47 protein-coding genes, 2 tRNA genes, 1 other RNA gene and 1 pseudogene (1 of these 51 only partly in view) are annotated in these 49,466 nt (G+C 58.3%); 22 read left to right on the top strand and 29 right to left on the bottom strand.

The window, feature by feature from the left end; all coding sequences use genetic code 11:
• Positions 1-197: 197 nt before the first annotated feature.
• Both E9954_RS15700 and E9954_RS15695 read right to left on the bottom strand, forming a co-directional pair.
• Positions 198-274: transfer RNA gene (locus tag E9954_RS15700), tRNA-Arg, on the bottom strand.
• 95 nt (positions 275-369) lie between these two features.
• A tRNA-Gly gene (locus tag E9954_RS15695) sits at positions 370-444 on the bottom strand.
• A gap of 219 nt (positions 445-663) precedes the next feature.
• Between E9954_RS15695 and E9954_RS15690 the strand changes: the two genes are divergently transcribed.
• The 6 genes from E9954_RS15690 to gatB all read left to right on the top strand — a co-directional run bounded on the left by E9954_RS15690 (position 664) and on the right by gatB (position 6,155).
• Positions 664-1,638 (top strand): exosortase/archaeosortase family protein, encoded by a 975-nt coding sequence (locus E9954_RS15690; protein ID WP_168442304.1) that lies wholly within the window; start codon positions 664-666, stop codon positions 1,636-1,638.
• Complete coding sequence (locus tag E9954_RS15685; RefSeq protein ID WP_136080082.1) at positions 1,608-2,402, top strand: exosortase-associated EpsI family protein; 795 nt, start codon at positions 1,608-1,610, stop codon at positions 2,400-2,402. The genes E9954_RS15690 and E9954_RS15685 overlap by 31 nt, the downstream gene beginning before the upstream one ends.
• Before the next feature lie 79 nt (positions 2,403-2,481).
• Entirely contained in the window at positions 2,482-2,778 is a 297-nt protein-coding gene (gene gatC / locus E9954_RS15680; RefSeq protein ID WP_136080081.1) for an Asp-tRNA(Asn)/Glu-tRNA(Gln) amidotransferase subunit GatC, read from the top strand.
• A gap of 58 nt (positions 2,779-2,836) precedes the next feature.
• On the top strand, positions 2,837-3,202 hold the full coding sequence (locus E9954_RS15675) for a GxxExxY protein (RefSeq protein ID WP_136080080.1): 366 nt from the start codon (positions 2,837-2,839) through the stop codon (positions 3,200-3,202).
• Positions 3,203-3,242: 40 nt separating this feature from the next.
• Positions 3,243-4,706, top strand: a complete 1,464-nt coding sequence (gatA, locus tag E9954_RS15670; RefSeq protein ID WP_136080079.1) for an Asp-tRNA(Asn)/Glu-tRNA(Gln) amidotransferase subunit GatA — start codon at positions 3,243-3,245, stop codon at positions 4,704-4,706.
• A 24-nt stretch (positions 4,707-4,730) separates the two neighbouring features.
• The gene (gene gatB / locus E9954_RS15665) at positions 4,731-6,155 is read left to right on the top strand and encodes an Asp-tRNA(Asn)/Glu-tRNA(Gln) amidotransferase subunit GatB (protein WP_136080078.1); all 1,425 of its coding nucleotides are present in this window, start codon (positions 4,731-4,733) and stop codon (positions 6,153-6,155) included.
• Here gatB and E9954_RS15660 read toward each other — a convergent pair.
• The 9 genes from E9954_RS15660 to polA form a co-directional block, all read right to left on the bottom strand.
• Positions 6,152-6,796, bottom strand: coding sequence for an endonuclease III domain-containing protein (locus tag E9954_RS15660; protein ID WP_136080077.1), 645 nt, complete (start codon positions 6,794-6,796; stop codon positions 6,152-6,154). The two genes, gatB and E9954_RS15660, sit on opposite strands and share 4 nt — an antisense overlap.
• A complete protein-coding gene (locus tag E9954_RS15655) occupies positions 6,768-7,133 on the bottom strand; it encodes a hypothetical protein (protein WP_136080076.1) in 366 nt (121 codons plus the stop codon). The genes E9954_RS15660 and E9954_RS15655 overlap by 29 nt, the downstream gene beginning before the upstream one ends.
• A gap of 55 nt (positions 7,134-7,188) precedes the next feature.
• Positions 7,189-7,320: a hypothetical protein gene (locus E9954_RS33500; protein WP_281281225.1), complete on the bottom strand. Its 132-nt coding sequence runs from the start codon at positions 7,318-7,320 to the stop codon at positions 7,189-7,191.
• Positions 7,321-7,404: 84 nt separating this feature from the next.
• Positions 7,405-7,827, bottom strand: coding sequence for a bacteriohemerythrin (locus E9954_RS15650; RefSeq protein ID WP_168442303.1), 423 nt, complete (start codon positions 7,825-7,827; stop codon positions 7,405-7,407).
• 138 nt (positions 7,828-7,965) lie between these two features.
• Complete coding sequence (locus E9954_RS15645) at positions 7,966-8,595, bottom strand: four helix bundle suffix domain-containing protein (protein WP_136080074.1); 630 nt, start codon at positions 8,593-8,595, stop codon at positions 7,966-7,968.
• Positions 8,596-8,631: 36 nt separating this feature from the next.
• Positions 8,632-8,811: a type II toxin-antitoxin system VapB family antitoxin gene (locus E9954_RS15640; RefSeq protein ID WP_136080073.1), complete on the bottom strand. Its 180-nt coding sequence runs from the start codon at positions 8,809-8,811 to the stop codon at positions 8,632-8,634.
• Between the two features lie 113 nt (positions 8,812-8,924).
• Complete coding sequence (locus tag E9954_RS15635) at positions 8,925-9,659, bottom strand: DUF2971 domain-containing protein (protein WP_136080072.1); 735 nt, start codon at positions 9,657-9,659, stop codon at positions 8,925-8,927.
• Positions 9,660-9,740: 81 nt separating this feature from the next.
• Positions 9,741-10,607, bottom strand: coding sequence for a HEAT repeat domain-containing protein (locus E9954_RS15630; protein WP_136080071.1), 867 nt, complete (start codon positions 10,605-10,607; stop codon positions 9,741-9,743).
• Complete coding sequence (polA, locus tag E9954_RS15625) at positions 10,607-13,393, bottom strand: DNA polymerase I (protein WP_136080070.1); 2,787 nt, start codon at positions 13,391-13,393, stop codon at positions 10,607-10,609. Before polA ends, E9954_RS15630 begins: the two co-directional genes overlap by 1 nt.
• A 233-nt stretch (positions 13,394-13,626) precedes the next feature.
• On the opposite strand from polA, the gene tpiA reads away from it, so the two are divergent.
• From tpiA to E9954_RS33040, 7 genes are read left to right on the top strand one after another with little or no spacing between them, the layout of a single operon-like run.
• Complete coding sequence (gene tpiA / locus E9954_RS15620) at positions 13,627-14,382, top strand: triose-phosphate isomerase (protein WP_136080069.1); 756 nt, start codon at positions 13,627-13,629, stop codon at positions 14,380-14,382.
• Between the two features lie 19 nt (positions 14,383-14,401).
• Positions 14,402-14,791, top strand: coding sequence for a preprotein translocase subunit SecG (gene secG, locus E9954_RS15615; protein WP_136080068.1), 390 nt, complete (start codon positions 14,402-14,404; stop codon positions 14,789-14,791).
• 29 nt (positions 14,792-14,820) lie between these two features.
• Positions 14,821-16,683 (top strand): ABC transporter substrate-binding protein, encoded by a 1,863-nt coding sequence (locus tag E9954_RS15610; protein ID WP_168442302.1) that lies wholly within the window; start codon positions 14,821-14,823, stop codon positions 16,681-16,683.
• Between the two features lie 3 nt (positions 16,684-16,686).
• A complete protein-coding gene (locus E9954_RS15605; RefSeq protein WP_136080066.1) occupies positions 16,687-17,961 on the top strand; it encodes an ABC transporter permease in 1,275 nt (424 codons plus the stop codon).
• Between the two features lie 4 nt (positions 17,962-17,965).
• Entirely contained in the window at positions 17,966-18,847 is an 882-nt protein-coding gene (locus tag E9954_RS15600) for an ABC transporter permease (RefSeq protein WP_136080065.1), read from the top strand.
• The gene (locus E9954_RS33045; RefSeq protein WP_222847195.1) at positions 18,840-19,658 is read left to right on the top strand and encodes an ABC transporter ATP-binding protein; all 819 of its coding nucleotides are present in this window, start codon (positions 18,840-18,842) and stop codon (positions 19,656-19,658) included. Before E9954_RS15600 ends, E9954_RS33045 begins: the two co-directional genes overlap by 8 nt.
• A 33-nt stretch (positions 19,659-19,691) precedes the next feature.
• Positions 19,692-20,459, top strand: coding sequence for an ATP-binding cassette domain-containing protein (locus E9954_RS33040; protein WP_222847194.1), 768 nt, complete (start codon positions 19,692-19,694; stop codon positions 20,457-20,459).
• A 48-nt stretch (positions 20,460-20,507) separates the two neighbouring features.
• Here the strand turns inward: E9954_RS33040 and E9954_RS15590 are convergent, their stop codons facing one another.
• The 4 genes from E9954_RS15590 to mtaB form a co-directional block, all read right to left on the bottom strand.
• Entirely contained in the window at positions 20,508-21,743 is a 1,236-nt protein-coding gene (locus E9954_RS15590) for a M48 family metallopeptidase (RefSeq protein WP_136080064.1), read from the bottom strand.
• Positions 21,744-21,783: 40 nt separating this feature from the next.
• Positions 21,784-22,479, bottom strand: a complete 696-nt coding sequence (rnc, locus tag E9954_RS15585) for a ribonuclease III (RefSeq protein ID WP_136080063.1) — start codon at positions 22,477-22,479, stop codon at positions 21,784-21,786.
• 57 nt (positions 22,480-22,536) lie between these two features.
• The gene (locus E9954_RS15580) at positions 22,537-23,415 is read right to left on the bottom strand and encodes a class I SAM-dependent methyltransferase (RefSeq protein WP_136080062.1); all 879 of its coding nucleotides are present in this window, start codon (positions 23,413-23,415) and stop codon (positions 22,537-22,539) included.
• A 93-nt stretch (positions 23,416-23,508) separates the two neighbouring features.
• Complete coding sequence (mtaB, locus tag E9954_RS15575) at positions 23,509-24,810, bottom strand: tRNA (N(6)-L-threonylcarbamoyladenosine(37)-C(2))-methylthiotransferase MtaB (protein ID WP_136080061.1); 1,302 nt, start codon at positions 24,808-24,810, stop codon at positions 23,509-23,511.
• A 199-nt stretch (positions 24,811-25,009) separates the two neighbouring features.
• On the opposite strand from mtaB, the gene nrfH reads away from it, so the two are divergent.
• The 5 genes from nrfH to rnpB all read left to right on the top strand — a co-directional run bounded on the left by nrfH (position 25,010) and on the right by rnpB (position 28,921).
• Positions 25,010-25,519 (top strand): cytochrome c nitrite reductase small subunit, encoded by a 510-nt coding sequence (nrfH, locus tag E9954_RS15570; RefSeq protein ID WP_136080060.1) that lies wholly within the window; start codon positions 25,010-25,012, stop codon positions 25,517-25,519.
• Positions 25,512-26,945 (top strand): ammonia-forming cytochrome c nitrite reductase subunit c552, encoded by a 1,434-nt coding sequence (locus E9954_RS15565; RefSeq protein ID WP_136080059.1) that lies wholly within the window; start codon positions 25,512-25,514, stop codon positions 26,943-26,945. Before nrfH ends, E9954_RS15565 begins: the two co-directional genes overlap by 8 nt.
• Positions 26,946-27,141: 196 nt before the next feature.
• Positions 27,142-27,717 carry an orotate phosphoribosyltransferase gene (gene pyrE, locus E9954_RS15560; protein ID WP_187357955.1) on the top strand — a complete coding sequence of 192 codons (576 nt, stop codon included), beginning with the start codon at positions 27,142-27,144 and terminating at the stop codon, positions 27,715-27,717.
• Between the two features lie 79 nt (positions 27,718-27,796).
• Positions 27,797-28,507, top strand: a complete 711-nt coding sequence (locus tag E9954_RS15555) for a zinc ribbon domain-containing protein (protein WP_136080058.1) — start codon at positions 27,797-27,799, stop codon at positions 28,505-28,507.
• Between the two features lie 65 nt (positions 28,508-28,572).
• Positions 28,573-28,921: RNase P RNA component class A (gene rnpB, locus E9954_RS15550), an RNA gene on the top strand.
• Positions 28,922-28,966: 45 nt separating this feature from the next.
• Here the strand turns inward: rnpB and E9954_RS15545 are convergent.
• From E9954_RS15545 to E9954_RS15535, 3 genes are all read right to left on the bottom strand, one after another.
• Positions 28,967-29,626, bottom strand: coding sequence for a response regulator transcription factor (locus tag E9954_RS15545; RefSeq protein ID WP_136080057.1), 660 nt, complete (start codon positions 29,624-29,626; stop codon positions 28,967-28,969).
• 119 nt (positions 29,627-29,745) lie between these two features.
• Positions 29,746-30,741, bottom strand: a complete 996-nt coding sequence (locus E9954_RS15540) for a permease (RefSeq protein ID WP_136080056.1) — start codon at positions 30,739-30,741, stop codon at positions 29,746-29,748.
• 42 nt (positions 30,742-30,783) lie between these two features.
• Positions 30,784-31,446, bottom strand: coding sequence for a SanA/YdcF family protein (locus E9954_RS15535; protein WP_136080055.1), 663 nt, complete (start codon positions 31,444-31,446; stop codon positions 30,784-30,786).
• A 78-nt stretch (positions 31,447-31,524) separates the two neighbouring features.
• Between E9954_RS15535 and E9954_RS15530 the strand changes: the two genes are divergently transcribed.
• Positions 31,525-32,997: an excinuclease ABC subunit UvrC gene (locus tag E9954_RS15530; RefSeq protein WP_136080054.1), complete on the top strand. Its 1,473-nt coding sequence runs from the start codon at positions 31,525-31,527 to the stop codon at positions 32,995-32,997.
• A gap of 16 nt (positions 32,998-33,013) precedes the next feature.
• Positions 33,014-34,201: an aldo/keto reductase gene (locus E9954_RS15525; protein ID WP_136080256.1), complete on the top strand. Its 1,188-nt coding sequence runs from the start codon at positions 33,014-33,016 to the stop codon at positions 34,199-34,201.
• Between the two features lie 126 nt (positions 34,202-34,327).
• Here the strand turns inward: E9954_RS15525 and E9954_RS15520 are convergent, their stop codons facing one another.
• The 5 genes from E9954_RS15520 to E9954_RS15500 all read right to left on the bottom strand — a co-directional run bounded on the left by E9954_RS15520 (position 34,328) and on the right by E9954_RS15500 (position 43,448).
• On the bottom strand, positions 34,328-36,115 hold the full coding sequence (locus E9954_RS15520) for a cell surface protein (protein ID WP_136080053.1): 1,788 nt from the start codon (positions 36,113-36,115) through the stop codon (positions 34,328-34,330).
• Positions 36,116-36,281: 166 nt separating this feature from the next.
• The gene (locus E9954_RS15515) at positions 36,282-37,424 is read right to left on the bottom strand and encodes an iron-containing alcohol dehydrogenase (protein WP_136080052.1); all 1,143 of its coding nucleotides are present in this window, start codon (positions 37,422-37,424) and stop codon (positions 36,282-36,284) included.
• A 124-nt stretch (positions 37,425-37,548) separates the two neighbouring features.
• Positions 37,549-38,508, bottom strand: coding sequence for a hypothetical protein (locus E9954_RS15510; protein WP_136080051.1), 960 nt, complete (start codon positions 38,506-38,508; stop codon positions 37,549-37,551).
• A 2-nt stretch (positions 38,509-38,510) separates the two neighbouring features.
• Complete coding sequence (locus tag E9954_RS15505) at positions 38,511-40,829, bottom strand: HzsA-related protein (RefSeq protein WP_136080050.1); 2,319 nt, start codon at positions 40,827-40,829, stop codon at positions 38,511-38,513.
• Between the two features lie 150 nt (positions 40,830-40,979).
• Entirely contained in the window at positions 40,980-43,448 is a 2,469-nt protein-coding gene (locus tag E9954_RS15500) for an HzsA-related protein (protein ID WP_168442301.1), read from the bottom strand.
• 94 nt (positions 43,449-43,542) lie between these two features.
• Between E9954_RS15500 and E9954_RS32550 the strand changes: the two genes are divergently transcribed.
• Together E9954_RS32550 and E9954_RS15490 are read left to right on the top strand one after the other, a co-directional pair.
• Positions 43,543-44,415: an IclR family transcriptional regulator domain-containing protein gene (locus E9954_RS32550; RefSeq protein WP_168442300.1), complete on the top strand. Its 873-nt coding sequence runs from the start codon at positions 43,543-43,545 to the stop codon at positions 44,413-44,415.
• Positions 44,416-44,627: 212 nt separating this feature from the next.
• The gene (locus E9954_RS15490; RefSeq protein WP_136080047.1) at positions 44,628-45,083 is read left to right on the top strand and encodes a hypothetical protein; all 456 of its coding nucleotides are present in this window, start codon (positions 44,628-44,630) and stop codon (positions 45,081-45,083) included.
• Between the two features lie 363 nt (positions 45,084-45,446).
• On the opposite strand, the pseudogene E9954_RS33900 reads toward E9954_RS15490, so the two are convergent.
• From E9954_RS33900 to E9954_RS15460, 6 genes and pseudogenes are all read right to left on the bottom strand, one after another.
• Positions 45,447-45,896 (bottom strand): annotated as a pseudogene (locus tag E9954_RS33900) (transposase); the annotation flags it as partial.
• Between the two features lie 210 nt (positions 45,897-46,106).
• Positions 46,107-46,298, bottom strand: a complete 192-nt coding sequence (locus E9954_RS15480; RefSeq protein WP_168442299.1) for a hypothetical protein — start codon at positions 46,296-46,298, stop codon at positions 46,107-46,109.
• A gap of 186 nt (positions 46,299-46,484) precedes the next feature.
• Positions 46,485-46,682, bottom strand: a complete 198-nt coding sequence (locus E9954_RS15475; RefSeq protein ID WP_136080045.1) for a hypothetical protein — start codon at positions 46,680-46,682, stop codon at positions 46,485-46,487.
• Positions 46,683-47,074: 392 nt separating this feature from the next.
• Positions 47,075-48,253 (bottom strand): Gfo/Idh/MocA family protein, encoded by a 1,179-nt coding sequence (locus E9954_RS15470; protein WP_136080044.1) that lies wholly within the window; start codon positions 48,251-48,253, stop codon positions 47,075-47,077.
• Positions 48,254-48,335: 82 nt separating this feature from the next.
• Positions 48,336-48,800: a cupin domain-containing protein gene (locus tag E9954_RS15465; protein ID WP_136080043.1), complete on the bottom strand. Its 465-nt coding sequence runs from the start codon at positions 48,798-48,800 to the stop codon at positions 48,336-48,338.
• Positions 48,801-48,847: 47 nt separating this feature from the next.
• Positions 48,848-49,466: the end of a glycoside hydrolase family 88 protein gene (locus E9954_RS15460; RefSeq protein ID WP_136080042.1), read on the bottom strand. It continues 734 nt past the right edge of the window; only the last 619 of its 1,353 coding nucleotides appear in the window; the start codon falls outside the window, past its right edge — the gene reads right to left on this strand; its stop codon occupies positions 48,848-48,850.

The following is a 49,466-nucleotide window of genomic DNA, read 5'->3' as shown; positions in this document are numbered from 1 at the left end:
CCCGATGCCCCCGCCCGAACTCACCCCCTGCCCGGTCAAAAGGGTGGGTGGGTTGCCGTGTTGGTGTCCTTATGGTGTCCTTATGTTTGCGTGGTGCAGTTCGGACTGTTGAAATCAGTTTCGGTCAGTAGAAGTGCGGAGGTTGGCGTAATGCGCTGGTATTATTGATCTAAGTGGCGGTTTTGTTGGGGAAAGGGTGGTACCCCGGGCGGGACTCGAACCCACTACCTACAGATTAGGAATCTGTCGCTCTGTCCAGGTGAGCTACCGGGGTGCCAAAAGTGGGGGACAGCATCCGAAAAGCGATGCGGAATTGCAATCCCGAAGCCAAAAGAAAACCCGATCCGCAAGGGCGAATCGGGTTTAAAATGGAGCGAGCGAAGAGATTCGAACTCTCGACATTCACCTTGGCAAGGTGAAGCTCTACCACTGAGCTACGCTCGCGTTTTCCTCGAAAGGAGCGCCTATAGTATGCACGGGCGTTCGGTTTGCAAGTCGAAATAATTGGAAAAATCAATCCAAGGCGGCTGTTTTGCCGGAAGTCCGTGTCTTTTATCGGTTTATGCATATTTGGCGGCGGTGGATGGGTAAGCGTTCTTGAAATCCCGGAGGTTGTTTGCTATACATCTCGTCTTTCGGTGAAGGACTAACGGCGGAATGATTATGGAAAACAGCAAAACAAACGGTGCCTTGATCTGGAGCGACCGCTGGCGACTGGGAGCACTTTCCCGGGAGGAGTTGGTCAATATTGGCTTTGTGTCGGTGATTATCGGCTTCCTGTTCGTCTTGTTCCACCTGCTGGGGAACACGGTTGAAAACGTGGGAAGCAAATCGGCGTTCACCTGGATGGTTGCCCGTTGGGGCGACAAGCAGTCGTTCGGGGCGGACTATTCGCACGGCTACCTGATCCCCTTCGTGAGCCTGGCGGTGGTTTGGTATAAGCGCGAGGATTTCTTTGCGGCGCCCAAGCAGATTTGCCAGTGGGGATTATATGTGATTGTTGCCGCGCTGCTGATGCACTGGATGGGCGCGAAGATGCAGCAAACGCGTATTTCCCTGATGAGCTTCATCTTGCTGGCCTGGGGCATCCCGTTCTATTTCTTCGGATGGAGGGTGGCCAAGTTGCTGATCTTTCCCTGCGCCTATCTGATTTTCTGTGTTCCGCTGAACTTCCTGGACGCGTTGTCGGGGCCGTTGCAGCAGATTGCCACGACCATGGCGCATTCGATGCTCGGCGGCATGGGAATCGATTGCGAGCGGGTGGGTACGCAGCTGATCTCGCCCTATTTCCAGTTGAACGTGGAAGCGCCCTGTTCGGGGTTGCGCTCGCTGCTGGCCATGACGGCCCTGACGGCGGTCTATGCCTATTTCACCCAAAAGACCTTCGTGAAAAAATGGTTGCTGTTCCTTTTTTCGATTCCGATCGCGGTGGCGGGTAATATTGGCCGAATCATCTCGATTGCGCTGGTCTCGATTACCGCCGGGCAGCAGTTCGGCACGGGCTTGCACCATGACTGGTCGGGCTACGTTCTCTTCACCGTTTCGATCAGCCTGATGGTTGGATTCGGGAAACTTCTCAACGTCAACTACCTGGAGCTTTTCAGATCATGGAAAAAAGCCTACTTAAGCCATTCCTGAGCATTGTCATCCTGATGACCCTCTCGATCTTTGCGCTCGCCTTCACGGTGGGGGTGGAGTTGAACTTTATCCCGGGGGTCGAGATGAAATTCCCGAGGGAGGTCGAGGGATGGGGTGGCAACCAGCTTAAATTCTGCCATAACCCGGAATTGTGCGCCAAGGACTACAAGGACGCCTCGTACTATATCAGCGATCTCGAAATCCCCGACATCTGTCCGGAATGCGGTGACCGCCTGTTCAACATGGCGCGCGCCGAAAAGGAGCAGCTTCCGGAGGATACCGAGTTCGTGAAGTCGGCCTTCACCAACGATGTTGGAACCCGTCTGTTTGCCTCGATTGTCCTTTCGGGAACGGCCCGCGACAGTATCCATCGTCCGCAGCGCTGTTTGAAGGGGCAGGGCAATACGCTCGATGGCGAATATAATCTCGAGGTTCCGCTGGAAGGCCGCGATCCGCTCAAGGTTCGGGTCATCAAGGCGTCCCGCACCTATCGTACGCCCGATGGGCCGGTTCCCTACTATTCCTTCTATGCCTACTGGTTCGTGGGGCAGGACCGCGAAACGCCTTCGCACTATTCCCGTATGTTTTGGCTGGCCTGGGACCGCGTGGTTCGCAGCACGGCGAATCGCTGGGCCTACATTGCCGTACAGGGCGAGCGCGAGGCCGAGGGGACCGGATACGAAACCAACATCGTTGATTTTGTGCAGCAGGTCTATCCCCACGTACTCACGGAAACCATGCGAACCAAGGCCTACGGGGAGTAATCTTCCCTGCCTTGGAAGTTGCGCAAGCCCGCGGTTTATTTATACTGCGGGCTTTATTTTTGGAAATTGGGGAAAACAAATGTCCGAATCGAACGAAGGAATGGATGTCGGTTATGTCGCGAAACTCGCGTGCATCGACCTGACCGATGAAGAAAAGACGCTCTTCCAGGGGCAGCTCGACCAAGTGCTGCACTATGTCGAGCAGCTCAACGAGCTGGATGTTTCCGGCGTTGAACCGACCGCCCACGCGATCCCCGTGTTCAACGTGCTGCGTAAGGACGTGCCGGGCACCAGCCTCGACCATGAAGACGTCATGGCCAATTTCCCTTCCGCAACCGATGGGCACGTCCGCGTCCCCAAAATCATCGATCAATAGGGTGATAGAACCACTAATCTTCACTAATCAACACTAATTACTGGCAAGGGAGAAAAGTATGCTTGAGCAGGAAGGTTATGATCTGATGGGTGCGGCTTTCGAGGTCTACAATGTTGAAGGGCATGGATTTCTCGAGGATGTTTATCAAGAGTGTATGGAGATTGAACTCGAACTGCGTGAAATCCCTTTTGAATCGCAGTGTGAACTAAAGCTGTTTTACAAAGAACGTCAACTACGCCGAAAATACATCCCCGATTTCTTTGCGTATGGCGAAGTCATCGTGGAAATAAAGGCAGTTAAGAAGCTGTTGCCTGAGCACGAAGCGCAATTGATCAACTATTTGAATGCAACGACGAAGCGCGTCGGATATCTCATTAACTTCGGCAACTCGAACGAACTAGAATGGAAAAGAATCATAATCTGAATTAGTGCAGATTAGTGAAAATTAGTGGTTTGGAAAAAATATGCCTGATCTAAATAAACTCACGATTGCCGAACTCTCCGATAAGCTGGCCGCTGGTGATTGCACCTCGGTTGATATCGTCAACGACGTGCTCGCCTCCATCGATGCCCACGACGGGAAGGTCGGCGCCTACCTGACCCTCGACCGCGAAGATGCGCTGGCGCAAGCCAAGGCCGCCGATGAAAAACGCGCGGCGGGTGGCAGCCACCCGATGCTCGGCATTCCGGTTGCGATCAAGGATCTGCTCAATGTGAAGGGCCAGCCCTGCACCTGTTCCTCGAAAATTCTCGAAGGCTACACCGCGCCCTACGATGCAACGGTCATCGCCAAGCTCCGCGAGGCCGGGGCGGTGTTGCTCGGGCGGGTCAACATGGACGAATTCGCCATGGGCTCGAGCACCGAAAACGCGGCGTTGGGCAAAACCTCCAACCCGTGGAACCTCGATCGCGTCCCCGGCGGTTCCTCCGGCGGTTCCGCCGCCTGCGTGGCGGCCGACGAAGCCATTGCCTCGCTCGGTTCCGATACCGGCGGTTCCATCCGTCAGCCGGCCGCCTTCTGCGGGTGCGTCGGCGTCAAGCCAACCTACGGCCGCGTTTCGCGCTATGGCCTGACGGCCTTTGCTTCGTCGCTCGACCAGATCGGCCCCCTGACCAAAACCGTGAAGGACTCCGCCATCCTGCTCGAGACGCTCTGCGGTCACGACCAACTGGATTCTTCTTCCATTGAGATGGAGGTGCCCGCCTTTTCCCGAAACCTTTCGGGCGACACGTCGTTGGCCGGTCTGAAGCTCGGGTTGCCGAAGGAATTTTTTGTGGAAGGGATGGATCCCGAGATTGAAAAATCCATCCGCGACGCCGTTGAACACTGCAAGGGGCTGGGTGCGGAAATCGTCGATGTCAGTCTTCCGAACGCAAAATATGCCATTGCGGTCTACTACATCATTGCCACGGCCGAGGCTTCGGCCAACCTGGCACGCTTCGACGGCATTCGCTACGGCATGCGACTCGATGGGAAAGACCCGGCGGAGCTTTATGCCAAGACCCGCGCCGCCGGATTCGGCCAGGAGGTGAAGCGGCGCATCATCCTCGGCACCTATGTGCTCAGCAGCGGCTACTACGATGCGTACTATAAAAAGGCCCAGAAAGTCCGGACGCTCATTCGCGACGACTTTACCGAAGCCTTCAAGCGGTGCGATGCCATCCTGGCGCCGGTCACCCCAACCGCCGCCTACAGGAAGGGCGAAAAAACAGACGATCCGCTGAAGATGTATCTCGACGACATCCTCACCACCCCGATCAACCTGGCCGGCAACTGCGCGTTGTCGGTTCCATGCGGCTTCACATCCAACGGCATGCCGATCGGGCTGCAGATCATCGGCGATGCCTTCCGGGAGGAGACCATCCTCAAGGTCGGCCATGCCTACGAGCAAACCACCGGCTGGCACACCCGGCGCCCTGCACTCTAAATTAAGCATTACGGATTACGCATTATGAAATACGAAGCAACGATTGGTTTGGAAACGCATGTGATGCAGAAGACGAACACGAAGATGTTCTGCTCCTGCAAGTATGAATATGGAGCGGAGCCGAACACGCACGTCTGCCCGGTCTGCCTGGGCTATCCCGGGGCGCTGCCGGTCATGAACGAAAAGGCCATCGAGTTGTGCTGCAAGGCCGGACTGTTGCTCGGATGCGAAATCAATCCCAACAGCAAGTGGGACCGCAAGAACTATTTCTACCCCGACATGTCGAAGAACTACCAGATTTCCCAGGCCGACCAACCGCTCTGCATGGGCGGCGAGCTGACGGTCGAGGTGGAAGGGGATATGAAAACCTTCACGCTCGAGCGGATTCATCAGGAGGAAAACGCGGCCAAGAACACGCACGTGGCCGGGGCCAGCCTGGTCGACTACAACCGCGCCGGAACCGCGCTCATGGAAATCGTCTCCAACCCCTGCATGCATTCCGCCGAGGATGCGCTGGCCTACATGGCCGCCGTCAAGCAGATCATGCAATACGGCGGCATCTCCAACTGCGACCAGGAAAAAGGGCAGATGCGCTCCGACGTCAATGTCTCCGTCCGCCCCGAGGGGCAGAAGGAACTTGGGGCCAAGGTCGAGATCAAGAACATGAACTCGTTCGCTTTCATCAAGGATGCCATCGAATACGAGATCGAGCGCCAGATCGCCGTGCTCGAAGCCGGCGGAAAGGTCGATCAGGAAACACGTGGCTACGATCCCGACCGCGGCGAAACCTTTACGCAGCGCACCAAGGAAGATGCGCACGACTACCGCTATTTCCCGGAACCCGACCTGATGCCGGTCCGGGTTTCCGCCGAGCAGATCGAACAGTGGCGTGCCGAGCTTCCGGAGCTGCCGGCCCAGCGCCGCGTGCGCTATGTGTCGGAACTCGGATTGCCCGAATACGATGCCGGCGTGCTGACGGCCGATATGGCCATGTCGGACTATTTCGAAGCAACCATGGCGCACACGAAAAACGCCAAGGCGGTCTCCAACTTTCTCATGGGCGAAATGATGCGCCTGCTTTCCGAGCAGGGTGCCGCGATTGCCGACTGCAAGGTCACCCCCGAAAAGCTGGCCGAAATCATTGCGCTCATCGATGCCAAGACCATCAACACGGGCGGTGGCAAGCAGATCTTCGAAGTCATATTCAACGAGGGCGGGGAGCCTAAGGCCATCATGGAAGAGAAGGGCCTGGCGCAGGTTTCCGACGACTCAGCGCTTGAGGGCTGGGCCGATGACGCCATTGCCAACAACCCGAAGCCGGTCGAGGAATACAAGGCCGGCAACGCCGCCTCCATCAATTTCCTGATGGGGCAGGTGATGAAGGCCAGCCGCGGCAAGGCCAACCCCGGTGCCGTTATGCAGATGCTCAAGCAAAAGCTCGACGGTTAATTCAGTAGAAGGAATTCCAGCGGGCAGCCGTTGCATTTGGGTTTGGTGTTGCAGTGTTCCTTGCAGAGCCGGACGATCAGCGCGTGGTATTCGTTGAAGAGCTCTACGTCTGCCGGAAGATTTTCGGTGAAGAGCTTTGCCACGTCGTCGTACGTTGCTTTTTCACCCATCCACCCATGCCGGGAGCAAATGCGCTTGGTGTAGGCATCCACCACAAAGACCGGGCGCCGGGCGGCGTAGAGCAGGATCGAGTCCGCCGTCTCCGGGCCAACCCCTTTCCAGGAAAGCAATTCCTTGCGCAGGGTGGGGGTGTCGAGCGCGAACAGTGGGTTGAGCGATCCTTCGAATCGCTCCCGGATAACGCCGACCATGCCCTTGATGTAGCCGGATTTTTGGTTGAAATAGCCCGCCGGACGGATCCACTGCGCAATCTCGTCTTGGGATGCGTTTGTGAGGGATTCAACGGTGAGCGCTTCGGCTTTGCGCAGGTTGGCGATCGCCTTCTCCACATTCGTCCACGCCGTGTTTTGCGTCAGGATGGCGCCAAGCATCATTTCCAGTCGCGTTCGCGCCGGCCACCAGTGCTGTTGGCCAAAGCGCTCGAAGAGGGCGTCAAAGGCGGATTGGATCGGAGGGCTCATGTTCCTGGAGGAATTGTTCTTCCCTGTATTTCCGCGCTCCCCGCTGTTGCGCGGTGAAGACATCGAACAGGCTGACCAGGTAGACGGTGCCGGCGATGGAGAGCGGGGCGATGAAGGTGGCGGGCGGCGACACGGCCACATCCTTGAATTCGGGATCAAAGGCCATGGAATAGTAGGCAGCAATGTTGCCCAGCGCCAAAACCATGACCCAGCAAAAGCCAACCAGAAAGCCGGACATGAAGACCGCGCCGGCAACCCAACGCTTCTGCACGAGCTGCCCAAGGCCGGGGCAGGCAAACGCCGATAGCAGGATCGGGACTCTGGATGTCGGTTTCATCGGCCCATATATGGTTCAAACCACCAGCGCTGTCGAGGGGGGCTGCGCCCAGTCCTCAATCCTCTTTTGCTGATGGTGACGGGGAGGGCTCGTTGTCGCCCTGTTTCTTCTTTAGTTTTTCTTCCCTCTTCTTTTTCTTGGCGAGTTCCTTTTGACGCTTTTCGTACGAATAGTTGGGCTTGGCCATGGGGTCTCCTGTTTGATTAATGGAGCACGATAGCGCATGTGTGCACCGTTTCTTGCACTAAAACCGAGCCCTTCTTGGCCAAGCTTATTCGGAAAGTGCGAGACCGTTGCTCTTGAGGAAAGCGCCGAATTCCACATCCAAAACACGGATGTGCTTGAGGAGCCAGTTGATCAGCAGGGTGTCGATCGACTCGGCCAGGATGGCCGTCGGGCCGTCATCGCGGAACTCGCTTTCCATGTCGGCAAGGATGGCCTTGAATTCGTCGTGCTTGGCCTTGTGGGCTTCGAATGCCGGATAGCCATGCGCCTCCATGTTGCGCTCCTCCATCGAAAAATGGAGGTCCGTGTAGTCGATCAGGAAACTGAGCGTGTCCGGAACCTCGTTGGGGCCATGCTGTTCTTCAACGGCTTTGGTCAGGTTGTTGAGGTGCTGTATCAATTCCTTATGCTGGTCGTCGATCAATCCAACGCCAACGGAAAGGTCGTCTGTCCATTTCACTTCGTTCATCTGATGTATCTCCTCCAGGGCCGGTATGGCGGTTAATGGCTGCCACGGTGTCGTGAACCATGAAAACGGAATACCGCCCCTCATGCAATAGAATTGAGGCCTGGTTTTCCATGGGAGAAGCCATCAGGAGGCGCTCCGTCAGTTCTTTCGTTTTCTGGAACGGACGCGGTAGAGCCGTTCCGTGAAGCCACCCTCGTTCTCGAAGGCGTCGGCTTGGGCATCGATCTGGCGGTCGAGGAGATAGCAGGCGAGATTCAGCAGGGAAAGGGCGGCGTTAGCCGCCAGACTGGCGGAGGACAAACACGGACAGTCACCGACCGGCACGGACGAGTCCTTGTCCGTCCTTGATTGTCCGTGTTCGTCCTTCTGTCGCTTTCGCTCTTCGGAAATCCAGTTCTGCACCTCTTCAAGTGTTGAGCAACGCAGTTGCTTGAAGCGCATCAGCACCGGATCTTCCGGTGCCAGCGTGGGTAGGTTCCTTTGCCTCAAAAAATCCTCATAGTCCAGTTTTAGCTCCTCCAGGCTTGCCCGGGCAACGCTCGTCAGTTTCAGCTCAAACTTTTTCGAGGTGCCGGACGCTTGGCTACCCTCGGCAATATTCTGCACGCCTGATCGCGCCGCCTGCACCATCTGATCCACCGTCCGGCTCCGCTTATCGATATAGAGTTCACAAAACCGAACCGTCACATCGTAGGCCAGTTGCGCCACCTGAAAGCTCTTCAGGTTGCGGTACCCGCCGTGTTTTGGAATAAGAGGCTCGTCAGCCATGTCGTTCAGTCCGGTAGAACGTTCAGTTTTTTGCTGTCAGCGGGGTGCGGGTTTGAGATCCTTTTCCGTTCCACCCATGGCGGTGAGTCGTCGACCACTCTCCTGCGCGATCAACGCCTCAAGCCCCTTGCGCACCAGTGTGGTCTTTTCCTTGATCCCCGTCAAACGCACCGCTTCAGCCATGATTCCGTCATCAATATTCAATGTCGTTTTCATACATGCTTGTGTGGGGGAAATGGGTGGGTGTGTCGAGCCGAAACTAGGACAGGCATCCTGCCTGTCCATGCACGAGAAGACCTCAATATCGGCAGGCAGGCTGAAAACCTATCCTACTTTGAATATTGCTTTCTCGAAAGACCATACTTACCTTTTGGCTCGTGAATGGCATCATAGTATAGAACATTAGAATCCATGGAGCCTATGACGTCCCTTTTTAATTGTTCGTCTGCTTTGACACCAAAAATGACCTCTACGATTGGGAATGGTGATTCATCACAATCGTCACAGCACGATTTGTGTATAATTCTATGTTCTCGTTCATATAGCCAATCTGAGGATTTTGTAAGCAAGTACTTTTCCATTACCTTGCCGGCATCTTTGATTGTTTCTTTGATGTGTAGTTCTGGGTAATGAGTGGAGTATTTTACTTCTATCAACAGATCATCATTGTTGCTGTCATCATATCCGACGCATATTCCAGCATGCTTATCCGCATAATGAGACCACATCAGGATAGAATCCCATCGTTCTGAAAAGCAGCAAATGCCATGGCTGGACATCTTCGTTTTGTAAGCGTTGAGTATCGAATGGCAAAGAGCTTGTCGCGACTCGATGTCCGCAATCTTATACTTCCGAATAATGTTTTTCGGATCTTTGCCTGTGAGTTCGTAGCAACCATAGGTGAATTCAATAAACTCATCCACAGTGAAGCTGGATGATACGGGAAAATCGCAGTCGAATGGATCGTTGAATTTTTGTGGAGACGAAAACCAGAGCCTATTTTTAGAGATGGTCTTGAGCTTTGATTCTGCTTCGTTTTGAAATCCTATGTATCTGTAAATCATGCTTGATGCTCCTTAAGCAATTCTACCTGAGCTTGTTTTCGATTCTGATCGGGATTTCCATAGCAATGGCGAATTTCATGTTCACTGATACTGCTCCAGTTTCTCCATCAGCACCTGTTTCATGCGTGGCTTGTCGTCGGGGTAGAGGGAGATGAGGCGTTTGCCTTGTTGCTGGTAGAGTTTTTGTTTCTTGAGCATGCCGATCTTGTAGTCGGCGGTGTTCATGCCCCAATATTCAATGTAGACGTCGAATTCGGGGAGGTAGAAGTCGGGACGGATGGCGTAGCCGTCGAGAATGCGGAAACGCTCATCGTAGCGGTAGCGGATGTTTTCAGCGGAGAGGATCTCTGCAATGAGGCGTTCGCCGTCGGACTGCACCCAGGTTCCATCCTTGGCGCGGATTTTCTTTTGCAGTTCGACCTTCATTTCAAAATTGCGGCGCTCCATGAAAACCTCGTCGAAACAATAGTTGCAGAAGGGGCGCTGGAAAGCCTTTTGCGAACGGGCGAATTCGTCGGGCTCCAGCTCGACACCGCAGCGTTGGCAGCAGTGCACCGCTTGCCTCTCTTCGATTCGGCTCGCTTCTTCGATGATGCCGATGGCGCGTTTGGCGCCATTGTTATTGTATTCCTTTTCGACGGGGCTGATGGCCATGTCGCGCAGGTCGTGGAGGGCTGGTTTTGCGGCGCTACCGTAGGCGGAGAGGGCGCGGACGGCATATTGCCGTACCTGGGGTTTGGCGTCTCGGAGCATCGGAACGAGAGCGGAGACAGCCTTTTCCGCATCGGCCAGCCCGGCCAGCTTGCCGATGGCGGAAGCCGCGAGCCGGCGTACGTTGGCGGCGGGGGAACGTGTTAGCTCAATCAGTTCGGGCAAGGCGGATGGATCGCCGGAGTTGCCGAGTTCCACGGCGCGTTCCCTGAACTGCGTTTCGAGCTTGGAGTCCATCAATGCGCTTCCAACCAGTTCGCCCCCGTCCCGCTCTCGACCAGGATCGGGATTTCCATGGGGATGGCGGATTTCATTTTTTCCTCGATGAGGGGGATGAGCTCGTCGGCTTCGTCTTCGGCAAGGTCGAAGACGAGTTCGTCGTGGACTTGGAGGAGGAGCCGGGTTTTGGCCTTGCGGTCGTCGAGCAGTTTTTGGACGGCGATCATGGCAATCTTGATCATGTCGGCGGCGGTGCCCTGGATGGGGGCGTTGATGGCGTTGCGCTCGGCGCCGGAGCGGACCATCTGGTTGCGGGCGTTGATGTCGCGGATGTAGCGGCGGCGGCCGGTGATGGTTTCGACATATTCGTGCTTCTGGGCGAATTCGATGGTCGAGTCGAGATAGCTCTGCACGCCGGGATAGTTGGCGCGGTATTGCTCGATGATTTCCTGCGCTTCCTTGCGCGGGATGCCGAGGCGCTGGGAGAGCCCGAAGGCGGAGATGCCGTAGATGATGCCAAAGTTAACCATCTTGGCCTTGGAGCGCATTTCGCGGGTCACGTCGTCTTTCGCCACCCCGAAGACGCGGGCGGCGGTGGCGGTGTGGATGTCTTCGCCGTGGATGAACGCCTCGCGCAGGCCCGGATCGCCGGAAAGTTCGGCCATGATGCGCAGCTCGATCTGGGAATAGTCGGAGGCGAGCAGGGTGAAGCCTTCGCGCGGGATGAAGGCGCGGCGGATTTCGCGGCCTTCCTCGGTGCGGATCGGGATGTTCTGGATGTTCGGGTTGACCGACGAGAGGCGGCCGGTGGTGGTGATGGCCTGGCTGAAGGTGGTATGCACGCGGCCGGTTGGCTCGAAGACTTCCTTGGGCAGGGCATCGACATAGGTGCTCTTGAGTTTGGTGAGTCCGCGATGGTCGAGCATCTTGCGGACGATCGGATGGTCGGGCGCCAGGGTGGAGAGCACTTCCTCGTCGGTCTTGTATTGCCCGGTCTTGGTCTTCTTGGGCTTTTCCACCAGTTGGAGCACATCGAACAGCACTTCGCCCACCTGCTTGGGGGAGTTGAGGTTGAACTCCATGCCAGCCAGGGTGTAGACGGCCTTTTCCAGCTCGTCGATCTTGGTGGCGAGCTCTTCGGAATAGTTCCCGAGGGCGGTGGCATCGAGGTTGATGCCGTTGTATTCCATCTGGGCGAGCACCGGCAAAAGCGGCGTTTCGATTTCGTAGAAGGTGCGCTCCTGTCCGCGCTCCTTCAGCATCGGCTTGAGCTTGTGCCATAGCTGGAGGGTGATGTCGGCATCCTCTGCCGCATATTCGCATAGCTCGTCGAGGTCGACGTCGCGCATCGGTTTTTGATCGGTCTTCTTGTCGCCGATGAGGGCGGTGATGGGCACGGGCGAATAATCGAGCAGGGTTTCGGCCATGTGGTTCATGTTGTGCCGCTGGTCGGGGTCGATGAGGTAGTGCGCCAGCATGGTGTCGAGCAGCTCGCCGCGGACTTCGATGCCGTGCCATTTCAGCACGCTGATGTCGTACTTGAGGTTTTGCCCCACCTTGCGGATGTCGGGGTTTTGCAGGATGGGCAGGAACGGTTCAAGCGCCAGCAGCGCCTGCCCGCGGTCGGGGGGCAGGGTGACGAACCACGCTTCGTGCGGTTCAATGCAGAACGAGATGCCGATCAGCTCGGCCACGCGGACGTCAAGGCCGGTGGTTTCGGTGTCGAAGCAAACCAATGCCGTTCCGGCGAGTTTTCCGGCCAGCGCGGCGCGTTCGGCCGCGCTGGTGACGAGGTGGTAGTTGTGTTTCACGTCCTTGATGGTTTTGAAGGCGGGGACGGGTTCCTGCATTTCGGGCTGTTGCGCGGCGGCGAACTCGAACAGGTCGCCCTGGCCGCAGCTGGCGGCGGCAACGGCGACGGAGTTCGGGGTGGGGGATTCGCCGAACAGGCGCTTGATGAGCGATTTGAATTCGAGTTCGGTGAAGAGAACCTTGAGCTGGTCGTCGTTGCGCTGGCCCATCAGGAGTTCTTCGGGGTCTTCCTTCACGGGGACATCGCATTTGATGGTGACGAGCCGTTTGGAGAGCAGGGCCTGGGTTTTGTTTTCCTCAACCTTCTCCTTTTGCTTGCCTTTGAGTTGGTCGGTGTTTTCAAGCAGGTTTTCGATGGAGCCAAATTGGGCAATGAGCTTTTGCGCGGTCTTGGGGCCGATGCCCGGGATGCCGGGGACGTTGTCGGCGGTGTCGCCGGCCAGCCCAAGGATATCGATGACCTGCCCGACCGTTTCAATATTCCACTGCTCGAGGATTTTCGGAACGTCGAGCAGTTCGCCGGACTTCCCGCTACCGGGCTTGAGCATGAAGGTGTGTTCATCGACGAGCTGGGCGTAGTCCTTGTCGGGCGTGACCATGTAGGTGTCGAACCCCTGCCGCTCGGCCTGGCGGGCGAGGGTGCCGATCACATCGTCGGCCTCGAACCCGGGATATTCGAGCACGGGGATGTTGAAGGCGTTGAGCAGGTTGCGGATGTGCGGGACGGCGGTGCGGACGCCTTCGGGCGTTTCGTCGCGCGTGGCCTTGTATTCGGGATATTCCTCGTGGCGGAAGGTGGGGCCGTGGGTGTCGAACGCGACGGCGATATGGGTCGGTTCGTAGGTGTGCATGATGTCGAGCAGGGTGTTGATGAAGCCGAATACCGCCGAAACATTCTCCCCCTTGGAGTTGATGCGCGGGTTGCGAATGAGTCCGAAATAGGCGCGGTAGACCACGGCCATGCCGTCGATCAGGAAAAGTTTTTTCTGCATAGCTGAATCCTTTGGGTTAACCACTAATCTTCACTAATCAGCACTAATCCGTCGTTCAGGAAAAGGATATTAGTGTGAATTAGTGCCGCTAGGGGGTTCCATGGGCATTTTGGGGCTGCTTTTTTGCCATTTCGCCTTTGCCTATCGGGTGGCGTTTCGCTAGATTCCCCGTTCATTTTTCAAACAAACACGGGCTTTCCCCTTGGATTTATAAAGAAAACGGAGATGGATTGATGAGAAAGAAAATTATTGCAGGCAACTGGAAGATGAACAAAACCGTCGGCGAAGCCATTGAACTGGCGAACGCGGTCAAGCTCGAGCTGGCCGATTGCAACGACGTGGACGTTGTTCTCTGCCCTCCGTTCACCGCCCTGAAGTCCGTGAGCGACATTGTTTCCGAAACCCAGATCGCCGTTGGTTCGCAGAACATGTCTTCCGAAGACGAAGGCGCCTACACCGGCGAAATCTGCCACACCATGCTCAAGGAAATCTTCGTGCGCTACGTCATCCTCGGCCACAGCGAACGCCGCGAATACTACAAGGAAACCGATTTCTGGATCAACAAGAAGGTCGTCAAGGCGCTCGAAAAGAACCTGCGCCCGATCCTCTGCGTGGGCGAAACCCTCGAAGACCGCGAAGCCGGCAACACCGAAAAGGTGGTTGAGGTGCAGGTGCGCGAAGGCCTCAAGGATGTCGACGCCGCCGCCTTCACCGAGCTCGTCATTGCGTACGAGCCTGTTTGGGCCATCGGAACCGGCAAGGTTGCCACCGCCCAGCAGGCACAGGACGTGCACGCGTTCATCCGCGGTATTGTTAAGGACATGGTTGGCGCGGAAGCCGCCGACGCCGTCCGCATCCAGTATGGCGGTTCCATGAAGCCGGACAACGCAGTGGAACTGCTTGGCCAGCCCGATATCGACGGCGGCCTGATTGGTGGCGCAGCGCTGGACGCGACTTCGTTCGCGGCCATCGTTAAAGCCGCCATATAATTGAACAAAGGAAACGAAGATGATCTTTCTAAAGGCACTGTTTATTGTAATCGAGGTCATATGCTGCCTCCTGTTGATTGGCCTGGTGCTGCTGCAGAAGTCGAAGAGCGAAGGCCTTGGCCTAGCATTCGGCGCAGGTGCGGGCGAATCGATGTTCGGTGCGCGCGCCGGCAATGTGCTCTCCAAGGCAACCGTCGTCATCGGCGCTGTTTTCATTGCGAGCTCGCTGATTCTCAGCGTCATGTTCGCCCAGCAGGAAACCACCCTCATGGGGGGTGTGGAAAGCGATCCGGTACAGCCCGTGGCGGTGCAGCCCGGCCTGATCGAAGGGTTGGATACGGGGGCGCCGGCGACGGAGGGTGCTCCAGCGGAGACGCTTCCGGCCCAGCCCGCGCAGCCGGCAGAATAACGGATTTGTTCCACTAGATGGGTCTGCAAATGAACAAGCTCCCCCTAACTGCCATCGCGGCGTTTGCGGGGAGTTTGCTGTTGTCTGGATGCGGCGACGGGAACCTCGGGGCCCGCGAGGCCAACGGCGAGGTTGTTGCATACAGCAGTACGCACCGCATCACGGGGCTTGATCCGGCAACGTCGAGCTCGGTCGATGCCTCGCTCGCGATCTCGCGGATCTACGAAGGCCTGCTTCAATACGACTATCTGGCGCGGCCCTATAAGGTGGTTCCCTCGCTGGCGGAGTCGATGCCCGAGGTTTCCGAAGACGGGCTGGTCTATACCTTCAAGATCCGCAAGGGCATCTATTTCCAGGACGATCCCTGTTTTCCGGATGGAAAGGGGCGCGAACTGACGGCGCGCGATTTCGACTATTCGCTCAAGCGCGTCGCCGACGTGAAGAACGCATCGCCCGGTTTCTGGGCCTTCAGCGGCCGCATCAAGGGTATCGACGATTTCCACAAGGCCTCCCAGTCGCCGGAGCCGACCGACTACGAAATGCCGGTGGCGGGGCTCAAGGTTTTGGACCCGTACACCTTGCAGGTCGTCCTGAACGAACCCTATCCGCAACTGCTCTACATTCTAACGATGCACTATTCGTTCGTCGTGCCTCGCGAGGCGGTCGAACTCTACGGCAAGAAACTCACCAACCATCCGGTCGGCACCGGCCCATACCGCCTGGTGGAGTGGCGCCGCAACTCGCGCATCGAGTTCGAGCGCAATCCCAAGTGGGCCGAGACCGGGCGCGTGGAAACCTATCCTTCCGCCGCCTCGCCGGAATTCGAGGCCAAGGGCTTGCTGAGGGATGCCGGGCTGCAGATCCCGTTCAACGACCGGATCATCCAGTATGTGATCGACGACACCAGCACCTCGTGGATGATGTTCCTCTCCGGCCAGCTCGACTCCTCCGCCATTTCGCCGGACAACTGGGACGCGGTCGTGACGCCCTCCAAAAGCCTGACCGGTACGCTGGAAAAGCGCGGCATCGAGCTGATTTCCTCGCCCTACACCGCGGTTTACTACATGGGCTTCAACTGGGACGATGCGCTGGTGGGGTTCAGCGAGGATCCAGAACAGAACGAACGCAATAAAAAACTGCGCCAGGCGCTCAGCTGCGCCTACGAGTTCGACCTGATGAACACCTTCATGAACAACCGGCTCTATCCACTCAACGGGCCCATCCCGACCCCGTTGGCCGGCAACCTGACCGAACCTTCGCCCTACCTTTTCAATCTCGAAAAAGCCGCGAAGCTTCTGGCCGAGGCCGGCTATCCCGAGGGGATCGACAGCAAGACCGGCCGGCGGCTTGAGCTCGTCATCGAGCTGGGCAGCGCCGACACCAATACGCGGCAGTCGATGGAACTCATGGCCGACATGTACCAGAAAATCGGCGTCGTCTTGAAAACCAACTACAACACCTGGCCCGCCTTCATCGAAAAACTCAACCGCCGCCAGGCCCAGTTGTTCCGTCTGGCCTGGGTGGCCGACTATCCCGATGCGGAAAACTTTCTCGCGCTTTTCTACAGCAAGAACGCGTCGCCGGGGCCGAACCACGCCAACTACCGCAATGCCGAGATCGACCGCATGTATGAGCAGATCCGCGTCATGCCCGATTCGCCGGAGCGCACCGCGATCTACGAGAAGATGGCGAAGATCATTGTCGAGGAAGCGCCGTGGGTCTTCCAGTACCAGCCCATGAGCTTTGCGGTGAAGCACAGCTGGATCGAAAACTATGTCTCGCACGACTATCCCTACGGCATGGGCCGATTCCGCCGCGTCAACACCGCGACGCGCTCGGAATGGATGAAGTCGTACGGCAAGGATAAGCTGGATATGGCGGGGCAGGAATAAGGGATGCTGAACTATATCCTCAAGCGAATCTGGCAGATGGTGCCCACGGTGGTCGGCGTGGTCTTGCTCACCTTCATTCTTTTCAACGTGGTGGGTGGCGACCTCGCCGCGATCGCGCTCGGCAAGAAGGTTTCCCTCCAATCGTTGGAAGCGTTCGACGAGCAGCGCGGCCTCAACAAACCACTCTTTTTCGGAACCCGCGCCACCAGCCGCGCCTACGAAGACCAAGACCTCGCAGAAGGGGCGGGGCGCTGGCGCAGCTGGAGCAACGCGCTCTACTCCGCCGAAACCGCTTCCGTTTCCATCCAGCCCAACGCAAAAATCGACCCGCTTGCGTTTCCTTTGGAGTCCGGGGCGGAGTTCGTGTGGCAGGTCACCTACCGCGGCGCCGGCTCGCTGGCCGGCGGCGCGCTGGCCTCCGCCGATTGGAAAAGCGCGAAGATCCGTTTCAAGGGATCGGAAGAGGGTGGCTTCGCCACCGGAGCCGAAGGGCTCGAAATCAAGAAGCTCAAGCTGCGCAAGGTCATGAAGAATCCGTTCGACTCGCAGCTCTGGTTCTACGTCAAACAGCTCGCCCGCGGCGACATGGGCTATTCCGAAAGCCTGAAACAACCCGTTTCCAAGCTGCTTAAGGACGGTGTGCTGCCTTCGCTTTCCCTGACGATTCCCATTTTTCTCATCGGCATCGTGCTCTCGGTGAGCCTTTCGCTCGTCTGCGCCTTTTTCCGCGACACCTTCATCGACCGTTTCCTGGTCATGTTTTCCGTGGCGCTGATGAGCATCAACTATCTGGTCTACATCGTGGCGGGCCAATATTTCCTGGCCTACAAGCAAGGGCTGTTTCCGGTTTGGGGCTTCGAGTCGGCGCGCTATCTGGTGCTGCCCGTCCTCATCGGCGTTATCAGCGGCCTCGGCGCAAACATCCGCTTCTACCGCACGGTGATGCTCGACGAAATGTATAAGGACTATGTCCGCACCGCCTTCGCCAAGGGCGTCGCCAAGCCGCGCGTCCTCTTCGTGCATGTGCTGAAGAACGCCATGATCCCGATCATTACCAATGTCGTGATTGCCATTCCATACCTCTATACCGGCTCGCTGTTGCTCGAAAGCTTCTTCGGCATTCCGGGCCTCGGCTATCTCAGCATCAACGCCATTCTCGCGGCGGATATCGACGTCATCCGCGCCATCGTTCTGATCGGCGCGATGCTGTTCGTGGCCTGCAACCTTTTAACCGACATCTGCTACGCGCTGGCCGACCCGCGCGTGAAATTGAAATAAAACCATGGCGACTGCAAAAGGACAGAGTTTATGGGGCGATGCCTGGCGGCGGTTGAGAAAAAACCGCATTGCCATGGTCTGCCTGGGATTGGTGGCGTTCTTCACGCTGCTGGCCGTGTACGGCGAGATCCTCCATCAATACTACGAGATCCGTGACATTACGCCCTCCTACCAGAAAACCAATCTCGACATCGCCTTCCAACCGCCGGGCAAGGCCCATTGGATGGGTACCGACGGACTCGGGCGCGATGTCATGGCCCGTCTGGTGCAAGGCGTATGCATTGCCTACAAGGTCGGCATCATCACTTCGCTCATCGCCATTCCGATCGGCGTCTTCTTCGGCTGCATCGCCGGATATTTCGGCGGCAAGGTGGACGACTTTGTGGTCTGGCTCTATTCCACCTTCGCCTCCATGCCCGGATTGCTGTTCATTCTCGCCATCGCCATGGTGGTGGGCAAGGGACTGCTCGGCATCTACCTCGGCATCGGCCTCACCACCTGGGTCGGCATCTGCCGCCTGATCCGCGGCGAGGTGATCAAGCACAAGGGCCAAACCTATGTGCAGGCCGCCCAGGCGCTCGGCCTCGGCAACGGACGCATCATTTTCAAGCATATCCTTCCCAACGTCATGCACGTGGTCATCGTCACCTTCACGCTGCGCTTCCCGGCGGCGGTCGGAACCGAGGTGTTCCTGAGCTTCCTCGGCATCGGCGTGCAGGACCAACCCTCGTGGGGGCTGATGATCAACAATGCCCGCATGCGCCTCTGGCAGGGCATGTGGTGGGAAATGACCTTCGTGACGATCGCCGTCTTCCTGCTCGTACTCGCATTCAACCTGCTTGGCGACGCCCTGCGCGACGCCCTCGACCCCCGGCTCAATGACTGATTCAAACAACATCTTGGAAGTGGAACACCTTTCCCTGCACTTCGGGCGGGGCGAAGGACTGGTGAAGGCCATCGACGACGTTTCGTTCACCGTCGCCAAAGGCGAGACCGTGGCGCTGGTCGGCGAGTCCGGCAGCGGAAAAAGCATGAGTGCGCTCTCCCTCACCGGCCTGGTCCCGCGCGTCGCCCGCATCGAAGGCGGAAAGGTCATCTTCGGCGGCCAGGATTTGCTGACGCTCAACGAACGCGAGCTGCGCGAAATCCGCGGCAGCCGCATCTCCTATATTTTCCAGGAGCCGATGGTCTCCTTCAACCCCGTTTTCACGATTGGCTGGCAGATTGAAGAGGCGCTCAAGCTCCACCGCAAGGGCATCGAGCGCAAGGCCGAGGTGGAGCGGTTGCTCGACATCGTCCATCTGCCATCCCGACTGGCCGAGGCCTACCCGCACCAAATGAGCGGCGGTCAGTTGCAACGCTGCATGATTGCCATGGCGCTGGCCTGCTCGCCCGACCTGCTCGTGGCCGACGAGCCAACCACCGCGCTTGATGTGACCGTACAGCGCGAAATCCTCAACCTCCTCGCCGAACTCAGCGAAAAGACCGGGCAGTCGGTGCTGATGATCACCCACAACTTTGGAATCGTGGCCGACCTCGCCGATCGTGTCTATGTTATGCAAAAGGGCAAGGTGGTCGAAGAGGGAACCACCAGCCAGGTGCTCTACGACCCGCAGCACCAATATACCAAGCAACTCATGGCCGCCGTCCCGCGCCTGCATCCCAAGGAAGGAGGAGGGGTCGGTCCTCGGATTTAAGCTAACTTAAATCCGAGGACCGACCCCTAATGAGTGAACCACTTACTTACAGTTGAAAACCTGAACGTCATCTATGGCCACGGACGCGATGCGGTCCATGCCGTGAAGGATGTCACGTTCCATATCAAGCCCGGAGAAATTTTCGGCCTTGTTGGCGAAAGCGGCTGCGGCAAGAGTTCGCTTGGCAAGACCATCATCCGAATCAATGCGCCTTCCTCCGGTACCATCGATTATAAGGGCGTCGATGTTGCGTCGCTGAAAGGCAAGGAGCTGAAAACCTATCGGCAGGAAGTGCAGATGGTTTTCCAGGACCCCTACGGATCGCTCAACGCCCGCATGAAGGTCGGCAGTGCGATCGTTGATGTTTTGGAGGTGCACAAGATCGGGGCCAACACGGCGGAACGCCGCGAACGGGTCACCGAACTGTTCGAATCCGTCGGGTTGAACAAGGATTGGGCCTGGCGCTATCCGCACGAGTTTTCGGGTGGCCAGCGCCAGCGCATTTGCATTGCCCGCGCGCTTGCGCTCAATCCGGATCTGCTGGTGGCCGACGAACCCGTTTCCGCGCTCGATGTTTCCGTTCAGGCCGAAATCCTCAAGCTACTTGAAGAGTTGCGTTCCAAGCACAATCTCGCCTTCCTGTTCGTGAGCCACGACCTCGCCGTTGTCCGCAACCTTTGCGACCGCGTGGCGGTCATGTATAACGGCGAAATTGTCGAGATGGGCGATGTCGCCGATGTCATCGACAACCCGCAGCACGAATACACCCGCAAGCTCCTCGCCGCCGTCCCGTCGTTTTAAGCGAAGAGGTTTGTCGTCCCGCCTTTAGGCGGCCGCCCCAAGGCGATACTACGAACCTATTTTCCGCAGCGCCTTGATGCGTTCGAGGACGGGCGGGTGGGAATATTCCAGGAAAACCTTGAGCGGATGGGGCGTGAGGTTGGAGAGGTTGTCGACCGAAAGCTTCTTGAGTGCGCTGATCATTTTCCCCGGGGCCTGGGTGGTTTCCGCCGCATAGGCATCGGCCTCGAACTCGTGCTTGCGCGAGAGCATGTTCCCAAGCAGGCCGAGAATCATGCTGATGGGGGCGTAGAGGAAGCCGAAGAAGAAGAGCCCGGCATAGAGTGGGGTGCCTTCGATTCCAAATGCGGCGTAGAGCCCCTCCTTGCTGATGAACAACGAGAGGATGAAAAACATCAGCAGCGTGGAGGCCATGGAAATGGCGATCCCTTTTTTGACGTGGCCGCGCTTGCAATGCCCAATCTCGTGGGCGAGCACGCCGACGAGTTCTTCGGTGGAATGGTTTTCGATGAGCGTGTCGTAGAGGGCAATGCGCTTGGTTTTGCCAAAGCCGGTGAAATAGGCGTTGGATTTGGTGGAGCGTTTGGAACCGTCGATCTTGAAGATGCCGCTCAGGGTATAGTTCTGTGCGGCGGCATAGTCTTCGATGGATGAGCGAAGCTCGCCTTCCTCCAGCGGGACAAACTTGTTGAAGAGCGGGAAGATGACGACCGGCGCAATGAACATGATGAAGATCTGTATGGCGCTGAGCGCAACCCAGGCCCACAGCCAGGCGAGCTCCACCGAGGATAAGATCCAAAGGACGAGCGCAAAGATCGGGCCGCCGAGCAGGACGGTGAGCAGGAGGCCCTTGAGGATGTCGGCCACAAAGGTTTTCACCGTGGTTTTGTTGAACCCGTATTTTTCTTCGAGCACGAAGGTGTCGTAGATGCCGAAGGGCAGTCCAACGAGTTGGCCGATCGCCATGAGGATGCCGCCAAACACGAGTCCTTGGATAATCATGTTATCGGAGGTGGCCTGGGCAATGTCGTTGATCCAGCGGAAACCGCCCAGCAGGATGAAGGCAACGGTGAGCGGAAGCATGATGGCGGCCTGAATCTGGCCGAAGCGGGTGTTGTCTTTCAGGTAGCGTTGCGACTTGGCATATTTTTCGTCGTCGTAGATGCCGTGGAATTCGTCCGGAATCTCGGTGGTGACGTTGCGTATGTTGAGGGTTTCGACGATGAGTGAAAGCAGCCAGTTGAATGCCATCAGTGCGAGGATGAAAATGAGATAGCTGTTCATGGATGGGTTCCTTTCTGCGCGCGGATTCTTGTGCGGAGGCTTATGCCGGATTTTTGGAGAGCTCTTGCAGGGCTTTGAGCGCGGCAAGGCGCTCGCCTTCGCGTTTGCTGCCGGCTTGGGCTTTCCAGGTTTTTCCGCAGGTTTTCACTTCGACCGTAAAGACGCGGTCGTGCTCCGGGCCGGCGGTTTCGATGGTCTCGTATTCAGGGATACCGTGCCCGTGGCTCTGGGCATATTCCTGCAGGTTGCCCTTGGGGTTGCTTTTGACTTCGGTGAGCCGCAACTCCCCTAGTTCGGGCAGGAAGACTTTCTTGAAAATCTTGTTGGAGGCGCGGGATCCGCCGTCGATCCAGGCGGCGCCGATGATGGCTTCGACGGCGTCGGCCAGGTTGGAGGCGCGTTTGGCTCCGCCGTTCTTCTCTTCGCCGCGGCCGAGACGCAGGTATTCGCTGATGCCGATCGAGGCGCCGATCTGTGCGAGTTTGCGATCCTGCGTGAGGCGGCTGCGCAGCTTGGACATGTCGCCTTCGCGTGCGTCGGGATTGTTGTTGAAGAGGTGCTCGGCGGAGATCAGGCTGAGCACGGCGTCGCCGAGATATTCGAGCCGCTGGTTGTCGTCGGAGGCTTCCTTGTCTTCGTAGCGGAACGAGGGATGGGTGAGGGCCAGTTCAAGGAGGGCTTTTTTCTTGAACCGATAACCGATCGCCTGTTCGAGTTTTTTGTACAAATTCTTCATTCTCTTTCCGTGCTACGGATTCGTCGTTGCAAAAAAGATTATCAATCGTTTTGGGGTTTAGAAGGGGGCGGCGGTGCCGATTTTGGTGTTGATGGCGGCTTCGGCGATGGAGCGCCCGTCGATGAGTTTGGGCTGGCGGCGCGGGCGCCAGTGGCGGCGCCTGCTTTTCACCAGCAGCTTGTGGCCCGGAAGGAATTCAAGCTTGGATGCGAACCACAGCAACGGATAGGCCATGCCGGCCATGCCGTGGAGGTGGCGGTAGTGGTAGAGTTCTTCCTCGCGCGCATTTTCGCGGACCATCCAGTAGGGACCGTGCGCAATCATTTTCTGCACGAACTCGCCCAGGGTGGCCAGTGCTTCGAATAGGCCATTCGAATATACGAAGGTTTCGGGAACGTCGAAGCCATCCTTCAGTTTATCGAAAAGCTCTTGCACCTTGTAGCCGTTGCGCCGCGCCCCTCTGGAGATGGGCGAGACCTTGAGGATGCGCTGCAAAAGCGAAACCATGCTCAAGGGCGCGCGGCGGGCTTCGCTAACAATGACCCATCCGTCGGTTTTCAACACGCGGTGGCATTCGTGAAGGAATTCGTAGTCGTCGGCCATGTTCTTGAGCGCATCAACGATGACCACCTTGTCGAAGGCATGGTCTTCGAAGGGGAGCTTGCCGTTGTCGATGAGAGTGATCGTTTCGCTAAGGCAATAGCTGATGGAGTCGGATGCGGCCTTGGTGGAAACGGCGGTTTTCCAGCTGCCGCCCAGGCTGCGAAGGCTGGTGCTGATGATTCCATCGCCGGCGCTGATTTCGAGGCATTGCTGGTTCGATGTTGCGCCCACCAGCGCATTGATGCGCTGGAGCGTGCGGCCTCGGCGAATGGAACGGCCGAAAAGCTTTTCCTGCCAGATCCGGATTTCGCTATCTAGGGTGTTATCTCTCATAGGTGCAGGGAATATACGGAATGGCGGTCGGAGGATTAAAGATTAAAAGAAAAAGTATGTAGAACGGTTCGTCGTCCCGCCTGTAGGCGGCCTCTAAAGGCGTGACAGCATGCCTGGGTCGCAAACGATGCCCGATGCCGAGGTTTCCCGGACGGGCAGGCTCACCATCTGGCCCCGCAAATCCTCCGTTGCGCCGAACTCGGCGGGGATATAGTGGCGGGAGTAGCCGGTGGCCCTGCCATCCTTGCTGCCCTCAACGAGCACCTCCGCGTTCTTGCCCGCAAACTGGCGGTGGTAGTCGGCGGCCAGTTGTTCGCCCAGCGCGCGGAGCTGTTCGCTGCGCTCCATGGCGAGCGCGCCGTTAACTTGGTTGCCCATCCGGGCGGCGATGGTCTTGGGGCGGGGGGAATAGGTGAAGACATGCATCTGGGAAAAGCCAACCTTTCGGCAGAAGTCGTGGCTTTCCTGGAAGTAGGTGTCGGTTTCCCCGGGGAAGCCAACGATGACATCGGTGGTGAAGGCCGGGTTGTCGAGGGCGGCGCGGGCGCGTTCGACGGCATCGAGATATTCATCCGCGGTATAGCCGCGGCGCATCGCCGCGAGCACGGCATCGGAGCCGGATTGCAACGAGAGGTGCAGGTGCGGCATGATGGCGGGCGAGGACGCCCACACGTCCAGCAGCTCCGCGGTCAACTCCCCGGGGTGCAGGCTGGAAAGGCGAATGCGCCCGATATCCGGTACGGCAACGAGGGAGCGCAGCATTTCGGCGAGCGAAGAACCCTGCTCGCGCCCATAGAGGCCCACACTCACGCCGGTAACGACGATTTCGCGATAACCCGCCGCCGTGAGGGCGGTGGCTTCGCGCACGGCGTCCGCGATCGCCTTGTCGCGCGGGGCCTTGCGGAGCTGGGGAATGATGCAGAACGAGCAGCCGATGTCGCAACCGTCCTGCACCTTGAGAAAGGCGCGGGTGTGGCCCTCGAACCTCGAAATGGTGAACGTGTCGGTGGTGATGCCGTCCACTCCATGGCGGTGGGGCATGGCCAGCGCGTCGAGCTGTTCGACCAGCCGCTGCAGCCAGTCGGCCCCGGCCGGGACGCGGAAGACGGGATCCTGGTCGACCTGCGTGAGTTCATCGTTTGCCGCGCATCCGGTCACAATCACATGGGCAAGGGGATTGTTGCGCTGCATCTTGCGGATGGTCTGGCGCGACTTTCGCGCCGCGTCCGCCGTTACCCCGCAGGTGTGCACAACAATCAAATCGGCATCGTCGGAGGTGTCGGTCTTTTCCAGTCCATAGCGTTCGAGCAGTTGCTCGATCTGCTGGGCATCGTATTGGTTGACCTTGCACCCGAGGACGTTGACAAAGTAGGTCGTTAGTTTGTTTTCGTTCATAAGGGCCGTTTTTCATACGTTTTCCATGGAGGGGAAGCAAGATGAATCATGGCTTAATGGGATGCTGTTCAAATAAGGTGATTGAACCAATTATTCCTTCCACTAGGTGATGAAAAGGAGCACGCTTTCAAATAACGCGCAATACTACCGCAATAGTCATGTATTGGTTTCGCGCGCAGGAATCAAAGGGGTATTGAGCATGTTGAGTAAAAAGGCGACAATTCTGGCCGTTATACTGGGAATCCTGGTGGGCACCGGGGCGTTCACCATGCGCTATGCCGAAGGCCTTTCCTATTTGAGCGCCGATCCCAAAGCCTGCGCCAACTGCCACATCATGAACCCCCAATACGATTCCTGGCAAAAATCCAGCCATCATGCCGTTGCCACGTGCGTGGATTGCCATTTGCCGCACGACTTCGTTGGGAAATACGTGGCCAAAGCCGAAAACGGCTACCACCACTCCAAGGCGTTCACGACACAGGATTTTCATGAGCCGATCATGATCAAGGGCAAGAACCATCGGATTCTCCAGCACAACTGCGTCGAGTGCCACGAAGACATGGTTCACGAAATGTTTAAAAGGGATATATCCGATCCGGATGCCGTCCAGTGCATCCATTGCCATGCGGATGTGGGCCATGGCTCATTGCCAACAAGTATCGGCGGAGCGGATCGCGGATTAAAACGGGAAAGGGAAAACCATGAATAAACTAATGAAGAAACAGGGCGGTGCCGGAATATTCATCGTTGTGGTGGTGGTTGTGGCCTTGGCGGCTGTTGCCGTTGCGGCGCTGCTGGCCAATATTTCAGAGCGAAAAGCCGAGGCGAAACACCGGTATGTGCGCCTGGTTGAAGTTACCGAGGATACGACCGATCCCGAGGTCTGGGGCAAGAACTGGCCGAAGCAGTACGACATGTACAAGCGCACGGCGCTGGCCACCAAAACCACCTATGGGGGCCATGGCGGAAGCGAAGCCCTTCCCGAGGAAAAGATTGACCGCCCGGAATACCATTGGCTCAAGCGCATGTTCAAGGGCTATGCCTTTTCCATCGACTACCGCGACCGCCGCGGCCATGCCTACATGCTCTCCGACCAGGAAGAAACCAAGCGCCATAACGTGAAGCAGTCCGGCTCCTGCATGCACTGCCATGCGTCCCTCATGCCGGTTTATCGTAAGCTGGGCGATGGCGATGCGCTTGCCGGAATGAATAAAACCCACGCCATGTCCTATCAGGAACTCAATAAAATGGTGCACGACATGGGCCACGGGCATTCGGTTTCCTGCGTGGACTGCCACGATCCCGATTCAATGGCCATCCGCGTCACCCGTCCGGCCTTCATCGTCGGAATCCAGCGCCTGGCTGAATCCGATGCCCCGGTACCGGCGGTGCCCTCCATCGACATCTGGCGCCAGGGTTCCCGTTCCCGGCCGTATGATCCGAATGAGGATGCCACTCGCAACGAAATGCGCTCGTTTGTCTGTGGCCAGTGCCACGTGGAATACTACTGTTCCTCCGACTTCCCGCTGACCTTCCCGTGGAGCAATGGCCTGGCCATGGAAAACCTCGAGCAGGAGTGGAACGAAACCAAGCTGACCAGCGGCGACCGGTTCTACGACTACAAACACAAGGAGACCGGTGCGCCGATCCTCAAGGCCCAGCACCCGGAATTCGAACTGTGGAGCCAGGGCATCCACGCCCGCAGCGGCGTCTCCTGCTCCGACTGCCATATGCCCTACATGCGCGACGGCGCCTCCAAGGTTTCCGACCACTGGGTGCGCAGCCCGTTGCTGAACATCAACCGCTCCTGCCAAACCTGCCACCATTCATCCGAAGAGGAGATCAAGGCCCGTGTCAAAAAGATACAGGATACGAACTACCACCTCTTGCTTCGCGGCGGCGAGGCGCTGAACGACCTGATGGATGCCGTGATGGCGGCCAAAAAGGCCGGCGCTACGGAAGAACAGCTGAAAGACGCGTTGGAAATGCAGCGAAAGGCCCAATGGCGCCTCGACTACATTGCCGCCGAAAACTCCATGGGCTTCCACGCCCCGCAGGAGGCCGCCCGCATCCTGGCCGAGGCCGCCGACTATGCCCGCCAGGGCCAGGTCGAGGCGCTTAAACTCGCCAAATAAACGCCCTCTTGTGGTTGCGAAGAGCGTCTGGGTTCCGGGCGCTCTTTTTCATGTTGTGGGGGAGCCCGGACGGAAAAAGTGACGGCCGTCACTTTTTCCGTCCGGGCTGTGGGGTAATTTGAAATGGACGGAATCGGGCGGTTTGTGGGAAGCTGTCGGGAATGTTTTGATATCGGTATTTAACAAGGGAGATTCGATGACTCAGGAAGATGTATTGAAATTGTTCGAGGAAACCAGCGCATTGCTGAATGGCCATTTTGAATTGCGCTCGGGCTTGCATAGCAACCAGTTTTTCCAGTGCGCGCTGGTTTTGCAGTATCCGCGCATTGCCGGCCAGCTCTGCGAGGCGCTGGTGGAGAAGATGAAGGATGAACTCAAGGAGCTGGAGGTCGATACGGTGATTGCGCCGGCGATGGGCGGGATCACCATTGGCCACGACGTTGCCCGTGCGCTGGGGGTACGCTTTATCTTTGTGGAGAAGGAGGACAACAAGCTGGTGCTGCGCCGCTTCAAGATTAAGCCGGGCGAACGGTTTGTGATTGCCGAGGATGTGGTGACGCGCGGCGGGCGTGTTCAGGAAACCGTTGACATTGTGAAAGAGAACGGCGGGGAAGTTGCCGCGATCGGCATCCTCGTGAACCGTAGCGGGGGCAAGGCGACCTTCGATGCCCCTCTGGTGAGCCTGCTGGATATCGAACCCATCACCTACGATCCTTCCGACTGCCCGCTCTGCCGGGAGGGTCTTGAACTGGTTCATCCGGGGAGTAAATAAGTCGCTTCATCGCGTTGACGTTGCTGTGTCGAAGGGGTAGGTTACTGAGCTTGTTTTTTAGAAATTGAAGGAGGTTGCCGTGTCGCACCCGTTGGAACCGATTTATGCCTTGCAGAAGAAGGATCGTAGACTCATCAAGATCATGCGGGAAATCCGCGACATCCCGCAGCGGAAGAGCGATATTGAAGCGCAGCTGAGCGGTACGAAGAAAAAGCTCGATATGGCGCTCGACAGCCGAAAGCACACCGAAGCCACGCTCAAGGAGCAGGAGCTGGAGGTGGAATCCCTTAAGGAAAAGGTCACCAAATATAAAAACCAGCAGATGGATGCCCAGACCAACGAGCAATACCGAGCCTTCGTGAAGGAAATCGGTGTGGTCGAGGACGAGATCAAGGCCCTTGAGGAAAAAGAAATAAAGTTGATGGAAGCCTTGGAACAGGGCAAGGCCATCGTTGCCGAATGCGAAGAAAAGCTAAATGGCGAAAGAGCCGGGATTTCGGACGAGCTGCGAGAGCTTGATGAGCGTGCGGCCGAGCTTCAGGAACGGGCCGAAAGCATGAAGGTCGACCGCGCCCGTGCGGCCGCTCTCTGCGACAAGGCGTTGTTGCAAAAATATTCCAGGATCTTGAATAACAAGCGCGACTTTGCGGTTGTTTTGGTGGAGCCCGGCGGACATTGCGGCGGTTGCCACATGAAGCTTCCTCCGCAGGTCACCAACGACGCGCGCAATCCAACCAAGATTGTTGCCTGCAACTTTTGCGGGCGCATCGTCTACAATCCAGCGCCATAAGGCGTGGAAAGTGAAACGTGAGACGTGATGATGTCACGACTCAATGGTCACTCATCATTTTTTAACAGGCAGGGTGTATCGGTCGCTCTCTTCGGAGGGAGGAAAGTCCGGACTCCGCAGGGCAGGACGTCCCGTGGTTAACGCGGGAACCCATGTGCCAGATCGCATGGGATGGAAAGTGCCGCAGAAAATATACCGCCGTCACGCGTTGCGGGGCGGTAAGGGTGAAATGGTGGTGGTAAGAGCCCACCGGGCCAAAGGCAACGATGGTCGCATGGTAAACCCCGTCCGGAGCAAGATCAAATAGGCGACGATGATGCTGCCCGCATCGCTATTAGTCGCGGGTTGAACGCACTAGATAAATGACCGACTCCGCGAGGAGAACAGAATCCGGCTTACCGCCCTGCTTGTTTTAATCTATTTGGATCGTCCCGAAAGCGGGACAGCGAGCCTGTGGCTTCACGGCACCTTGCCCTGCTGGATTACTTCGTAGGCCAGGCGGTCGAGTGCCTTGCCGTTGGGTAGCTCGAGCTTGTTCTTTATGTTGATGCGATGGGTGTCGACCGTGTTGCGGCTGATGTTGAGTTTCCTGCCGATGCTCACGGTATCCAGTCCAAGGCCGATGTGCTTGAAAATATCCATTTCCCGGTTTGAGAGGGAGTCGATCAATGATTTTGGCCCCTCGCTCCTTCCATCCATTTTCTTTTGGACGCGCCGCAGGGTTTCGTCGGTAAAGTAAAGCCGGCCGGCCAGCACGGTTCGGATCGCCTGCTTCAGGGTCGGGGGTGGTGACGTTTTCATGACGTAGCCATCCGCTCCTGCTCCAGCCACCCGCTCGGCAAACAGCTTTTCCTCCGACATCGTGTAGACCAGTATTTTTAGTTTGGGATATAGGGTTCTGATGCGTTGGATCAGGTAGGTGCCATCCGAATCGCCAAGTGAAAGGTCGACGATGGCGATATCCGGCAGTCCATTCTCAAGTTTGTCGATCGCCTCCGATGCCGAAGTGGCTGTGGCGTGGATTTCCATGTCCGTTTCCGAAGAAAGCAAGGTCTTCAATCCGTCATGGATAATCGGGTGGTCGTCGATGACCATAATAGAATATGTTTTTTTATCCATTTTTGTTCCCGTCTTTCTCTGACCTCACAAAAGAGTTTATTAAAGTGGTGGGCCGGGCGAAAGGTGTTTTTTCGTGAAAGGCCATTTCTTTTGCATTGCGGGGGGGCGGGTGCGTGGGTTCAGGTCCTTTTCGGAAGCAGGGCTTTGAGTAGAACGGCGAGCAGTAGCACTGCCCAGGCCAGATCCAGGGGCGAAGTGGTTTCTTTTCCATGGCAAACCTGCTCCGCCACACCCAGGACGGGGCTGAACAAGTTCATCAGGTATCCTGCGGCAAGGGCGCACAGGGCCAGGACAACGAGGAAGACAACGAGCTGTTTCTTGCCTATGATCTGCCAAAGCGTGGTCAGGGTTGCGGCATTCGTTGCCGGCCCCGTGATCAGGAACACCAGCGCCGCCCCTGGAGAGAGGCCGGCCTTGATGAAGGCCAGTGCAATCGGAACCGATGCCGATGAACAGACATAAAGCGGAATGCCGATCACCAGCATGATGAGCATGGCAATCGGGGAACCGCCCAGGCGGTCGGCAAAGAAATCATCGGGGATGAGTCCGCTGATGATTCCCGAAATAATGATGCCCACCAGCATGGCCTTGGCAATGTCGCGCGGGAGGCTGATGAAACCATACGAGAGCATGCGTTTGATCGCCGGTTGTTGGTTGGGTTGGCAGCATTCATCCTCGCACTCGCCGGTTCCGGCGTCTTCCTTTGGCGAGACCGCCGCGATGGCCGTTCCGCAGATCACGCCGGAGGCGAAAGCCACAATCGCCCGGAATACGGCAAACACCCAGCCCAGCAGGGCATAGGTAATCATGAGGCTATCGATCCCCGTTTGCGGGGTCGATGCCAGGAACGAAGCCGTTGCCCCGCGGCTGGCCCCATGCTTGCGGAGCGATGCCGCCAAGGGAATGACCCCGCACGAGCAGATCGGCATCGGCACCCCGACCAGCGCCGCCTTGAATGAGCCCATCCAGCCATGTCCTCCCAGGTGCCGCCGAACATAGTCCTTCGAAATCAGGACGGAAAGAATCCCCGCCATCAGGAAGCCAAAAAGGAGGTAGGGGGCCATTTGCACGGTCACCAACCAGATTTCCTTCAGAATGTTCAGTAGCAAATCCATGGTCAAATCTCGCCGACATAATTATATCCGGTCTAAATAGCCTCAAGCCTTATCGGTGGAAAAGATTTCGGCTTCTTCCTCCCCGATCGGGACGGGCTCGCCGAGGAAGCGGGGCTGGCGGCGGAGGAGGTAGAGGTCGAGGATGGTTTTGACGCGTGCAAGGGCCTCGCGGAACTGGGTGGGGCCGCCGATGGAGAAATCGACGTCCTGTGCGCAATAGCCGACGGCATCGATCCGTTTGCGCTTGGCAATGAAAAGGGCGCGGCGGACATGGAATTCCTGGGATATGACGGTGAGCTGCTGTTGGCCGAAGACTTCCTTTGCGCGGACAATGGAATCGATGGTGCTGAAGCCGGCAAAGTCGCAGACCACCCGTTCGCCGGGAACGCCGCGTCGGGTCAGGGCGTTTTTCATGGCGCTGGCTTCGTCGTACGTGGCGGTGTGGTTGTCGCCGCTCACGAGAATGAAATCAATCCTACCGGCCTTGAACAGATCAACCGCGGCCTTGACCCGATAGTGGAAATAAATGTTCGGCGCGCAACCGAGCAGCAGGCCCACTTTCCGTTTGGGAATGCTGCCGGGGTCGGTGTGGATGCGGGCGTTCGAATCGAGCGTGATCCATCGTTCGGCCAGGGGGATCGAGGCGAGTCCCGCCAACACGAACAGGAGGATGCCGATTATTGGATTGAGGCGGAAGATACGCATGTTTCTCAAGATAGCGGGGAAGCGTTGCCAATTGAAGTTGTTTTGCCATTCGGTTGCGCATCTGTATATTTCCTGCCCATGGAATTTTCGAAAACCATCAAGGAAAAGCTCAAGACGCTGCCGGACAAACCGGGGTGCTACCTGATGCGCGACCGCGATGGCAAGATCATCTACATCGGCAAGGCGGCTTCGCTGCGCAAGCGGGTGCAGAGTTATTTCCGGCAGCACACCAAACGCACCGCGCAACCGAAAATCCGCAGTCTGATCAACTCCATCGACGATTTCGACATCGTCGTGCTCAAGAGCGAGGCGGAGGCCATCCTGACCGAAGGCAAGCTGATCAAGGAATACCGCCCGCACTACAACACGCTCTGGAAGGACGACAAGCGGTTCACGATGATCCGCATCGATGTGCAGCATCCGTTTCCAACCATCGGGAAAGTTCGCATCAGGAAGAACGATGGCGCCGCCTACTTCGGCCCTTACACCTCCGGCATGGCGGCGAAGGTGGCGGTTGAGTTCCTGGAGCGGCACTTCGGATTGCGGCGTTGCCGCCCGCGCGAGCCGGATGCCGACACCTACAAGCATTGCAGCAACGATATCATCGCCAACTGTTCGGCCCCGTGCATCGGCAAGGTGTCGGCGGAGGAATACCGCGGCCGGGTGGAGGAGGCCTGCGCCTTCCTGCGCGGCGAGCGCATGGGCATGCTCAAGGAGTTGCGCGCCGAGATGGAGCGTATGGCCGGCGGGTTGCGGTTCGAGGAAGCCGCCGCCCTGCGCGACATGCTCATGCACCTCCACAACGCCGTGAAGGAAAAGGCCAAGGTGCGCAAGACGCCGAAGATGAAGCAGGACGAGGCACGCCAGGGCCTGAAAGAACTGCAGACGCAACTGAAGCTGATGGAGGAGCCGCGCGTGATCGAATGCTTCGATATCTCCAACATTTCAGGCACCAGCTCCGTGGCCAGCATGGTGTGCTCCGTCGATGGCGTACCCTATCCAAACCGCTACCGCCGGTTCCGGATCAAGACCGTCGAGGGGGCCGACGATCCGCGCTCGATGGCCGAGGTGGTGCGGCGGCGTTATTCGCGCCTGCAACGGGAGGGCAAGCCCATGCCCGGCTTGGTCATGGTCGATGGCGGCATCACTCAGCTGCGCGCCGCCAAGGCCGAGCTGGTCGAACTGGGGCTCGACGACCTGCCGATCGTGGGCTTGGCCAAACGTTATGAAGAGGTGGTTTGGGACTACACGGATAATTCGGGCAACCTGGTGCTGCCGCGCCATTCGGCGGGCTTGACCGTGGTGACCCGCCTGCGCGACGAGGCCCACCGCTTCGCCATCACCTACCACCGCGACCTGCGCCGCCAGCGCATCATGGAATCGCGGCTCGACGAAATTCCCGGCATCGGGGCATCCAAGAAAGAACTGCTATTGAAACACTTTGGCTCGATTACGCGGCTCGGTCGTGCCACCATCGATCAAATCGCCGAAGCCCCGGGCATCGGCAAGAAGACCGCGGAACTCATCCGCAACGAACTGGATAAAAAGTAGGCACCACGAAATGATCATGAGAGTACCGACTAGACGATTTGGAAGAACCGAGGTGCCGATGCCGGTGCTGACGTGCGGAGGCATGCGCTACCAGCAGGGCTGGGACGATCTCGATCCGTCCAAGATCGATCCCAAGGGGCAGGAAAACCTCGAGGCCTGCATCCACCGGGCGCTGGAGCTGGGCATCAACCACATCGAAACCGCGCGCGGCTACGGCCCGTCGGAAATGCAGCTCGGCTGGGTCTTGCCGAAGATTGAGCGCGACAAGCTGATGGTGCAGACCAAGATCGGGGTCAAGGAGTCCGGCAAGGAACTGCTTGAGGTCTTCGAGACCTCGATGAACTATCTCCAGCTCGACCATGTGGATTTCCTCTCCATCCATGGCATCAACACGCAGCAGGATTTGGAAACCTGCCTCAAGAAGGGCGGATGCGTCGAAGCCATCCGCCAATTGCAGAAGGAGGGCCGCGTGCGCCATATGGGTTTTTCCACCCACGCATCGCCGGAGGTGGTCTCGCCCGTCTGTGAAACGGGCGAGTTCGACTATGTGAACCTGCACTGGTATTTCATCTACGACCAGCTCCACTGGCCGATGGTCCGGGCCGCCAGCAAGCAGGACATGGGGGTATTCATCATCAGCCCCAACGACAAAGGCGGCATGCTCTACCACCCAGCCGAAAAAATGAAGGCGCTGTGCGCCCCCCTGACCCCCATGCAATGGAACGATCTGTTTTGCCTGTCGCGCCCCGAGGTGCACACCCTCAGCATCGGAGCGTCGAAACCTTCCGACTTCGATGAGCATGTGGAAGCGGTGTGCAAGCATGCGAACGATCCGGTTGTCGGGCAGATCGAACGCCGGATCCATGAATCGCTCCAGGCCGACCTCGGCGCGGACTGGGTCGCCCATTGGTTCGAGGGCATCCCGCCCCACACGGACACGCCGGGCAACATCAACGTACGTGAAATCCTTCGCCTTTGGACCTTCGCCAAGGGGCTGGGCCTGACCGAATTCGCCAAGATGCGCTACAACCTGCTCGGCAATGCCGGGGAGTGGTTCGCCGGCCAAAAGGCGACGGAAATCGATTCGCGCGATTGGTCATGCCTGGCAGGCAGTCGGTTCGCCGACCGCATTCCGGCCCTCCTCCAGGAAGCGCACGAACTCTTCCACGAAGAGAAGGAAGCCAAACGCCTGAGCGAATCGTGATTATCACACTTGCATAAGTATGAAATTGGATAATGTCCAATAATACGTGCGCGAAACCCCATATCACACTTATGCAAGTAAGATAGCCTTGCACCTGCTCCCATCGCGGCGTTTGGCGTGCCAGGGTTAAAGCGACAGCACGTATTCGGAGAGGTCGTTGATCTGCTTTTCGGAAAGGCCGGAAACGTTGCCGTGCTGGAATTCCGAGAATACATCGCGCATGGTTGCGGCGCGACCATCGTGCATGTAGGGCGCGGTGCGCCAGCTTTCGATGAGCTGCGGGACATCCACGGGCAATCCTTCGTCCTGCCCCTTGGTGGTGCCCATGTCATACATGTTCAGATCGGTGAAGTAGGGGGCGGGGTGGCAACCGATGCATCCTTGTTCTCCGAAAATACGCTCGCCGCGTTTGGCGGCATCGCTCAACTTGCCATCCACCAGGTAGGGGCTGGGAACGGGCTCGAGGCTCTTGAGGTAGGCATCGATGGCCACGGCATCCTTTTCGGGGCGGACGGCAAACTGGATATGCTTGATGCCGGCGCGGACGCCGGTCTCGGCATCGGCGCGGACGCCCAGCCACATGGCGCGCGGGGTTTGGTGGGCCAGCAGCATCGTCTTGACGTTTTTGGGGTTGCCCATGCCGTCGTTGAGCAAATCCCAGTTCATGGCATCGGTGCGTGCGTCGGGGTGGCAGGTGGCGCAGCTCAGCCAGTTTTGGAAGCAGAGCGCGGAATCGTTGAAAAAGATTTCGCCTAGGCGTTCGGGCGTAAGCTTTTGCTGGGGGCCAAGCTGGAAGACGCCGCTACGGGTGCTCCAGTCCTTGGAAACCCGGACCACTTCCAGCGTGTCGGAATAATAGTTGCCGATATAGATGAATTCGCCGTCCACCACGAGGGCGCGCGGTCCGTTGCCTGCCAGCTTGATGCGTTTGCGGATGCCGGACAGGAACGAAAGGTTGTTGTGCGCATTGAGGTGCGCCTCCCCTTCGGCGGCCTTGGCTTCGGCCTCGATTTTTTCCCGCATGGCCGGGAGGTTGATCAGGCTGATCTCGTGGTTGCCGGCGGAGGAGACCACCAGTGTGTTGCCATCCTTGGAAAAACCGATGGCCCATGGGTTCGGGAAGCCTTGATCGACATCGTCGAGCAGCACGGTGTATTCCAGTGACCGGCTGGCGACATCAATGACGCTGAGCGCATCGGTGGAAACCCAGCCGCGTTCCAGCTGGGTGGTCGGCACGAGGAAACGCGCCATCAGGTGCGTGGCGAAAATCTTCGTGCCGTCGGGCGAAACCTTGAGGTCGCGGACGCCTTCCGCGCCGTTGACCAGCGGGATGGTCTCGACCTCCTTCGTTGCCGTATTGATGACGGAAATCTTGGAGGCCACATAATCCACGTCTGCCCGCCCGTCCGGGATATGGTTGGCCACGAACAGGAACTTGCCGTCGTGGGTGACATCGGCGGCCACCGGTTCGCGCAGCACGGGAACCCGCGCAACGGTTTCGCCGGAGGCGAGATCGATGAAGGAGACATCGGTGTCGAAGCGGTTGCAGACATAGAGCATTTTCCCGTCGGGGGAGGGCACCGGCGAGATGGGGGTGTGTCCGGTTTCAAACTCGCCGGTAATGGTGCCGTTATCCACCTTCCAAATGCGGCCGTCCGGGCCTCCGCCGGCAATGAACAGCGTTTTGCCGTCGGTGGAGTGGACGGTGCCGGATGGTTGCGCCGGCAGGTCGATGCATTTCGCGACCTTCTTCGAGGCAACGTCGAAGCAGAGTAGTTGGCGCCCCGTGTGGGCCGTAATGTAAATCGTCTTTTTATCCGGCGATTGATCGATGTCGCACGGGGAGAGATAGGTCTGGGCCCCGGCCGCCCCTAGCAGCGCGAATGATATGGCAATGGTTGAAAATAATTTCATGTCTACTCTTCGATGATGCCCCGGAGGTCTATGGGATGGATCAAGTTACAAGGTTTATGACCTAAAAAGCGACGAACCATAGCACACCGGGGGCGGCTGAGCCAAGAGCGACCTCCTTTCGGTTTCCCGCTGCTGGAAAGGGGGCGGAGCGGCTCTTTTCGGCAGGCTACTTAAAAGCGGCTCGTAGAATATCGACGGCATCGGCCTGCGTGGTCTGGACAGGATCGAAATCGCACAGGAAGCCCATGGTGTCGATCGCATTGGCGGCAATCGCCTCGAGACCGTCTTCGGTGATGCCGTACTCCGACATCCTGAGGCCGCGCACGCCGCATTGGTCCTGCAGGGCCAGCAGCTCGGCGAGGAAGTCGGTGCCGCCCATGGCCGCCGCCATCTTGGCATAGCGGACGGTGCAGTGCGGGGCAAAATGGCTGAAGTAGGCCTCGGAAAGCATCAGCAACCCCGCCCCGTGCGCCAGCTCGGGGTAGAGCGCGCCCATGGCGTGGGCAAGCGCATGTTGCGACACCACGCAGGAGGTCGATTCAACCATGCCGGAAAGGGTGTTGGCCAGCGCCACCTTTTCGCGCGCCTCGATGTCGGTGCCTTCGGCCACCGCACGCGGTAAATATCCGGCCACGAGCCGGATGCTTTCGAGCGCGTAGATGTCGCTCATCGGTGTGGCGACGTTGGCCATATAGCCCTCGACCGCATGGAAAAAGGCATCGAACCCCTGGTAGGCCGTCAGATGCGGCGGAATCGAAACCATGAGCTCGGGATCGACCACCGAGATCGTCGGGAACGTGTGCGGCGGCAAGCCGAAGCCGATCTTTTCGGTGCCGTTGGTGATGACCGTCCACGGGTCGGCCTCGGTGCCGGTGCCTGCCGTGGTGGTGATCGCCACGATCGGCAACGCGCCGTTTTTCACGGGCTGCCCTTTGCCGGAGCCGCTCCCGATATAGTCCCAAAAGTCGCCCGGGTTGACCGCCATCACAGCAATGGCCTTTGCGGCATCGATGGGCGAGCCGCCGCCGAGCGCGACGACAAAATCGCAATGGTGTTCTTTCACGAGCGCCGCCCCCTCCATCACATGTTCCTTGATGGGGTTGGGCTGGATCTTGTCGAAGACGATCGATTCAATATTCTGCTGCTTCAGCAGGCCTTCGAGCCGTTCCAGGTAGCCGTGCCGTCTCATCGAGCCGCCGTTCGACATGACGATCAGCGCCTTCGTCCCCGGCAGCGGCTCCTCCGCCAGCTGGTTCAGTTTCCCTGCGCCAAACAGGATCCTGGTTGGAATGTGATAATCAAAGCTCATGGTTGTTCCTTTCGTGCTCGGTCTAAGCAAAATCATTCAATGCAAAATGTTGGCTTCGATAACGCATGGGGCATGACCCTCATTTTGCATTCAATTATTTTGCCAATACTTCTCTATGGTTTGGTTAGTCTAAAACGATGACGCCGTGGATGGTGCCGGCGCGTTGGGGATCGTGCCAGTTCCAGACGACGTTGCCTTGCGGGTCGAACTCGACGAGCTGCGGCGCCTTCTCGCTGTCGTTGGGCTTGTGCCCCGTCCAGTTGCAGCAGACGGTGTTTCCGTTGGCCAACTCGAACGGGCGCGAAAAGAAAAAATAGTCGTCGGTTCCGCCGAGCGTGCGCAGCACCTCGCCTTGCGGGCTGACATCGACGATCGACTTGCCATAGCCCGTCGAGACGCGGTAGTGCGCATCCATTTTCCGAATCCAGTAAATATGTTTGGCGCCGGGAACCTGGATGTCGGCGTGGATGGCTCCGTCCCAATCCGCTTCGATGACGTGGTCGGTGTTGGCGCCGAACAGGAAACGGCCTTCCGGCGAAAGGCGCATCAGCCGCATGGTGTTGAACTGCGGAAAGTTGACCTGCCGAACCACCGCGCCATCCGGTGCGATCTCGAAAAAGGTGATGCCCTTCTGGTTTGCGCCGAGAATTGTGTTGCCGTTGGGCAGGCGGCTGACGGTTTCCGTCTTCTTGAACCGTGCATCGCGCACTTCATGCACCTGTTGTTGCGTGGCGAGATCGAACTCCGCATAGCCGTCGGCATGCGAAACCAATACGCGGTGGTTGTCCAGCAGCCGGATATCGCGGCAACCCTTTTCCAGCTTGATCGTCCAATCCTTGGAGGCATCGAGCTGGTCGACATAGTGCAACTGCGCCCGCGATTCATCCTTCGCCAAAAAGCGGTGCTTGATTTCCTTTGCTTCAGCGTTTGCTACCACGAAAAGGCACAATGCAATCGTTCTGGAGTGCGGCGGGAAGCGGAGCGCCACGCCGCTCTTTGTACGCGGAAAGCGGTGTCGCCCGTTGGTTGCCTCCGCGCTCCAGAACGCTTTGCGCTGTCTTTTCAAATTACGTGGTTTGAACATGACTATTCCAGCGTGGGTTGGACGATCTCGCCGCGGAGCTGGGCGAGGCCGCCTTCCTTTTCGTAGACGCCGTAGAAGTTCGACATCGAGTCGAGCCAGACGGTGATGCGGTGCAGCTCTTCGTCGGTCAGCTTGACGTTGCTGTGTCCATTCTTCAGCATCTTGTAGAGTTTGGAGTCGCGGGCGCCGAACTGGCCGGGGATGGTGCGGTAGTGGTCGCCGAACTCCCAGAACGCGTATTTGTGAATGAGGCTGTCGTAGGAGCGGTAGACCTGCGTGGTTCTTTGGCGGTCGAGCTTGGAGTCGACGATGGTGCGGTCGAGCGGAAGCATGTGGTCCTTGTCGTGGCAGCCGACGCAATGCTTATCGAGCACGGGCTGAACGAGGCGCGGGTAGCTGAAGGGGTTGGTGCCATCGACGTCGGGCATCGGTTCGGATGGCTTGCGCTTCATGGCCAGCGGTACGTGGTTCGATGGGAGCGGCGCGCGGTTTTTCGGTTCGTGGCAGCCCATGCAAACGAGCTGTTCGCCGGGCTGCACCCAGGTGGAGGAGCGCATCGACTGCACGGCAAGGCCGTTTTCGTCCAGCGCCTGGAAAAGGAGTTCCTTGAGTGCGGGGACCTTGAAGTGCGCGCTGCCGTCCTCCTCGACGGGCACGGTGCCGAGGATGCTGCGGGTGAGGTTGACCGAGTCGGACGCTTCGGCGATGCGCCGCCCGGTCTCGTGCGGCCGCGGCCCGGAGGGCACTGAGCTGGGGTGGATCTGGACGATGCGCAACGCTTTGATCTTGGTGTCGTTCGGCCAGGGCAGGAACGAGTCGTAGACATCCATGACGGCCATGGAGCCGTGCGTCGGCGGCGTGTCGGCGAGGCGGTCGCACTTTTCGGGCAGGGCGGGGGGCATCGGGCGCGGGCGCAGCGGGATGGGGCTGAGGCAGGCGATTTCCGGATCGCGGTAGATCAGGATCTTGTTGCCGAACTTATCGAGCAGGTAGATGCCGTATTCGCCGCGGGGGTTGGATTTGTCGCCCTGCCGTCCGTTGCGTTGCTGCATTTTGGCGTCGTAGATAACGAGGTAGTAATCTTCGCTCAGCGGCCACGGCGTGCCGTAGACCTGTTTGCCTTTCTGGGTTTCGGGGAAACCGACTTCGGGTGTGACGCGCTTGACGGGCGCCATTCCATCGTCGTCCGGCACGCGCGGGTCGATGAGAATGATCGAGCCGTAGGCCTGGCCGTGGTGCGGTGCGGCGGTGCCGATCATTTTGTTCGAGCTCGGCACGGCGCGCAGATCCATCTCCATGTCGGCGCGTTTCTTGGCGACGGAAAAGTTGCCGTGCACGGCGCGCGAGTCGCGACCGTCGGGCGTCATGATCCACGGATGGTGGGCCACGCAACCGTGGCGGTCGACATAGTCCCAGCGGGTGTAGGCGAGCATGCCGTCGTGCAGGACGCTCGGCTGCCACTCGTTGTTTTCGTGGGGGGAGAGGATGCGGATATCGGAACCGTCGGGCTTCATGTCGTGCACGGTGTACGAAGGGCAGGCGCGTCCGCAGCGCAGGTAGCCGCCGCGCCGCTCGGAGATGAAGGCGACGCGCCCATTCGGCAGGTAGCACGGATCAAAGTCGTTGAAGGTGCCTTCGGTGAGTTGCTTCAAATTTGAGGCGTTGCCTTCAGTGTCGAGGTCGGCGGAATAGAGGTGGTAGCAGCGGCCTTCTTCCCAATGTCCGCGCTCGTGGTCGAGGTGGACGATATGTTTCTTGTCGCCGGTGCCTTCAACGTAGGCGAACATGATCTGCTTGCCGTCGAACGCGAGCTCCGGGGAGAGGAAACTGCCATCGTTTAGTTCGGGAACAATATTCCGGACGGAAGGCTGGTCGCTGAAGGGGTTGCCTAAAACACAAACGCCGCCACCGGGGCGCGCGTGCGCACCGTAGAACTGGTCGCACATGTGGCTGAAGTTGGAGCGGTGGCGTTTGATGAAGAGGATCTTGTCGAAGTCGAGCAGGGGGTTGGCAAAGGCGATCTCCCGGCGGAGCTCATGAACGTTGGCAAAGAGCTCCTTCCGGCCGTCCTCGGAACGTTCGAACTCTTTGAGCCGCTTGGCGAACGCCTTCATGTCCGGCGCGCCCGGCATCTGTTCAATGTCGTTGAGCAGCGCACGGGTGCGGCGCAGGAGGATGTCCAGTGGGTCGCGGTCGGCCAGGGTGACCAGCGCCTGCGGGTGGAGGGTTTCGGATGCGATGCTCTCGAAATGGGCGACGCGCGTCAGGTCGAACTCCAGTACCTTGTACTGTTCCTCGACTTCGCTTGCGTGCGTTCGCATGGCCAATAGTGGAATTAAGCAGAATAATTTGGTGGCAGAAGAATTTCTCATCATATGGAAATATTTTGACCGCAAAGACGCAAAGATACGAAAGGGCGGGTATTTGGATGCTTTGTTTCTTAGCGTCTTAGCGGTCATATTTAATTCCTGTTAGTTAACGAATTGGTTGGGGGGCGACCAGGCGGGGATTCCGTCTTGGGGGAGGAGGGCTGCGCCCTGCGCCTGCTGGCCGATATCCTTGTATGCGCCGTAGAAGTTGGAGTTGCAGTCGAGCCAGAGGGTGATGCGGCGCAGGTCTTCGGGCGGTAGTTTTTCGCGCGCCCCGGCGGCTTCGAGTTTTTTCCAGAGTTTGGAGACGCGGGCACCTTCCTGCATGGGGAGGGAGTAGGAGCGTTTGTTTTTCTTCGAGAGGGCCCCGTTGCCGCCATGCTTGCCCCATGCGTCTTTCTCGAGCGTGTGCATGGCTTGCGACCAGCCCCACTTGCCGAACTCGGTTCCGCTGAGGTTTTTTTCGGGATAGAGCGCGGCGAAGAAATCCGGGTGCTTGTCGAGCACGGGCTGGACGAGGCGCGGGAAGGTGAGCGGCCAGGAGCCGGGCGCTTCGGGCTTGATTTTGGAAGGCGGGCGCTTGAGGGCCAGCGGAACCCGGTTGATCTTCGGCGCGTTCAATTTGTCTTCGTGGCAACCGATGCAGTTGAGCTTTTCGCCGGGATGCAGGTAGGTGTCGGTGCGCATGTTCTGCACCATCATGCCGTGTTCGTCGAGCAGCTGGAAATAGAGGCCCGCCCCGGTGGGGCATTCGAAGAAGACGCTGCCGTCTTCCTCGACGGGCACCGTGCCGAGCACGCCGCGCGCGATCGACTGGTCGGCATGGCCGATGCGCGGGTTGTCGATGGCGTGCGTCGATTTTGGGAAGACGTTGACGATGCGCAATTCCTTGATCGTTATGCCTTCGGGAATCGGGAATTCGCCTTCGTAGACGTTCATGACCGAGACCGTGCCGATGGAGGGATCGAGCCCCGGCTCGCGGTCGGCCTGCATCTGCTGGGTTTGGACGGGGATGACGGGCGGGCGCGTGCGCGGGCGGAAGGGGATTGGGTCGAGGCAGGAGATGCTTGGATCGCGATAGATGAGCTCGCGGTTGCCGAAGCTGTCGACGAGATAGATGCCATAGTTGCCGAGTTTTTTATGGGAGTAGACGCAGAGGTGGAAGTCGTCGGAGAGTGGCCACGGGGTTCCATAGTTCCAGTCGCGCTGCTTGTTGCCCTTGCCGTCGCGGAACGAGAGGCCGGGAGTGATTTCGGATTCAGGAAAGGCGGAGAGCGGCGTGATTCGCTTGACCTGCGACATCGCGCGGTCGTCCGGAAGCGCTTGGTCGATGAGGACGAGCGAGCCGTAGGCCTCGCCATGGTGGGGCGCGGCGACGGCGGTGTATTGGTGGGAACCGGGTACGGCGCGGATGCTCATTTCCATCCACGGGCGGTGCGAGCGGTTGTCGGGATAGTTGCCGTGCATCGAGCGCGGGTCGCGGCCGTCCGGGTAGCAGAACCAAAGGTGGTGGGCAATGTCGGAATCGCGGTCGACATAGTCCCAGCGGGTGTAGACGAGCATGCCGTCGTGGTTGACACTGGGGTGCCATTCGTTGGTGTCGTGCCAGCTGAACTGCTGGATGTCGGAACCGTCGGGCATCATGCCGAACAGGGTGTAGGTGGGGATGAAGCGGTAGCCGCACCGCTGGGTTCCCCCGGCGCGGGCAGAGATGAAAACGATGCGACCGCTGGGCAGGAAGACGGGGTCGAAGTCGTCCCATTGTCCGGTTGTGAGCTGCCGGAGGTTCCCGCCGTCGGCATTGGCCTTGAAGATATGGAAGGCCGACTCTTCGAGGAAGCAATAGTGTTTGTTGTGGTTGTTGCGGGAGGCCTCCTGCGGGTTCCACGGTTGGCCGTTCCAGTTGTTTGTTTCGGTATGGCCCTTCCAGTCGAGCGGCGTGTAGGCGAAAAGGATTTCGTTCGCGTCGTAGTCGAGGTCGAGCGAAATGAACGAGCCGTTTTCTTGATCGAGTTCATCGTCCAGTAGGCTAGTGGCCTGCGGGTTTGTGAAGGGATGGTCGAGCCGGAAGATACCCCCTCCGGACGACTGGTTGAAGCCGAGATATTGATCGACCATGTGGTTGTCGCCGCGTGCCTTGGGATTGTGCTTAAGGAAGAGGAGCGAGTCGAAGTCGAGCAGGGGATTGGAAAAGGCCGCCTTGCGGCGCAGCTCCGCGACCTCCATGAACAATGCGCGTTGCCCTTCAACCGAAAGGCCCGCTTTGTTTTTACGTTTGAGTTGGTTGAGGTCCCGTTGGTGTTGCTTCGCGCCGAGGTGGTCGAGCAGGGCCTGCGTACGCCGCAGGACGACGTCCACCGGAGTGCGGTCGGCTTCAAGAATCAGCGCGTCCGTGCGCAGGGCCTGGGCCGCCACCTTGCCGTATTCGGCCCACTGCGAAGGATGGTATTGTTCAATGTTTTGGCTAATCACATCGAAATCCAGCGCATGGGCGGCATGCACCGGATCGGTCGCTGCAGGGGCAAGGGAAGCCGCCAGCAAGAGGGTCGCCATGATCAGGGTCGGGTTCATTGTGTTTTTTCCTTCATTACCGGTTCCATACTCTCAGTGCGGCGACGAAGAGTATATATTTGCATTGATATTTTTTTATGTACATATTGATTCCATGCCGCTCGAAAAACTAACCGCCAAGGCCAGGGATGTCATGCGCAGGCTCGAACAGAGCCTCGGCTACACCATTGGGCTTGGCACGCTCCAACCCGGTAAAGGGGACGGGATTGTGTTGGCGGCAGTGGACGGAAGTTCCGGTTTTTCTTTCCATCTGGCAGTCCATTACGAGTTTCCGCTGCATACCGGGGCCCCGAGCAAGGCGATGCTGGCCTACCTGCCCGAAGCGGAGCGCCGTGCCTATTATGCGCACATGGATTTCCGGCGATACACCCAGAGCACCATAACAAGCCCCGCGGATTTCGAAGCGGAACTCGAGAGTGTCCGCGAGAAGGGCTACAGCATCGATGTGTCGGAGCAGATCGAAGGGTGCCACTGCGTGGGGGTGCCGGTTTTCGATGAGGAGCATCGGGTTGTTGCCGGATTGTGGGCCACGGGGCCTTCGGCGGGATTCCCGGTGCGGATTTTTGACCAGGTGGCGGAAGCCCTCAGGAAAAGCGCGCTGGAGATGAGCTCGCGTTGTGCGTTTTCGAGCCGCTCCTCGAATCGGGATTATATCCATAGCGTGGTAGGGCAGGCGCGGGAAATCATGGAAAACAACCTGCACCGTCCGCTCGATGTGGAAGAGCTGGCCGCCAACCTCTATGTGGGTTATTCCTGGTTCCGCAAGGTGTTCCGGGAGCAGCGCGGCATGGCGCCCGCGGCCTATCACCAGCAGCTGCGGCTTGAACGGGCCAAGGTGCTGCTGGCCGAGTCCGATTTGTCCATCCGGCAAATATCCGAAACCCTCGGTTTCAAGACCCAGAACCATTTTTCCGCCCTGTTCAAGCGCAAGACGGGACTGGCGCCTTCCGGCTTTCGCGGGCAATGACCCTTGCAGGGGCGGATTAAACGGCGTTTGGACGCCTTCCTGAAAATAGACTTAACGCAGGCTGGATGTTTTCCGGTTTTTCGTGCATAAAATGTAGACGTGTATCACATGTGAAAAAGGGAGATGGGAACGTGCGTCGGAATCGGTTGGTGGAGTTGGGGATCGTTGTGGGGCTGGTTTTGTTAACCGCTCCGCGGGTGAGGTCTGCCGAAATGAAGAGTAGTTTCGAGTCCGGCGACTTTACGGGATGGACCATCCAGGGAAAAGGGTGGTCAATCTATGCCAAGGCGGCCAGCAATGGTGAAAAATCAGCCATGTGTTCCATTGCCAAGGGCGATGCGCCGGAAATGAAAGCCTGTGTGCGGACCATTGCGAAGGCCGATGCCGGATGGGTGGTCAAGGGCAGCGTCGATGTTGCCGGGAAAATCAAAGGCAATTCAAAGGCCACCGTCGTGCTGATGTGCATCGATGCCGAGGGGAAGACCTTGCGCGAGTCCAAGAAGGTCATAACGAAGCCCTCCGCCACGTTCCAGACGATTACCCTTTCTGATTTCGTGGTTCCGTCCGGCACCGCCGAAACCTATCTCATGCTGGTGGTCGAAACCATAAAGACCTCCACGGCCAAGGAATGGTGGCGCTTCGATAATGTTGTTGTCGAGGTAGAGTAGCGCGCTTCCTTCAAAATCCAGGGGAAACCGGCGCGGGTTCCTTCCTCCCGTGAAGGCAATGTTCTCGGGCAGGCAACCATCCATCGCCTCTCCGGTTCTGTCGGCGGTCCGCCCGAATCCGGCCTCATCCGCTGGCGCGGGTGGACAGGAATCGATGGGCGGTTCCAACGGAGCGGGGCTTTCTGGCCCCCGCCGGGGACAGGAATGTCCCCGCTCCCGCACAAGACAGGAAATGGCACCGCACCGCCGGCGTACCGTTTGCTGTACCGCAGGCGTCCCGCCTGCCCCGCCGAACGGGCAACCACCGCACGACCCAAAAGCCGCTCATCAGCGGAGACGCTACCGCCATGCCAAATTCAGTTCTCAAAAAAAGCGGTAAACGCCGGTTGAAAAGTGCACCGGGCTGTAGGGAGGTAGATACATCAGCTCAGCCCCGACTTCCTCCAAGGCTTCGCGAACTCCAGGGGCATGGTGGGATGAAAGATTGTCGCAAACAACACGATCACCCTTTTGAAGTTCCGGCGCAAGTACCTGTCTAACATAAACAAGGAACGCCTGACTGTTCATCGGTCCATCCAATAGCCATGGAGCATGTAGCCCATCGACCCGAAGCGCGGCAATAAAAGTATTGGTGTGCCGGTGACCGTACGGAACCTTACAAACGCAACGCTTTGACAGCGGAGCCCGCCCATATCCTCGGGTCATTTTGGTGTTCAGGCCAGTTTCGTCGATGAATACCAGCTTGGCGGCCGGCCATTCCGGTTGCTGTGCTTTCCAGACCAGCCGCGCCAGACGAACATCTTCACGATCTTGCTCGCTGGCGTGAAGCGTTTTTTTTTAAAGCTTAGACCAAGCTTGTCGAGCTGCTGCCATAGCGCGGTGATCCCTATTCGAACATGAAGCTCCTGCTTGCACCTAAGCTCCAGCTCCTTGAGGGTGAGATCGGGTTGTGCCGCAATCCATTGCTGAAGAGTTTGCGTGTGCGGCTCCAGACATGAGTGACGATATCCGCCTCAAGTATGCTCACAATTTATTGGCCTCATCCGGCGTAATGGTGGAAGAAAAATACAACGCTCCAGAGCTCAACTCCAATCCGGTTTGCTGGGTTTGATGCGTGGCATCACGTTGTGCGGGGTGGTTGGCTTTGCTTTGCGCTTGCCCACAGCCCAGGACGATCAGCAGGACGATACCGATATGTTTTTTCCACGTTTTCATTTCCATTCCCCTGTTCCATTTATATTTGGTGGAACCGTGTTTGATTCCACCTCTTACAACGGGAGGGGAGGAGTGCGATTACAGAAAAAGGCACAAAATTGGAAAATGAATGCGTTTTTCCGGTTGTCCACGGAAGTGCGTCTCAGAGATCCCGGCGCGTTTTCAGATGAGGAAGATCATAAATCTTCAGGTGCCTTCATACTCCTCTTGGGCCAACTCGATGAATTGGCGAAGCCCGTCGATCCGGACATCGGAGACCAATCCCTCGGCCTTGGCGGAAACCGCAAGGTTCAATACGCGCTCCCGCGTCCAGTTTCCGGACAGTTGGGTCGTTGCGGAAACTGCCGTAGGTTGTTGCCCACCACATGTCTTGGGGAAACCCATATTTTGCCCCTTTGCGGATGCCGAGGCTTCGCTCGAAATCCTCCCGCGCCAGCGCAATCTTTCCCTGCTGCAGGTAATGCGTTCCGCGTTCATAATAGTTCCACCAGTTGTGGTGGGTGATTTCTTAGGGGGCGTTGCTCGGAGGGAGCACGGTGGTTTTGGCACCCGGGAAGGGTGCACAGGAGGGCTAGAACGATGCAACCATGGCCGCTATGTTTGATCCTTTTCATTGAATCCCGCTAATTTAAGGCATGCCAAATCCAGAAACCAACGCATACGCTACCTAGAATTGCGGATTCATCTAGTACTTTTACCCAAATGTTGCTTTTGAAAAGGGCGTGGAAGAGGGGAGTGGCTCCAGGAGACCCTGGAGCCAATTGGTTATGCCTTGATTATCCGAGCTCCGGGACGTCCATCCACTTGCGCTCTTTCCAGCTTTGCATGCCGAGTTCGGCGAGCTGGACGCCCTTGGCGCCTTCCATCAGGGAATAGTTCCACTCTTCGTCGAGCACGACGTGCTTGATGAACATTTCCCACTGGATCTTGAAGGCGTTGTCGTAGTTGGTGTTGTTCGGCACGTCTTCCCACGCTTCGAAAAAGTCGATCGGCTGCGGGACGTCCGGGTTCCAGACCGGCTTGGGCGTGTTGGCCGCGGACTGGGTCTTGACTTCGCGCAGGCCGGCCACGGCCGAGCCCTTGACGCCATCGACCTGGACGGTCAGCAGGTCGTCGCGGCGGACGCGGGTGCACCAGGAGCTGTTGAACTGAACCATGGTTCCGTCCTCGAGCACGAACATGGCGTAGGCGGAGTCGTCGGCGGTGCAGTCGAACGGCGTGCCGTCTTCGTGCCGGCGCTGGTCGATGTCGGTTGCGCCATAGGCAACGAGGCTCTTGACCGGGCCGAAGACATTGTCGATCACGTAGCGCCAGTGGCAGAACATGTCGATCATCATGCCGCCGCCGTCTTCGTTGCGATAGTTCCAGGAGGGGCGCTGGGCGGGCTGGTCGTAGTCCATGCCGGTGAAGACCCAATAGCCGAACTCGCCGCGAACGGAGAGGATCTTGCCGAAGAAGCCCAGCTCCTTGAGCATCTTGAGTTTGCGGAAGCCGGGCAGCCAGAGCTTGTCCTGCACCACGCCGTTCTTGAGGCCGGCGTCGTCGACGAGCTTGGCGAGGCGTACGGCTTCCTTGGTTTCGACGGCGGTCGGTTTTTCGCAATAGATCGCCTTGCCGGCCTTGACGGCGGCTTCGATGAATCCCGCGCGCTGCAGCGTGCCGGAGGCATCGAAGAAGATTTCGTAGTCGCCGTATTTCCCATCGAGCGCGCCCTGCACGTCGGTGGTGTATTTGAAGGGCTCGCCCTTGGCTTCGTTGCCATATTTTTCGGCGAGTTCCTTGAGGGCATATTCGCGGCGGCCGGTCAGGATCGGGTCGGGCATGATGATCATGTCGTTGCCGACCTTGATGCCGCCTTCCTTGATGATGGCCGTGATGGAGCGAGCCAGGTGCTGGTTGGTTCCCATGCGCCCGGTCACGCCGTTCATGATGATTCCGATACGTTTGATTTCCATGTGGTTTCTCCTTTGGTAATGGATGCGTGACGAATGAGTCGTGATGCGTGAATGAATCACGCCTCACGTTTCACGGCTCACGCTAAATAATAACGGGCCCGCCTTCGGGCATGTCGGTGCATTGCGGTTGTGCGCCTGCGGGGAGGGCGGGGACATCGACGCCTTCCTTGGGCAGGTTTCCGGCCAGCTCCTGTTTCCAGTGGGCCACGTCGCCGGCGGGGCCGTAGCAATAGATGAAGGTGGCGGTTTCTTCGCCGATGTTGGTCATCTGGTGGAAGACGCCCGAGGGGATATGGACGATCTGGCCGGCCTTCATTTCGCGGCGCTCTTCGCCGAGGCACATTTCGGTTTTGCCGGAGACGACGAAGTAGACTTCTTCCTGCTCCTGGTTGTGCCACGGCACCTGGCCGCCGTTGGGCTCGAGCGTGACGAAGCCCATGGCAAAGTTATCGCATTGAACGGGCGAGGCGCCGCCCACGAGGTTTTGGGTGAGTCGGCGCGCGGGATAGGTGCGGCCGGCGATTTCGCTGAGGTCTCCAATGATCATGGTTTTTCTCCTTTGGGGCGGACACATGGCCCGCCCGTACTGTTTGGTTATAAGTAAAATTTGTAGTAGGGGTCGTCGTTGGCGAGGCGCTGGAGGTAGAGCGCGGCTTCGCGGGCGTGGTAGTCGCCCCACATGCTCGACTCGCCGCACGGCACCGACTGCCCTTCGGGAATGTGGTCCCAGCCGTTGGGGCGGTGGTAGACCGAATGCAGGATCAGCCCTTGGTGGGATTCGTCGAGGCTGAGGTAGTTGTCGCCCATCAGCGTTTTCATCACGGTCAGTCCGGCCTGGGTGTATTTGTCGTCGTTCAAATAGCGGCCCAGACGCAAGAGGCCCTGCGCGCCGATGGCGGCGGCGGAGGAGTCGACCGGCTCGGCATCGTTGAACGGATCGGACTCGCGTTCGTATACATCGGTTCCAAGTTGGTGCGTGTTGAGCGCCCCGGTATCCCAGTAGGGGATGCCGTCGGTGGCGGTGTTTTCGATGTAGAAGTCGCAGGTGGCCTTGGCCATCTTGAGCAGGAACGCTTCGATGGCTTCGCGCCCGCCGAGCGGTTCGAGTTCGGCGTCGTTGATGGTCTGCAGGAACTCCAGCTGTTCCGGTGCGCCCACCATGATCCACGCGAGCCCGCGCGTCCAGGTGGTGAAGGGCGAAAAGCCCTGCTGC

Origin of the sequence: Pontiella desulfatans (assembly GCF_900890425.1) — a bacterium.
In the GTDB taxonomy this organism is placed as follows: domain Bacteria; phylum Verrucomicrobiota; class Kiritimatiellia; order Kiritimatiellales; family Pontiellaceae; genus Pontiella; species Pontiella desulfatans.
This window is presented reverse-complemented; position numbering and strand designations above follow the sequence as displayed.

Excerpts from the sequence above, each read along its gene's own strand:
- E9954_RS15690 (WP_168442304.1), top strand. The coding sequence starts at position 664 with ATGGAAAACAGCAAAACAAACGGTGCCTTGATCTGGAGCGACCGCTGG.
- E9954_RS15685 (WP_136080082.1), top strand. The coding sequence starts at position 1,608 with ATGGAAAAAAGCCTACTTAAGCCATTCCTGAGCATTGTCATCCTGATG.
- gatC (WP_136080081.1), top strand. The coding sequence starts at position 2,482 with ATGTCCGAATCGAACGAAGGAATGGATGTCGGTTATGTCGCGAAACTC.
- E9954_RS15675 (WP_136080080.1), top strand. The coding sequence starts at position 2,837 with ATGCTTGAGCAGGAAGGTTATGATCTGATGGGTGCGGCTTTCGAGGTC.
- gatA (WP_136080079.1), top strand. The coding sequence starts at position 3,243 with ATGCCTGATCTAAATAAACTCACGATTGCCGAACTCTCCGATAAGCTG.
- gatB (WP_136080078.1), top strand. The coding sequence starts at position 4,731 with ATGAAATACGAAGCAACGATTGGTTTGGAAACGCATGTGATGCAGAAG.
- E9954_RS15660 (WP_136080077.1), bottom strand. The coding sequence starts at position 6,796 with ATGAGCCCTCCGATCCAATCCGCCTTTGACGCCCTCTTCGAGCGCTTT.
- E9954_RS15655 (WP_136080076.1), bottom strand. The coding sequence starts at position 7,133 with ATGAAACCGACATCCAGAGTCCCGATCCTGCTATCGGCGTTTGCCTGC.
- E9954_RS33500 (WP_281281225.1), bottom strand. The coding sequence starts at position 7,320 with ATGGCCAAGCCCAACTATTCGTACGAAAAGCGTCAAAAGGAACTCGCC.
- E9954_RS15650 (WP_168442303.1), bottom strand. The coding sequence starts at position 7,827 with ATGAACGAAGTGAAATGGACAGACGACCTTTCCGTTGGCGTTGGATTG.
- E9954_RS15645 (WP_136080074.1), bottom strand. The coding sequence starts at position 8,595 with ATGGCTGACGAGCCTCTTATTCCAAAACACGGCGGGTACCGCAACCTG.
- E9954_RS15640 (WP_136080073.1), bottom strand. The coding sequence starts at position 8,811 with ATGAAAACGACATTGAATATTGATGACGGAATCATGGCTGAAGCGGTG.
- E9954_RS15635 (WP_136080072.1), bottom strand. The coding sequence starts at position 9,659 with ATGATTTACAGATACATAGGATTTCAAAACGAAGCAGAATCAAAGCTC.
- E9954_RS15630 (WP_136080071.1), bottom strand. The coding sequence starts at position 10,607 with ATGGACTCCAAGCTCGAAACGCAGTTCAGGGAACGCGCCGTGGAACTC.
- polA (WP_136080070.1), bottom strand. The coding sequence starts at position 13,393 with ATGCAGAAAAAACTTTTCCTGATCGACGGCATGGCCGTGGTCTACCGC.
- tpiA (WP_136080069.1), top strand. The coding sequence starts at position 13,627 with ATGAGAAAGAAAATTATTGCAGGCAACTGGAAGATGAACAAAACCGTC.
- secG (WP_136080068.1), top strand. The coding sequence starts at position 14,402 with ATGATCTTTCTAAAGGCACTGTTTATTGTAATCGAGGTCATATGCTGC.
- E9954_RS15610 (WP_168442302.1), top strand. The coding sequence starts at position 14,821 with ATGAACAAGCTCCCCCTAACTGCCATCGCGGCGTTTGCGGGGAGTTTG.
- E9954_RS15605 (WP_136080066.1), top strand. The coding sequence starts at position 16,687 with ATGCTGAACTATATCCTCAAGCGAATCTGGCAGATGGTGCCCACGGTG.
- E9954_RS15600 (WP_136080065.1), top strand. The coding sequence starts at position 17,966 with ATGGCGACTGCAAAAGGACAGAGTTTATGGGGCGATGCCTGGCGGCGG.
- E9954_RS33045 (WP_222847195.1), top strand. The coding sequence starts at position 18,840 with ATGACTGATTCAAACAACATCTTGGAAGTGGAACACCTTTCCCTGCAC.
- E9954_RS15590 (WP_136080064.1), bottom strand. The coding sequence starts at position 21,743 with ATGAACAGCTATCTCATTTTCATCCTCGCACTGATGGCATTCAACTGG.
- rnc (WP_136080063.1), bottom strand. The coding sequence starts at position 22,479 with ATGAAGAATTTGTACAAAAAACTCGAACAGGCGATCGGTTATCGGTTC.
- E9954_RS15580 (WP_136080062.1), bottom strand. The coding sequence starts at position 23,415 with ATGAGAGATAACACCCTAGATAGCGAAATCCGGATCTGGCAGGAAAAG.
- mtaB (WP_136080061.1), bottom strand. The coding sequence starts at position 24,810 with ATGAACGAAAACAAACTAACGACCTACTTTGTCAACGTCCTCGGGTGC.
- nrfH (WP_136080060.1), top strand. The coding sequence starts at position 25,010 with ATGTTGAGTAAAAAGGCGACAATTCTGGCCGTTATACTGGGAATCCTG.
- E9954_RS15565 (WP_136080059.1), top strand. The coding sequence starts at position 25,512 with ATGAATAAACTAATGAAGAAACAGGGCGGTGCCGGAATATTCATCGTT.
- pyrE (WP_187357955.1), top strand. The coding sequence starts at position 27,142 with ATGACTCAGGAAGATGTATTGAAATTGTTCGAGGAAACCAGCGCATTG.
- E9954_RS15545 (WP_136080057.1), bottom strand. The coding sequence starts at position 29,626 with ATGGATAAAAAAACATATTCTATTATGGTCATCGACGACCACCCGATT.
- E9954_RS15540 (WP_136080056.1), bottom strand. The coding sequence starts at position 30,741 with ATGGATTTGCTACTGAACATTCTGAAGGAAATCTGGTTGGTGACCGTG.
- E9954_RS15535 (WP_136080055.1), bottom strand. The coding sequence starts at position 31,446 with ATGCGTATCTTCCGCCTCAATCCAATAATCGGCATCCTCCTGTTCGTG.
- E9954_RS15530 (WP_136080054.1), top strand. The coding sequence starts at position 31,525 with ATGGAATTTTCGAAAACCATCAAGGAAAAGCTCAAGACGCTGCCGGAC.
- E9954_RS15525 (WP_136080256.1), top strand. The coding sequence starts at position 33,014 with ATGAGAGTACCGACTAGACGATTTGGAAGAACCGAGGTGCCGATGCCG.
- E9954_RS15520 (WP_136080053.1), bottom strand. The coding sequence starts at position 36,115 with ATGAAATTATTTTCAACCATTGCCATATCATTCGCGCTGCTAGGGGCG.
- E9954_RS15515 (WP_136080052.1), bottom strand. The coding sequence starts at position 37,424 with ATGAGCTTTGATTATCACATTCCAACCAGGATCCTGTTTGGCGCAGGG.
- E9954_RS15510 (WP_136080051.1), bottom strand. The coding sequence starts at position 38,508 with ATGTTCAAACCACGTAATTTGAAAAGACAGCGCAAAGCGTTCTGGAGC.
- E9954_RS15505 (WP_136080050.1), bottom strand. The coding sequence starts at position 40,829 with ATGCGAACGCACGCAAGCGAAGTCGAGGAACAGTACAAGGTACTGGAG.
- E9954_RS15500 (WP_168442301.1), bottom strand. The coding sequence starts at position 43,448 with ATGAACCCGACCCTGATCATGGCGACCCTCTTGCTGGCGGCTTCCCTT.
- E9954_RS32550 (WP_168442300.1), top strand. The coding sequence starts at position 43,543 with ATGCCGCTCGAAAAACTAACCGCCAAGGCCAGGGATGTCATGCGCAGG.
- E9954_RS15490 (WP_136080047.1), top strand. The coding sequence starts at position 44,628 with ATGAAGAGTAGTTTCGAGTCCGGCGACTTTACGGGATGGACCATCCAG.
- E9954_RS15480 (WP_168442299.1), bottom strand. The coding sequence starts at position 46,298 with ATGAAAACGTGGAAAAAACATATCGGTATCGTCCTGCTGATCGTCCTG.
- E9954_RS15475 (WP_136080045.1), bottom strand. The coding sequence starts at position 46,682 with ATGGGTTTCCCCAAGACATGTGGTGGGCAACAACCTACGGCAGTTTCC.
- E9954_RS15470 (WP_136080044.1), bottom strand. The coding sequence starts at position 48,253 with ATGGAAATCAAACGTATCGGAATCATCATGAACGGCGTGACCGGGCGC.
- E9954_RS15465 (WP_136080043.1), bottom strand. The coding sequence starts at position 48,800 with ATGATCATTGGAGACCTCAGCGAAATCGCCGGCCGCACCTATCCCGCG.